The 55,926-nt window shown below is 62.4% G+C and carries 55 protein-coding genes (1 of these 55 cut by a window edge); 23 read left to right on the top strand and 32 right to left on the bottom strand.

Going from position 1 to position 55,926, the window contains the following annotated elements; genetic code table 11:
* Positions 1–66: 66 nt before the first annotated feature.
* Complete coding sequence (locus AC1RTP_RS13470; protein WP_498608133.1) at positions 67–630, bottom strand: DUF5610 domain-containing protein; 564 nt, start codon at positions 628–630, stop codon at positions 67–69.
* A gap of 50 nt (positions 631–680) precedes the next feature.
* Here AC1RTP_RS13470 and sbcB point away from each other — a divergent pair, with 50 nt between their 5' ends.
* Positions 681–2,126: an exodeoxyribonuclease I gene (gene sbcB, locus AC1RTP_RS13475; RefSeq protein WP_498608134.1), complete on the top strand. Its 1,446-nt coding sequence runs from the start codon at positions 681–683 to the stop codon at positions 2,124–2,126.
* Between the two features lie 58 nt (positions 2,127–2,184).
* Here the strand turns inward: sbcB and pyrF are convergent, their stop codons facing one another.
* Complete coding sequence (pyrF, locus tag AC1RTP_RS13480; RefSeq protein WP_498608135.1) at positions 2,185–3,006, bottom strand: orotidine-5'-phosphate decarboxylase; 822 nt, start codon at positions 3,004–3,006, stop codon at positions 2,185–2,187.
* 114 nt (positions 3,007–3,120) lie between these two features.
* Between pyrF and AC1RTP_RS13485 the strand changes: the two genes are divergently transcribed.
* The 7 genes from AC1RTP_RS13485 (at position 3,121) to AC1RTP_RS13515 (ending at position 9,337) form a co-directional block, all read left to right on the top strand.
* Complete coding sequence (locus AC1RTP_RS13485; protein ID WP_498608136.1) at positions 3,121–3,711, top strand: LemA family protein; 591 nt, start codon at positions 3,121–3,123, stop codon at positions 3,709–3,711.
* A gap of 9 nt (positions 3,712–3,720) precedes the next feature.
* Positions 3,721–4,932: a TPM domain-containing protein gene (locus AC1RTP_RS13490; protein ID WP_498608137.1), complete on the top strand. Its 1,212-nt coding sequence runs from the start codon at positions 3,721–3,723 to the stop codon at positions 4,930–4,932.
* Positions 4,932–5,456, top strand: a complete 525-nt coding sequence (locus AC1RTP_RS13495; RefSeq protein WP_498608138.1) for a TPM domain-containing protein — start codon at positions 4,932–4,934, stop codon at positions 5,454–5,456. Before AC1RTP_RS13490 ends, AC1RTP_RS13495 begins: the two co-directional genes overlap by 1 nt.
* Before the next feature lie 32 nt (positions 5,457–5,488).
* Positions 5,489–6,253, top strand: a complete 765-nt coding sequence (locus tag AC1RTP_RS13500; protein WP_498608139.1) for an SDR family NAD(P)-dependent oxidoreductase — start codon at positions 5,489–5,491, stop codon at positions 6,251–6,253.
* Positions 6,254–6,515: 262 nt separating this feature from the next.
* Positions 6,516–8,387, top strand: coding sequence for a methyl-accepting chemotaxis protein (locus AC1RTP_RS13505; RefSeq protein ID WP_498608140.1), 1,872 nt, complete (start codon positions 6,516–6,518; stop codon positions 8,385–8,387).
* A 143-nt stretch (positions 8,388–8,530) separates the two neighbouring features.
* A complete protein-coding gene (locus AC1RTP_RS13510; RefSeq protein ID WP_498608141.1) occupies positions 8,531–8,929 on the top strand; it encodes a VanZ family protein in 399 nt (132 codons plus the stop codon).
* 75 nt (positions 8,930–9,004) lie between these two features.
* A complete protein-coding gene (locus tag AC1RTP_RS13515; RefSeq protein WP_498608142.1) occupies positions 9,005–9,337 on the top strand; it encodes a hypothetical protein in 333 nt (110 codons plus the stop codon).
* On the opposite strand, the gene AC1RTP_RS13520 is transcribed toward AC1RTP_RS13515, so the two are convergent.
* The 4 genes from AC1RTP_RS13520 to AC1RTP_RS13535 all read right to left on the bottom strand — a co-directional run bounded on the left by AC1RTP_RS13520 (position 9,334) and on the right by AC1RTP_RS13535 (position 13,368).
* Positions 9,334–10,218 carry a TraB/GumN family protein gene (locus AC1RTP_RS13520; RefSeq protein ID WP_498608143.1) on the bottom strand — a complete coding sequence of 295 codons (885 nt, stop codon included), beginning with the start codon at positions 10,216–10,218 and terminating at the stop codon, positions 9,334–9,336. The genes AC1RTP_RS13515 and AC1RTP_RS13520 overlap by 4 nt on opposite strands.
* A 198-nt stretch (positions 10,219–10,416) precedes the next feature.
* Complete coding sequence (locus tag AC1RTP_RS13525) at positions 10,417–11,913, bottom strand: dipeptidase (protein ID WP_498608144.1); 1,497 nt, start codon at positions 11,911–11,913, stop codon at positions 10,417–10,419.
* Between the two features lie 5 nt (positions 11,914–11,918).
* Positions 11,919–12,632 (bottom strand): substrate-binding periplasmic protein, encoded by a 714-nt coding sequence (locus tag AC1RTP_RS13530; RefSeq protein ID WP_498608145.1) that lies wholly within the window; start codon positions 12,630–12,632, stop codon positions 11,919–11,921.
* A gap of 22 nt (positions 12,633–12,654) precedes the next feature.
* Positions 12,655–13,368, bottom strand: a complete 714-nt coding sequence (locus AC1RTP_RS13535; protein ID WP_498608146.1) for a substrate-binding periplasmic protein — start codon at positions 13,366–13,368, stop codon at positions 12,655–12,657.
* A 55-nt stretch (positions 13,369–13,423) separates the two neighbouring features.
* On the opposite strand from AC1RTP_RS13535, the gene AC1RTP_RS13540 reads away from it, so the two are divergent.
* Positions 13,424–14,602, top strand: coding sequence for an MFS transporter (locus AC1RTP_RS13540; protein ID WP_498608147.1), 1,179 nt, complete (start codon positions 13,424–13,426; stop codon positions 14,600–14,602).
* On the opposite strand, the gene AC1RTP_RS13545 is transcribed toward AC1RTP_RS13540, so the two are convergent.
* From AC1RTP_RS13545 to AC1RTP_RS13560, 4 genes are all read right to left on the bottom strand, one after another.
* Positions 14,599–15,057, bottom strand: a complete 459-nt coding sequence (locus AC1RTP_RS13545) for a hypothetical protein (RefSeq protein ID WP_498608148.1) — start codon at positions 15,055–15,057, stop codon at positions 14,599–14,601. The two genes, AC1RTP_RS13540 and AC1RTP_RS13545, sit on opposite strands and share 4 nt — an antisense overlap.
* Complete coding sequence (locus tag AC1RTP_RS13550; protein WP_498608149.1) at positions 15,054–15,920, bottom strand: DUF6160 family protein; 867 nt, start codon at positions 15,918–15,920, stop codon at positions 15,054–15,056. Before AC1RTP_RS13550 ends, AC1RTP_RS13545 begins: the two co-directional genes overlap by 4 nt.
* Positions 15,920–16,585, bottom strand: coding sequence for a hypothetical protein (locus AC1RTP_RS13555; protein WP_498608150.1), 666 nt, complete (start codon positions 16,583–16,585; stop codon positions 15,920–15,922). Before AC1RTP_RS13555 ends, AC1RTP_RS13550 begins: the two co-directional genes overlap by 1 nt.
* Positions 16,586–16,706: 121 nt before the next feature.
* Positions 16,707–17,219 carry a DUF6160 family protein gene (locus tag AC1RTP_RS13560; protein WP_498608151.1) on the bottom strand — a complete coding sequence of 171 codons (513 nt, stop codon included), beginning with the start codon at positions 17,217–17,219 and terminating at the stop codon, positions 16,707–16,709.
* Between the two features lie 437 nt (positions 17,220–17,656).
* Here AC1RTP_RS13560 and AC1RTP_RS13565 point away from each other — a divergent pair, with 437 nt between their 5' ends.
* Genes AC1RTP_RS13565 through AC1RTP_RS13595 form a run of 7 tightly spaced genes read left to right on the top strand, consistent with a single transcriptional unit; the run spans position 17,657 to position 23,874 of the window.
* Entirely contained in the window at positions 17,657–18,424 is a 768-nt protein-coding gene (locus tag AC1RTP_RS13565; RefSeq protein ID WP_498608152.1) for a C39 family peptidase, read from the top strand.
* Positions 18,425–18,435: 11 nt separating this feature from the next.
* Positions 18,436–19,443 (top strand): transporter, encoded by a 1,008-nt coding sequence (locus tag AC1RTP_RS13570; protein WP_498608153.1) that lies wholly within the window; start codon positions 18,436–18,438, stop codon positions 19,441–19,443.
* A 10-nt stretch (positions 19,444–19,453) separates the two neighbouring features.
* Entirely contained in the window at positions 19,454–21,055 is a 1,602-nt protein-coding gene (locus tag AC1RTP_RS13575) for an OmpP1/FadL family transporter (RefSeq protein ID WP_498608154.1), read from the top strand.
* A gap of 11 nt (positions 21,056–21,066) precedes the next feature.
* Entirely contained in the window at positions 21,067–21,600 is a 534-nt protein-coding gene (locus AC1RTP_RS13580) for a DUF2059 domain-containing protein (RefSeq protein ID WP_498608155.1), read from the top strand.
* Between the two features lie 15 nt (positions 21,601–21,615).
* Complete coding sequence (locus tag AC1RTP_RS13585; protein WP_498608156.1) at positions 21,616–22,578, top strand: AraC family transcriptional regulator; 963 nt, start codon at positions 21,616–21,618, stop codon at positions 22,576–22,578.
* Entirely contained in the window at positions 22,565–23,269 is a 705-nt protein-coding gene (locus tag AC1RTP_RS13590) for a cyclic di-GMP-binding domain-containing protein, MshE-related (RefSeq protein ID WP_498608157.1), read from the top strand. The genes AC1RTP_RS13585 and AC1RTP_RS13590 overlap by 14 nt, the downstream gene beginning before the upstream one ends.
* Entirely contained in the window at positions 23,266–23,874 is a 609-nt protein-coding gene (locus AC1RTP_RS13595; RefSeq protein WP_498608158.1) for an SRPBCC family protein, read from the top strand. The genes AC1RTP_RS13590 and AC1RTP_RS13595 overlap by 4 nt, the downstream gene beginning before the upstream one ends.
* A 1-nt stretch (position 23,875) precedes the next feature.
* On the opposite strand, the gene AC1RTP_RS13600 is transcribed toward AC1RTP_RS13595, so the two are convergent.
* Complete coding sequence (locus AC1RTP_RS13600; RefSeq protein ID WP_498608159.1) at positions 23,876–24,682, bottom strand: DUF4019 domain-containing protein; 807 nt, start codon at positions 24,680–24,682, stop codon at positions 23,876–23,878.
* 79 nt (positions 24,683–24,761) lie between these two features.
* Between AC1RTP_RS13600 and AC1RTP_RS13605 the strand changes: the two genes are divergently transcribed.
* Positions 24,762–25,508: an FCD domain-containing protein gene (locus AC1RTP_RS13605; RefSeq protein WP_498608160.1), complete on the top strand. Its 747-nt coding sequence runs from the start codon at positions 24,762–24,764 to the stop codon at positions 25,506–25,508.
* 89 nt (positions 25,509–25,597) lie between these two features.
* Here the strand turns inward: AC1RTP_RS13605 and AC1RTP_RS13610 are convergent, their stop codons facing one another.
* Complete coding sequence (locus AC1RTP_RS13610) at positions 25,598–27,214, bottom strand: M28 family peptidase (protein WP_498608161.1); 1,617 nt, start codon at positions 27,212–27,214, stop codon at positions 25,598–25,600.
* A 117-nt stretch (positions 27,215–27,331) separates the two neighbouring features.
* On the opposite strand from AC1RTP_RS13610, the gene gluQRS reads away from it, so the two are divergent.
* Positions 27,332–28,249 (top strand): tRNA glutamyl-Q(34) synthetase GluQRS, encoded by a 918-nt coding sequence (gene gluQRS, locus AC1RTP_RS13615; protein WP_498608162.1) that lies wholly within the window; start codon positions 27,332–27,334, stop codon positions 28,247–28,249.
* Positions 28,250–28,296: 47 nt separating this feature from the next.
* A complete protein-coding gene (locus AC1RTP_RS13620) occupies positions 28,297–28,602 on the top strand; it encodes a DUF4124 domain-containing protein (protein ID WP_498608163.1) in 306 nt (101 codons plus the stop codon).
* On the opposite strand, the gene AC1RTP_RS13625 is transcribed toward AC1RTP_RS13620, so the two are convergent.
* Together AC1RTP_RS13625 and AC1RTP_RS13630 are read right to left on the bottom strand one after the other, a co-directional pair.
* Positions 28,599–28,943: a hypothetical protein gene (locus AC1RTP_RS13625; RefSeq protein WP_498608164.1), complete on the bottom strand. Its 345-nt coding sequence runs from the start codon at positions 28,941–28,943 to the stop codon at positions 28,599–28,601. The genes AC1RTP_RS13620 and AC1RTP_RS13625 overlap by 4 nt on opposite strands.
* Positions 28,944–29,066: 123 nt before the next feature.
* Positions 29,067–29,795, bottom strand: coding sequence for a substrate-binding periplasmic protein (locus AC1RTP_RS13630; protein WP_498608165.1), 729 nt, complete (start codon positions 29,793–29,795; stop codon positions 29,067–29,069).
* Positions 29,796–29,860: 65 nt separating this feature from the next.
* Between AC1RTP_RS13630 and AC1RTP_RS13635 the strand changes: the two genes are divergently transcribed.
* A complete protein-coding gene (locus AC1RTP_RS13635) occupies positions 29,861–30,652 on the top strand; it encodes an alpha/beta fold hydrolase (RefSeq protein WP_498608166.1) in 792 nt (263 codons plus the stop codon).
* Positions 30,653–30,702: 50 nt separating this feature from the next.
* Complete coding sequence (locus AC1RTP_RS13640) at positions 30,703–30,894, top strand: hypothetical protein (protein WP_498608167.1); 192 nt, start codon at positions 30,703–30,705, stop codon at positions 30,892–30,894.
* Here AC1RTP_RS13640 and AC1RTP_RS13645 read toward each other — a convergent pair.
* Entirely contained in the window at positions 30,883–31,767 is an 885-nt protein-coding gene (locus AC1RTP_RS13645; protein ID WP_498608168.1) for a LysR family transcriptional regulator, read from the bottom strand. The genes AC1RTP_RS13640 and AC1RTP_RS13645 overlap by 12 nt on opposite strands.
* 91 nt (positions 31,768–31,858) lie before the next feature.
* Here AC1RTP_RS13645 and mdtH point away from each other — a divergent pair, with 91 nt between their 5' ends.
* On the top strand, positions 31,859–33,088 hold the full coding sequence (gene mdtH / locus AC1RTP_RS13650) for a multidrug efflux MFS transporter MdtH (RefSeq protein WP_498608169.1): 1,230 nt from the start codon (positions 31,859–31,861) through the stop codon (positions 33,086–33,088).
* A 195-nt stretch (positions 33,089–33,283) separates the two neighbouring features.
* Entirely contained in the window at positions 33,284–34,159 is an 876-nt protein-coding gene (locus AC1RTP_RS13655) for an SMP-30/gluconolactonase/LRE family protein (RefSeq protein ID WP_498608170.1), read from the top strand.
* Here the strand turns inward: AC1RTP_RS13655 and AC1RTP_RS13660 are convergent, their stop codons facing one another.
* The 17 genes from AC1RTP_RS13660 to AC1RTP_RS13740 form a co-directional block, all read right to left on the bottom strand.
* Positions 34,160–35,101 carry a LysR family transcriptional regulator gene (locus tag AC1RTP_RS13660; protein ID WP_498608374.1) on the bottom strand — a complete coding sequence of 314 codons (942 nt, stop codon included), beginning with the start codon at positions 35,099–35,101 and terminating at the stop codon, positions 34,160–34,162. It abuts the gene before it with no gap.
* A gap of 44 nt (positions 35,102–35,145) precedes the next feature.
* Positions 35,146–36,102, bottom strand: coding sequence for a glycoside hydrolase family 43 protein (locus AC1RTP_RS13665; RefSeq protein ID WP_498608171.1), 957 nt, complete (start codon positions 36,100–36,102; stop codon positions 35,146–35,148).
* Between the two features lie 11 nt (positions 36,103–36,113).
* Complete coding sequence (yjfF, locus tag AC1RTP_RS13670) at positions 36,114–37,067, bottom strand: galactofuranose ABC transporter, permease protein YjfF (protein ID WP_498608172.1); 954 nt, start codon at positions 37,065–37,067, stop codon at positions 36,114–36,116.
* The gene (locus tag AC1RTP_RS13675; RefSeq protein WP_498608173.1) at positions 37,064–38,074 is read right to left on the bottom strand and encodes an ABC transporter permease; all 1,011 of its coding nucleotides are present in this window, start codon (positions 38,072–38,074) and stop codon (positions 37,064–37,066) included. The genes yjfF and AC1RTP_RS13675 overlap by 4 nt, the downstream gene beginning before the upstream one ends.
* Positions 38,071–39,612 (bottom strand): sugar ABC transporter ATP-binding protein, encoded by a 1,542-nt coding sequence (locus AC1RTP_RS13680; RefSeq protein ID WP_498608174.1) that lies wholly within the window; start codon positions 39,610–39,612, stop codon positions 38,071–38,073. Before AC1RTP_RS13680 ends, AC1RTP_RS13675 begins: the two co-directional genes overlap by 4 nt.
* Positions 39,612–40,574 carry an ABC transporter substrate-binding protein gene (locus AC1RTP_RS13685; protein ID WP_498608175.1) on the bottom strand — a complete coding sequence of 321 codons (963 nt, stop codon included), beginning with the start codon at positions 40,572–40,574 and terminating at the stop codon, positions 39,612–39,614. The genes AC1RTP_RS13680 and AC1RTP_RS13685 overlap by 1 nt, the downstream gene beginning before the upstream one ends.
* A gap of 89 nt (positions 40,575–40,663) precedes the next feature.
* The gene (locus AC1RTP_RS13690; protein ID WP_498608176.1) at positions 40,664–43,024 is read right to left on the bottom strand and encodes a beta-L-arabinofuranosidase domain-containing protein; all 2,361 of its coding nucleotides are present in this window, start codon (positions 43,022–43,024) and stop codon (positions 40,664–40,666) included.
* Entirely contained in the window at positions 43,021–44,025 is a 1,005-nt protein-coding gene (locus AC1RTP_RS13695; RefSeq protein ID WP_498608177.1) for an arabinan endo-1,5-alpha-L-arabinosidase, read from the bottom strand. Before AC1RTP_RS13695 ends, AC1RTP_RS13690 begins: the two co-directional genes overlap by 4 nt.
* A gap of 1 nt (position 44,026) precedes the next feature.
* On the bottom strand, positions 44,027–45,577 hold the full coding sequence (locus tag AC1RTP_RS13700) for a glycoside hydrolase family 43 protein (RefSeq protein WP_498608178.1): 1,551 nt from the start codon (positions 45,575–45,577) through the stop codon (positions 44,027–44,029).
* Between the two features lies 1 nt (position 45,578).
* Positions 45,579–47,108: an alpha-N-arabinofuranosidase gene (locus AC1RTP_RS13705; RefSeq protein WP_498608179.1), complete on the bottom strand. Its 1,530-nt coding sequence runs from the start codon at positions 47,106–47,108 to the stop codon at positions 45,579–45,581.
* Positions 47,109–47,121: 13 nt separating this feature from the next.
* Positions 47,122–49,002, bottom strand: a complete 1,881-nt coding sequence (locus AC1RTP_RS13710) for a glycoside hydrolase family 97 protein (RefSeq protein WP_498608180.1) — start codon at positions 49,000–49,002, stop codon at positions 47,122–47,124.
* A 12-nt stretch (positions 49,003–49,014) separates the two neighbouring features.
* Positions 49,015–49,782, bottom strand: coding sequence for an SDR family NAD(P)-dependent oxidoreductase (locus AC1RTP_RS13715; protein ID WP_498608181.1), 768 nt, complete (start codon positions 49,780–49,782; stop codon positions 49,015–49,017).
* Between the two features lie 23 nt (positions 49,783–49,805).
* Positions 49,806–51,377: an aldehyde dehydrogenase (NADP(+)) gene (locus AC1RTP_RS13720; protein ID WP_498608182.1), complete on the bottom strand. Its 1,572-nt coding sequence runs from the start codon at positions 51,375–51,377 to the stop codon at positions 49,806–49,808.
* Positions 51,374–52,366, bottom strand: coding sequence for an AraD1 family protein (araD1, locus tag AC1RTP_RS13725; RefSeq protein WP_498608183.1), 993 nt, complete (start codon positions 52,364–52,366; stop codon positions 51,374–51,376). Before araD1 ends, AC1RTP_RS13720 begins: the two co-directional genes overlap by 4 nt.
* Before the next feature lie 9 nt (positions 52,367–52,375).
* A complete protein-coding gene (locus AC1RTP_RS13730; protein ID WP_498608184.1) occupies positions 52,376–54,115 on the bottom strand; it encodes an IlvD/Edd family dehydratase in 1,740 nt (579 codons plus the stop codon).
* 86 nt (positions 54,116–54,201) lie between these two features.
* Positions 54,202–55,182, bottom strand: a complete 981-nt coding sequence (locus AC1RTP_RS13735) for an aldose epimerase family protein (protein WP_498608185.1) — start codon at positions 55,180–55,182, stop codon at positions 54,202–54,204.
* Between the two features lie 7 nt (positions 55,183–55,189).
* On the bottom strand, positions 55,190–55,926 hold the 3' portion of the coding sequence (locus tag AC1RTP_RS13740; protein WP_498608186.1) for a glycoside hydrolase family 43 protein. It continues 208 nt past the right edge of the window; 737 of the gene's 945 nt are visible here — the last part of the coding sequence; the start codon falls outside the window, past its right edge; its stop codon occupies positions 55,190–55,192.

Raw genomic sequence — 55,926 nt, forward strand, 5'->3', positions numbered from 1 at the left:
CCACCCCCCCCCCCCCCCCCCCCCCCCCCCCCCCCCCCCCCCCCCCCCCCCCCCCCCCGACTTTTGTTATGCCACCTTGCTGCCGGTCTGGGATTCGTCGGTGGAGGTGGATTGCCTTTGATTTGAGATGAAGGCGTCCAGGCCTTTCTGCACCAGGTCGTAGGTCTTATCGATGTTGGAGGCGATATCGCCTCCCAGCACGTTCAGGCCTTTCAGGATGTCGCGCGCTTCCTTGAAGCCTTTTTCGATGCCGCTCTTGATCGTGTCCATGAAGCTGTTCAGCGATTCGTCGCCTGAGAGCTCGGTATGCTGCTGCTGGAACGCGCTGAAGAAGGCGGTCGAGAGCGATACAATGCGCCCCGCCGTGCCTTCGGGCGAATTGTCTTGGCTCGCGGCGTTCTGGATCGCATCCGGCCCGAAATCAGCCTGCAACTGCTCGTTGATCGAGGTAATCGCCGATTTGTAGACCAGCGCCAGCGGGTCATTTTCAGATTTCAACGAAACAGACGCCGATTCTTGCAGGATCGACACGTTCAGCTGCATTTTGGCGCGGTTGGACGCTGTAATAGCCGTGTCATTGCTCGCAGTAGCGGGGGTGGCACGGGTGTTGACGGAAATGGGATTTGACACAACAGTCCTCCTTGCCTCAGCATTCGATAACGAGAACCAACATTTGCACCATGAGTAACCATACCTTTTTGTGGCATGACTACGAAACTTTCGGCGCCGTGCCACGCCGTGACCGCCCAGCCCAGTTTGCCGCCATCCGTACTGATGCAGAGCTGAACGAAATCGGCGAGCCGATCATGCTGTTCTGCCAGCCAGCCAACGATTTCCTGCCCGACCCAGTCGCCTGCCTGATCACCGGCATTACCCCACAGCAAGCTTTGCAGCAGGGTGTGCCGGAACACAAGTTCGCGGCAACAGTCGAGAAAGCCTTTTCGGAGCCTGGCACCATAGGTGTAGGCTACAACACTATCCGTTTTGACGATGAAGTGACGCGCTTCTTGTTCTGGCGCAACTTGATCGATCCTTATGCGCGAGAGTGGCAGAACCAGTGCGGGCGCTGGGATTTGCTGGATGTGGTGCGGATGACCTATGCGCTGCGCCCCGAAGGTATTGAGTGGCCCCTTAATGATAGCGGCAAACCGAGCTTCAAGCTCGAACATTTAACGAAGGCAAATGGCCTGGTGCACGAGGCGGCGCACGATGCGCTTTCCGACGTGCGCGCCACCATTGCGCTGGCCCGATTGATCCGTGAGAAGCATCCGAAACTGTTCGATTTCTGCCTGGCCTTGCACAAGAAGGATCGCGTGGCGGAGGAGATCGGCCTGCACCTCGCGGCGAACCTGCGCCAGCCTTTCCTGCACGTGTCGGGCATGTTCCCGGCGGAACGCGGCTGCCTGGCGCTGGTGTGGCCGTTGGCGCCGCATCCGTCCAACAAGAATGAGCTGCTGGTGTGGGATTGTTCGTACGATCCGCAGGAGCTGTTTGCTTTGGACGCTGAGACGATCCGCATCCGCATGTTCACCCGTTCCGACGCCATGCCGGAGGGGATGACGCGCTTGCCGATCAAGAGCATCCACTTGAATAAATCGCCGATGCTGGTGTCGAACCTGAAGACGCTGCGGCCGGAACTGGCCGAGCGCTGGGGGCTGGACCTGGACGCGGCGCGTGCCCATGCGGCGCGTGCTGCGGCGGGGCCGGACATGTCGGCGATCTGGGAGCAGGTGTTCTGGCGCCCAGCGGCCGAACCTGCGGATGTGGATGAGGACTTGTACGGCGGCTTTGTAGGCAATGGCGATAAACGTTTGCTCGAGTCGCTGCGGCGCGAGCATCCGGCCAAGCTGGCGACGGCGTCACCGCATTTCCAGGATGACCGGTTGGGGGAGCTGTTGTTCCGCTATCGCGCGCGCAACTTCCCGCAGACCTTGTCGGAGGAGGAGTTCGAGCATTGGGAGCAGCATCGCGCTGCGCGCTTATACGAAGGCGCAGGCGGAGCGAGGACTGTCGATGAACTGTTTTCGGAGCTGGACCGCCTTGGCGCGGAGACCGATGAACGGGGCCAGGAAGTGCTGGCTGCCTTGTACGACTACGTAGAAATGATTGCGCCGGAGCGCTACTAAGCCCGGCAAACCTGGGTCCGACCCTTGGGTCGTACCCAGGTTTACCGGGTTCGAGGGTTTAAGCGCGATGCGCGTTGATCGCGTCGCGAGTTTCCAGCGCCACACGCCGCGCAGCCGCAGCAAAGTCCTCACCACCCTGCGGCGTCGCATACAAGATAGCCCGCGAAGAATTAATCATCATCCCGGTACCACCGTAAGTACGTCCCGCCTTCACGGTAGCCTCAATATCCCCACCCTGCGCGCCAATCCCCGGCACCAGCAGCGGCATATCGCCCACGATCCCGCGCACCTGCGCCAGTTCTTCAGGGAAGGTCGCACCAACTACCAGCGCGCACTGGCCATTGGCATTCCACTTCTCCGCCACCAGCTTGGCAACATGCTGGTACAGCGGCTTGCCATCGACCTTCAGGAACTGCAGGTCCGAGCCGCCCGCATTCGAAGTGCGGCACAGGATAATCACGCCACGGTCGCTCCACTCCATATACGGCTCAACGGAGTCCGAACCCATATACGGATTCACGGTCACACCATCCGCGCCATAACGGTCGAACGCTTCGCGTGCGTACTGCTTGGCGGTAGCACCGATGTCGCCGCGCTTGGCGTCCAGGATCATCGGGATGTTCGGATATTTTTCTTTGGCGTACGCGCAGATCTTTTCCAGCTGGTCTTCCGCACCAAGCGCCGCGAAATAGGCGATCTGTGGCTTGAAGGAGCACGCCAGGTCGGCGGTAGCGTCGATGATCTCGGTGCAGAACTGGTAAATGCCTTGCGGATTATTCTGGAATTGCGCAGGCAGGCGCGCCATGTCCGGGTCCAGGCCAACGCACAGCAGGGAATCGTTGGCTGCCCAGGCAGCGGAAAGTTTGTCGATAAATGTCACAGCTGACCTCTTTCTTCTTTTCGTTGCAAACCCACCATTATAACGGGCGCCGCAGTGCGCCTTGCGCCGATCAATTGAGTGTATATTTCGATAATACGTTCCAGGGGGCGAATAATGCGAAAAATTCTGGCGGTGAGTATGCTGTCGGCGGTTTTACTGTCCGGCTGCGGTTACAACGAATTCCAGGCCAAGGACGAAGCGGTCAAGGCGCAGTGGGGTGAGGTGGTCAACCAGTACCAGCGGCGCGCCGACCTGATTCCTAACCTGGTCAATACGGTCAAGGGCTATGCCTCGCATGAGCGCGAGACCCTGGAGGCTGTAACCAAGGCGCGCGCCTCGGCCACCAGCATGCAGGTGACGCCGGACGTGCTGAACAATCCCGGGGCCTTGCAGAAGTTCCAGCAGGTGCAGGGGGAACTGAGCAGCGCCCTCTCCCGCCTGATGGTGGTGGCGGAAAAATATCCCGACCTGAAGGCTGATGCCAGCTTCCGCGACCTGCAATCCCAGCTCGAGGGCACGGAAAACCGGATCACCGTTGCGCGCCAGCGCTATATCGCTTCGGTGCAGGATTTCAATGTCCTGGCACGGCGCTTCCCGACCAACCTGACTGCCAAGATGTTCGGCTATGACGTAAAGCCGAGCTTCACGGTCGAGAACGAAAAATCCATATCAACCGCTCCAGCAGTGGACTTCAACAAGAAGTAAGGAGCTTCCATGGCAACCCCTCCACGGCAAACACGCGGTGGCGGCAAAGGTTCCAGCCGCGACGAGGATCGTTTGAGCGATCCCCTGCTGGACCGCGACCTGGCGCGCCGAACTGGCGGGCTGACCGAACATGCCAAGCGCTGGTCGATCCTGCCTGGATCGCCATGGCTGCGGGTGGTGATCGGGCTGGCGGTGCTGGCGCTGCTGGTGCTGGTCGTCACCGGTGCGCAGGCGGCGGATGGTTTCGTCGCCGTGCCTGCGCATGCTGTGCGCGTGACCGACCAGGCGGGGATGCTGACTTCCGAGCAGCGCGCGGCGCTGGATGGGGCGCTGGCTGATTATGAGCGCAAGACTGGCAGCCAGATCGCTGTTTTGCTTTTGCCTTCCACTGCGCCTGAGGCGATCGAGCAGTACAGCATTCGCGTGGCCGATGCCTGGAAGCTGGGGCGCAAGGGGGTTGATGATGGCGTGCTTCTCGTAGTGGCGAAGGATAATCCGTCCTCGCTGCGCCGACTGCGGATTGAGTCCGGCCGCGGAGTCCAGGGGACGCTGACGGATGCTCAGTCTAAACGCGTTTTGCAGGATGTGATTGCGCCGCGCTTTCGGCAAGGAGATTTCTACGGTGGGCTGATGGCGGGCGTGAGCGCGATTGAGTCCTTGCTGGATAAGGAGCGCTCCCCTGCGACGGCCGGAAACGCGCCCCCAGGCGGCCTGGCGCCGGGCAGCCCGGCAAGCGGCGGAGCGGCCGGCGGGGTGGCGTCGGGTGGCGTCGCGGGCATGGCGGAAGCAGCGGGAGCCGGCGCGATCCCTGGCGTCGGGGCGGGCGCACGCGGAGACGTCGGTGCAAGTTCCGGCGGGGACAACAGCGGCAACGCGACGGGCGGTGGCGGCGCCGGACGGGGAGCGCAGCGCGATGCAGACGATGGACGCGGCGAAGGCCGTTCATCCGGCTGGCTATGGCCGCTGCTGCTATTCGGCGTCTTCGTCATCCTGCCGCTGATGCGGCGCTCAGGGGGCGGACTGCGGAGCGGCGGATGGGGATCGAATGCCTCCGGCGTATTGATCGGGGCGGCGCTGGGTAACGCCTTGAGCGCCGCAGCGAACCGCAACAGCGGCAGCTATGGGGGCGGCTTCGGCGGGGGTGACTTCGGCGGAGGCGGTGGAGGCTTCAGTGGCGGCGGCGGCACATTCGACGGCGGCGGCGCCTCGGGAGACTGGTAATGGCAACCCTACCAAACACCTTCTTTGGCCGCTGCAAGCGCGCGTTGCACCATATGCGTCACGGAACCGCCCATGGCAAACAGCTCTTCCCGCCCGACACGCTGAAAGCAATCGAGCAAGCCATCGCCCAGGGCGAACTACGCCACCGCGCCGAGGTGCGCCTGATCGTGGAACCCGGCCTGGAAGCCCGCGCAGCCTATAGCAACATCACCAACCGCCAGCGCGCCCGTGAACTGTTCGCCCAATACGGCGTCTGGGACACAGAAGAAAACTGCGGAGTCCTCATCTACATCAACCTCGCCGCGCGCGAAGTGGACATCGTGGCCGACCGCCACGTCGGCCGCTTGGTCTCGGAAGCCGAATGGCAAACCATCTGCCGCACCATGACCAGCGGCTTTGCCCAGGGCGATTACCACGCCAGCACCCTGTCCGCGCTGGAGCAGCTCAATACACTGTTAGCCCGCCACTACCCGGCTGACGGCAAGCGCCCCAACCAACTGCCCAACGACGCAGTCATCCTCTAAAATATGCTTCCTAACCGACAAGCGGAAGCGATATGAAATTAACCAATAAAGTAGCCATCGTCACCGGTGCGACCCAGGGTATCGGCCTGGCCTGCGCGCAGCGCCTCATTAACGAAGGGGCCAAGGTAATGCTGGTGGACATCAAGCCGGAAGGCGTCCAGGCCGCGCAAGCGCTGGGCGACCAGGCCCGCTTCTTCGCCGCCGACGTCAGCCAGAAAGCCGACGTGGACGCCATGGTGGCCGCTACCCTGGCAGCCTTCGGCCAGGTCGACATCCTGGTCAACAACGCCGGCGTCACCCACAAATGCAGCTTCCTCGACCTGGCGGAAGCCGATTTCGACCGCGTGCTCGCCATTAACCTGAAATCCATGTTCCTGTGCGGCCAGGCTGTCGCGCGTGAAATGGTCAAGCAGCAAAGCGGCTGCATTATCAATATGTCAAGCGTGAACTCGGAACTGGCGATTCCGGACCAGGTGCCCTATGTGGTGTCGAAAGGCGGCGTGAACCAGCTGACCAAGGTCATGTCGCTGAACCTGGCGCCGTATGGTATTCGTGTCAACGGCATCGGCCCCGGCACCATCCTGACCGAACTGGCAAAACAAGCGGTTTTGGCCAGCCCGGAAGCCAAACGCACCATTTTGTCGCGCACTCCTTTGGGGCGTTGCGGCGAGCCGGAAGAGGTCGCTTCGATCTGCGCTTTCCTCGCCAGCGAGGACGCCAGCTATATGACCGGCCAGACGCTATTCGTTGATGGCGGCCGCATGGCGCTGAACTACGTTGTACCAGTTAAAGAATAGTTATACGTTTTTTGAATAACGCATATCGAAATTCGAAATTGGACTAATATGTGGCAACGCACCATAATTGCACATGTCTCCACTATTCTCCTCCAAGAAAATAGTTTAAGCCCGCTTTAACCAGCGGGCTTTTTTTTTGTCCACCGTGGGGTCAGGAACGAAAGTGGACATTTCCTGCAGAAATGTCCACTTTCGTTCCTGACCCCACGGTGGACATAATTTACAATCGGGAAAGCGAGGAGGGGCTGCGGTGGAGAGACTGTTGAACCGGCTGAAGCTTTGGCAGCGTTTTGCGCTGCTCGGACTGATGGGCGTCCTCCTGGTCGCCCCGCCCTTCTACCTGTTCTGGACCGAGAATAGCCGCAACATCCACTTTTCCGCCGCCGAACAGGCTGGACTCAAACCTGGCGCCCAGGCACTCGATCTCCTGCAAAGCATCCAGCAACACCGTGGCTTGTCCGCCGCCTTCGTCGGCGCCGGGCAACTTGCCAGCGAACGCGCAGCGAAGGAAGCCGAAGTCAACCGCCTCCTGCTCGGCATGTCGGCCCTGCTGGCCCCGGGTGAAGGCCAGGACCGCAAAATGTTCGCCCGCATCCGCGATGAATGGAATAGCCTGGCGCGCGACGTGAGCTCCCGCAGCCTGGCCACGGTCGACAGCTACGAGCGCCACACCGCCCTCTGCGAATTCACCCTGCTCTTCATCGAACAACTGGCCGACCAATCCGGCCTGTCGCTCGACCCCGATGCCGATTCCTATTACCTGATGCGCGCCACCTATTTCGACTTGCCGCGCGTGGCGGAAGACCTGGGCCAGATGCGCGCGCGCGGCGCTGGCTTTCTCGCGACCCGCAAGATCGATATCGAAGGCCGGGCCATCATGTACAGCCTGCTCAGCAAAGCGCGCCACGCCAGCGCCAGCATGCAGCGCACCATCGTTAAGGCTGACGCCGCCAATTCCGCGCTGAAGCTCAAGCTCGACATGCCGGTCACCGCCGCCAGCACCGCTGCCGCCGAAGTGACCGAACTGGCGCGCACCCGCATTGTCATGGCCGACACCCTGGACTACGCCGCGCCGGATTACATTGCCGCCACCACGCGCGCCATCGACCAGCAATTCAGCGCCGCAGACGCGAGCTTTGCGCTGCTCTCCACCCGCATCGCACAGCGCCTTAAACAGCAGGAAAAAACACGTCAACTGCTGGCCGGCGGCGTCATCGCCATTGCCGTGCTGGCCATCCTGATCGGCTACGCCATCAGCCACCACCTCGTATGGCAAATCGGCGGCGAGCCGTCCGCAGTGTGCGAAGTCCTGAAGCAAGTCGCGCAAGGCGACCTGACGCAGCGCATGCACCTGCATCACGACGACAACAGCAGCCTGGCCTTCATGGTGCAGGACATGGCGCAACGCCTGCACGCCACCGTCACCAGCGTGCGTCAGTCGGCCGATGCGCTGGCCAATGCGGCGGCTCAAGCCAGCGCCACCGCGCAAGCGCTAAGCACCAGCTCCACCGAACAAGCCGCCAGCGTCGAGCAGACCAGCGCCTCCATCGAAGAGATGAGCGCATCAATTTTCCAGAACCACGAAAATTCGCGCGTCACCGACGACATGGCTTCGCGCGCGGCGGGCCTTGCGGTGGAAGGCGGCGATGCAGTCGCGCGCACAGTCACGGCCATGCAGCAGATCACCAGGGAAATTGCGATCATCGACGATATCGCCTACCAGACCAACCTGTTGGCGCTGAATGCCGCTATCGAAGCGGCGCGCGCGGGCGAGCAAGGCCGGGGCTTCGCCGTGGTCGCGGCGGAAATACGCAAGCTGGCCGAGCGCAGCCAGTCCGCCGCGCAGGAAATCAGCGGCGTGGCGCAGGACAGCGTGGCGGTAGCTAACCTGGCCGGCAAGCTGTTGAAGGAAATCGTGCCCGGCATCCTCAAAACCTCCGAACTCATTCAGGAAATCAACGCCGCATCGCGCGAGCAAAGCAGCGGCGCCAGCCAGATCAGCGTGGCCATCAACCAGCTCAGCGAAACCACCCAACGCAATGCCGCCGCTGCCGAGCAACTGGCTGCGACGGCGGAAGAACTGGCCGGCCAAGCCGATATATTGCTCGACGCCGTGGCTTTCTTCAAAGTATGAGCAAAGCTTGATTTATGTCATGGTGCCGTCACAGAGAATCCCTATAATGGACACATCTGAGACACACGCAATCGATATGCGTGGTCGCAGAGGGAGCGCCGGCCTAGTGCCGGCGCAACCGCTTCTGTGGTACCTTCCCACCCATGCAAAATTTCCTCACCAAGCTGTTCCTCAGCGACGCCCATGCGCGCCTGCGCTTCTGGGGCGCCATCGTCCTCTTCATCCTTAACTGCATTATCGGCTCGATTCCCGGCATGCGCGCCGAGGCAGCCCTTTACGCCAGCGGCGTAGTGCTGCACAGCAGCGGCTATTCCTTCCTGGCTTTCCTGCTCTTCACAGGCTGCAAAGGCGTACCTGCGCAGCGTGCGTTGAAGGCCGTGTTCGGCATCGCCATCATGGGTGCGATCGATGAAATCGTTCAATCCTTCTTCCCTTACCGCCACGGCTCGGTGCAGGACTGGCTGGTCGACATGGCTGCCGCAATCATTGCGGCGACGCTGATGTGGGCCTTGTGGAGCCTGCGCAAACGCCCCACCGCTTGAAGTGCGTCGGCCGTTTTCATAACGGCGTACACTTCCCCGGCGCGCATGTGTGGCTAACCTTTTTGGGGAGGATGTATGAAACTTTCCGTAATTGTGCTGGCGAGCGTTGCCCTGGCGGGCTGCGCCCACAACAGCAGCAACAAGACCGCGAGCATGGATGAGAGCACCAGCACCCAGGCCGTCGCTTATTGGGATGGTGTGGTGGAATCGATCGACCCGGCCGGCTCCATGTCGGCAGGCGGTGCGGTGGGCGCGGCAGCTGCAGGCGCCGGCAGCGGTTACCGTGTCGTCGTGAAGCGGGCGGACGGCACAAGAGAAACCATCAATGTGGACAGCATGCCCAGCTATCGCGTTGGCGACAATGTCCGCTATTCGAATGGTGCGCTGAACGCCAGCCCGAAATATTAATAGACCTTTTCGACCTGGTAGCCGTGCTGGCGCAGCAGTGCCGGCACGCCTTTGTCGCCAACCAGGTGCAGCAAGCCGATGCCGATGAAGGCGTCGCCCTTGCGCATGATGGCTTCGATATTGGCGGCCATCTCGGGATTGCGCTTGCCCAGCAAGGTGAGGTCCATGAAACGGGCCGATACCGACTCGCCCGTTGTCAATTCGCGCGTCAGTGCTGCGATGCGGCTTGCGTCGGCGGCGCTCCATGCCTCGACCAGGCCGGCGGATTTGCGCAGGGCTGCGCCGCTTTCGATATCGGCGATATTCTCCAGCAGGTAAGCTTCCTGCTGCGCGTCATCCATTGAGCCAAACAGGCTCAGCTGGTAATCGGCTGTTTCAAGTTCCTGCAAAGGTTTCTTCTGCTGCGTGGCATTGGTCAGCAAATAGCTTTCCACGCCCAGGCCGCGGTTGAAGCCGCTCTTCTCGATCTCTTGCCCTACCAGGATATTTGCCACCACCCATGGGCGGTAATGCTGAACACTGGACAGCGGCAGCTTGACCTTGTCCAGCGCCAGCTGCAGCTTGGCCAACGCATCCGGCGACAGGTGCTGCGCGATGGTTTGCCCGGCCGGGTATTGGCCATGGCGTTCCAGCGCACGGAAGTAAGGCCCGCTGGCACGCACATCGAGTTCCAGTACCAGCGAGCTGGACTTGGCAAGCGCTTCGGTCACTTGCGGTTCGAGCGGGAAAAAGTCCTGCTTGCCCACGTGGATGGTGCCGAACAGGTAAGAAGTTTTGCCCTCGTGATGCACGCGATACAGCGCGCCGCGGCGCGGCACGTCGTTGAGCTGGATGGCATCCGCAGGCGCGGCGACAGGCGCCGGCGGGATACTCATATCCATACTGTGTGCCGACAAGGAAAAGGAGAATGCAGTCAGGAAGACAAGCTTGCGGAACATGGCATCTTTTCAAGGGATGCCTGTTACGCAGCCAGGCATGGGCTGAAGGCTTCCGCTGCGAAAGCCTTGTTGCCCATAGTAAGTTCAATTACTGCCGCGTGGCAATACTCGTTTCGTCAAGAAAGGTCAATTACGGCTGATTTATTGCGCCAATTCCACAAGCACGGCCGTGTACATTTCCAGATTGAGCATTAGTTGTTTCTCCGTTATGAACTCATGTTCGGAGTGGCCGGTGTAGACCTTGCCCGGCATGGCCGGTCCAAAGCTGACGGCACGCGGGAACAGGCGCGAATTGGTGCCGCCGCCGATGGAGATCGGCTGCGCATCCTGGATGCCGGTGTAGTGGGAGAACACCTTCATCAGGGTTGGCAGTTGCGGCGCGTTGTCCTGCACCCAAGGCTCACCAATTTCCGCGGCCAGGGTGGCGCGCGGCTGGTTCTGCTCCTTCCACGAGCTGAATGCTGCATTGATTTGCGCAGTCAGTTCGGCCGTGGTTTTTCCGCGCGGGCGGCGCAGGTTAATGCCGAGGGTCAGGCCTTTGTCAGTCTGCTTCAGCGTGGTCGGCGACACGGTCATTGGCCCCATGAATTCATCGGCGTAAGCGATTTTGCCGAACTTCTCGCCCGTCAGGCCGGTGCCGATCATGTCGTTGACAAAATCGACCATCATGCCGGCCTGGCTGCCGCCCCAGTGCTGCACTGCCAGCGCATCGGCCAGCAGGGCAATGGCGTTGACGCCATCTTCCGGTTTGGAGGAGTGCGCGGCCAGGCCCTTGCCGGTGATGGTCAGCCGCTTGCCTTGCCAGGCGTATTGGTAGCGCATGCCCAACTGCTTGGCGGCGCGCGCGCGGATGCCCGCTTCCAGTTCGGCGTCGGCATTGTCGATCAGGGCGCGCGCATCTTCCGGAATCTGGCTGTCGAAGAAACCGCCGGTAAAGCTGGCGATCAATGCGCCGCTACCCGGTGCGGAAGGCATGTCAGGCAGGGTCACGCGCACCGCGCCCCATCCCTTCTCCGCCGTCACAGCCGGATATTCGGCGTCGAGGGTGATATTCGTTTGCGGCGGCTTGTGATCCTTGAGAAAGGCTTGCAGCGGCGCCCAGTCCGATTCCTCGGCCATGTAAATATACAGTTCGATGCGCTTTTTCAGCGGTACCTTGCGGTCCTTGATCGCCTTCATCGCATACATGGCGGTGGCGATCGGGCCCTTGTCGTCTTCGGTGCCGCGCCCCAACAGCAGGCCCGGTTCACTGGTGCGATCGAGCTTGAACGGCGACTGCTTCCACTTGCTTGGGTCCACCGGCTGCACGTCGCCGTGGGTGATCACGCCGACACGTTCCTTGCCCTCCCCCAGGCCCACCACCATCACATAGCCGTAATCGGTGAAGTCCAGTCCCAGGTCCTTCGCTTCCTGCTTGATGTAGCGTTTGAATCCGATGTGCTGCGGGTTCTTCTCGAACGGCACCTTCTCGTCGGCCACGGTGTTGAAGCTGACCATGTTGGCCAGGCTGCCGATCACCTTTTCACCGTATGCCTGGCGCGCATGGCGGGCCGTTGCGGTGGCCGTGTTGCTGACGGGGGATGCGGCTTGGACGGTGGCGCAGGCCAACAAGGCGCTAAGGGCAAGTCTCTTGATCATTGTGATTATTGGTAGTTGGAGAGGATATGGTTGATGGCGCCTTCGCGCACCAATTGAGTAATGGCGGAATCGACGTCCGCCAGCGGCACGCTGCTGCGTGAAGAAAGCGCACAGCGCGTCAGCTGCTGCTTCAGCACCAGCGGAGGATGGGCATCGAAACGTCCCCCTTGCCGAACCTGGTAGTCGAAGAAAGCCTTGTCGACAATGATGTGCCGCACGCGGCCAAGCCTGAATTTCTGCAGGTTGGCGACGGCCGACGTGGTGTCGGCGCGCACGAAGCCATCGCCCAGCGCATGGTCCATTTCAGGATAGGAAAATCCCAGCACGGTGCCCACGGGCTGGCCGCGCAAGTCGGACGGTGCATGCGGCCGCGGCACGGCCAGCGAAGAAAGCAGCAATTCGGACTGCGGGAAAAACGCCTGCGTCCACTGGTGCTGTCCCTCCAGCCACTCCGGCTGGTAGGTGCAGAGGATGTCGGCGCGGCCGGATTCGAGGGCCTGCGCCAGCCGCTTGCGCGGCAGGACTTCAATTACCAGGTCGCGATGGAGCTTTTGCGCCAGGGCCTTGCCCAGGTCCATATGGACACCGCCAAGCAGTTTGCCGTCGCGGATATCCGCCATCGGCATATCGACGCTGGTCGTCACCAGCACTACCAGTTGGCCAGCGTGAGCAAATCCCATGGCCAGGTAGCCAAGCAGCAATGTGCATATCAACTTCATGCCGGAATATTAACCGATCCTCTCATTGATAGTTGGAGAGGATCTTGCCGATGGCTCCCTCATTGAGCAGTTCCGTAATGGCGTTGTCGACTTCCTCCAGCGTCACGCCGCTCTTTGGCGACAGCGCACAGCGCGTCAGGTACTGCCTGATTTGCAGCGGTGGATGCACAGGCAGTTTTTCTCCCTGGTGCAGGCGGTAATCATAAAAAATCTTGATGGTGGCCACATGGGCAATGCGGCCGACGGCCAGCTTGCGCAAGTTGATCGCATTCGATGTCACGTCGGCACGCCTGAAACGCATGCCCAGCGCCGCTTCCAGCTCGGGGTAGCTGTAACCGAGCACCGTGCCGATCGGCCGGTTCGCCAGGTCTGACAGTTCGAGCGGGGCCGGCGCATTGAGCGCGCTCACCAGCAACTCGGTTTGCGGGAAAAACGGCTTGGTCCAATGGTAGTGGCCAGGCAGCCATTGCGGCAGGTAGAGGCAAAGCAAATCGCCCTGCCCCGATTCCAGCGCCATCGCAATACGCTTGCGCGGCAAGACCTGGGTCACCAGTTGCCGGTTCAATTTGCGCGCGAGCGCTTGCGCCAGGTCATGGTGGATGCCGCCACGCAGCCGGGCGCCATCGATATCGGCCAGGGGCATTTCCGTACTGGTATCGACCAGCACAACCAGATCGGCGGCGCGCGCCGGCGCCATGGCCATGAGTGCTGACAGAAGGACGAAAATGGCTTTCATGCGGAAATATTACCCCACCAGCAGGCTTTTGGTTTCGGTGCTATTCTCGACCGCCATGAAACAAGAGCACCACATCACCCCCGCCATGGTCCTGCTGCTGGCCGTAGCCAGCGGCCTGATCGTCGCCAACCTGTATTACGCCCAGCCCCTGGTGGGCCCGATCAGCGCCGCCACCGGACTCGATCCCGGCGCCGCTGGCCTGATCGTCACGCTCACGCAAATTGGCTATTGCCTTGGCCTGGCCTTCATCGTTCCGCTGGGCGACTTGCTGGAAAACCGCCGCCTGGCCGTTACGCTGCTTGGCGCGACCGCCCTGGCGCTGCTTGGCGCTGCAATGGCCGGCAATGCCGCCTCTTTCCTTGCTGCGGCCTTCTGCATCGGCCTTTGTTCAGTGGCGGCGCAAGTGCTGGTGCCGTTTGCCGCCCACCTGTCGGCGCCGGAAAAGCGTGGGCAGACCGTGGGCACGGTGATGAGCGGACTGCTGATGGGGATCATGCTGGCGCGGCCGGCCTCCAGTCTTGTCGCCGATGCACTCGGCTGGCACGCGATCTTCTTCATTTCCACCGCCTTCATCGCGACGCTGGCCGTGGTGCTGCATGTACGCCTTCCGCAGCGCGTGCCGGAAGGCGACTACCACTATGGCGCGCTGCTCGCCTCCATGTGGACACTGCTGCGCACAACGCCGGTGTTGCGCCGGCGCGCCGCCTACCAAGCCTGCATGTTCGGCGCTTTCAGCCTGTTCTGGACCACGGTGCCGCTGGTGCTGGCCAGCCCCGTCTTCGGCCTGTCGCAAAGCGGCATCGCGATTTTCGCTCTTCTCGGCGTGGCCGGCGCCATCGTTTCACCGATTGCAGGCAAGCGCGCCGACCAGGGTAAGAGCCGTTCAACGACTTTATGGGCGCTGCTGGCAGGCGTAGCGGCATTTGTTGCACCATTGATGTTGCACGGCGGTCGCGATCTGGCGCTGCTCTTGCTGGTGGTGTGCGGTGTGGTGCTGGATATGGGCGTTACCGCCTGCCTGGTGGTGGGTCAGCGCGCCATCTTCGCGCTCGGTGCGGAAACGCGCAGCCGCCTGAATGGCCTGTATATCTCGATCTTCTTTGCCGGCGGTGCACTAGGTTCATCGCTGGGCGGCTGGACCTGGGCGCATTATGGATGGCACGGCGTACTGGTGGCGGGCCTGCTATTCCCGCTGGTGGCGCTGCTGGTGTTTGCTACCGAGCGCCGCGCTTAGTGCGCCCACAGCCTGAATTCCCCCTGCATCTGCAGGTTGCCATTAATGTTGACGCTCCCCAGGTTGCCGGTGACGGCAGCGCTAGGGTCGTTCTGCACGCTCATTGATTCAAAGCCGAAGTTTGTGTATCGCACCTGCGAAGGCAGCGTGATGGCGATGTAGTCTCCGCCATCCGGGCGCTGCTTCACGTTCAAGCCGATGGCAAACATGTCGACCGTGCCGCGCACATTGCGCAAGACGATGTAGCGCGGCTCGGCGCCATCATGGAAACCCAGCGACAGCCGGCTGTCTGTTACCGCACCCACCAGCGTAGGGTCATTGATCGCAATATGCGCCGCGAAACTGATCCCATCGCGCGCATTGACGCCGGAGAGCTCGTTGTCGTCCAAGGGCTTCGACGGCGCGGCCTGCAGCATGGCCGGGACCGACAACAGTAGCGCGGCAAGTCTCTTCATTGGCGGAATTTGATATCGAGGTAGTTGATCTGGATATTGCCGATGCGGGAAGAACCCAGGTCCACATTGCCGCTCGGCGCGGTGAAGCTGATTTTTCCGATTTCGATGCCGCCGCTGGCAGCCTGGCCGCTGCCGTATTGCGCGTCCGGCAGGCCGATGCCGATATGCAGGTGCGGACCGTTTTCATCAGCCTGCGCGTTCACCACGGCGGGTTGGCGCGCAACGTCGGCAATCACCCAGGGCTGCCCCGTGAAGTTGCCGTTTTCGTCGGTGGCGCCGATGCGTATATTGTCCAGCGCCATCTGGCCGGCGGTATTCGCGCGGCCATTGGGACGCAGCGCCCATTGTCCAATATCCATGCGCAGCGCAACGCCCAGCGCCAGGCCATCCTGCGTGCGCGGGGTCGAGAATTGCCATCCGCCGCCATACAAGGCCAGGTCGCTCACGACGACGGCGCCGCCATCCCGGTTGACACCATCCGCATTCACGCCGAAGTCGTAAGCAAACTGCCACTTCTGTTCGCCGTTAGCGTTCGTCGGCAGGCTGAATTGCGCAACGTCGGCCAGGCCGTTATTGCTGCGCAGGATGTCAAAGCGATACGGGTCCGAGAACGGCACCGCGCTGTCGCTGCGGGAGGCGCTGGGATTGGCGGCCCAGATGCTGGCGCCATCGGGGCGCGTATAAGTAACGCGCAAGTCGCCGCTCATGGAGTAGCCATTCAAATCGAAGCTGACACCGTCGCGCCCTCGCACATCGGACAGCGCGCTGTCGTTGAGGGGGCGCAGGCCGCCCGTCTGCGCCTGGGCCGACGCCGCCAGGGCGGTGAACGCAGCAAGCAGCAGCTGACGTGGCGCGGGCAGCATCAGCGCCCCGCCGGCAAGGCAGGCGCAATGGCCGGCAGCTGTGCCAGTTTGTCGCGCCAGTTCAGCCAGACGCCCGACTGCGCCGCATCGGGCAATTGCGTGGTGCCGCTCGGCGCCTGGAACTGCACGCCCGTCTTCAGCACGGAAACCCAGAAATCGCGGCTCGGCCCCGTGGCGTCGCCCGCATGCACACCGACCAGCGATGCCGCGCCATCCCAGCGCTTGCCGCCGCCCGCATCGGTATGCGAATCAATCGTTGCAGGCTGGCCGTTGGCGTCCACGCCGTTCACCAGCAGCGAGCCCGAGATGCTGTTCATCTTCACGCCCACATCGCCGCTGATGCTGTCAAAGCCCATGCGCATGCCGATCACTTCGCGCGGCGCCGTGGCGTCGCCGGTATTGCGGTACACGACTTCGAAATAGGGATTGATAATCGAGACCTTGCTGCCGTTCTGCCCGAACTGCAGCAGCGGCATATCGATATCGGCGCCGGTCCCTTCACGCGTGGGAAAGCGGTAATCGCCCAGGCGGATATTGCGCAAGGTGGCATTCAGCTGCACGTCCGCATCGAGTGCAATGCGCGTGAAGTCAAAGCCGCCAAGCGCGCTGTTGCTGACTGCCAGCAGCCCTTGCCCGCGTGCGCGCGACAGGTCATCGTCGCTCATGGGGCGCAGCTGCGCGCTAGCCGGCGCACAGAAAAAGACGGCCGACAGAGCGGCCGTTAAGAGACGGGATTCCATCATCAAGGAAGCCACAATGCGGCCGCTCGCGCGGCCGCAAAGCGGATTAGTGTGCCCAGATCCACACGGTGGTGCCGCGCAGGTCAACCTGGTTCATCGCCATCGAACCGTAGGAAGCGTTGCTGTTGCCCATCTTGATCGAGTCAACCGAGATGTTCAGCAGTTTGCCAGCGGCCACTTGGACGTCGGCAGGGATAGCGATCTGCACAACGTCGCCGCCGGAGACTGGGTTGTACAGCGAACCTGGGTTGGTCACACCAGCGGCGCCGGCGGCCTGCAGGAAGGAGTTTTTCGACAAGATGTCGATGGTCGCAGCAACCAGGCCGTTGATTTTGATGCCGTTGAAGCTCACCGAGCCGCCGCCCAGGCCGTTGGCATCAACCGCGTCGGTGTCGGTGTAGACGAAGGAACCGACATTCACGTTCAGGTTGGCGCCGATCGACACGCCGTCCTGGCCGGTAACGGTGCTCAGTTCTGCGTCCTTGATCGGGGTCATGGCCGATGCGGACAGTGCCAGGGTGGACAGGGCGATTGCTACTGCGGTGGTAATACGTTTCATATCGTTATCTCCGTTCGAATTGGTGTGGGTTTGCTTGTTGTGTACCCCCTTTGCCGCGGCCAGTCCTGGTGGGTCCGGTGCGGCGAGGTACCGTCTTAATATTGTCGCAATATTAATTAAATTTATGATAGGTGGCGCCGACGCACAGGGTCTAGCGTTTCGCATTGACCGTGCAAGCCAAAGACTTGGCCTTGCGAGCCACACAGAGGAAGAGCGCTGTTGCGAGCATGTTGCTTGCTTTAGCATAAAGTTTCATGCGCGAAGTAGAGGTGTGCATCTAATTTATTCAAGCTCCCGGCGCGCAAAACATGCGTAAATAAATAACAAAAGAGCAAGGACGAACGTTCGTCCACATTATTTGGAGACGCCATGGGAGCAGGTTTCGACGCGCGCGCGACGCGCAAGGGCAGCGCTTTCCCCAACGATCGGGGGTTGCCATGCTGATGCTGTTGATGGGGGTGCTCGCCGCCCTGATTGGCGGGTCCGCCGCCCTCTCCCGTAACGAGATCGAAGACCGCCCCAAAGGGCAGTACGAAATGCCGCAAACCATGCTGGGCGGCGGCGCGTATTCGCAGGCCGTGAGCATGGAGCCCTACTCCGAACTCAAATACCGCCATATCGTGCGCCAGGCTTATGACTACAGCTGCGGTTCCGCGGCCCTGGTCACCATCCTCAAGTTCCACATCGGGATCAGCGTCACCGAGCAGCAAGCGATGGAAGGCATGCTGGAAAAAGGCGAAAAGGAAAAGATCATCGAGCGCCGCGGCTTCTCGCTGCTGGACATGAAGCGCTACGCCGCATCGCTCAACGTGCCCGCCGCCGGCTACAAAGCCGAAGTGAAGGACTTGCTCACGCTGGACGAACCGGCCATCGTGCCGATCGACTACGGCGGCGCCAAGCACTTCGTGGTGTTGCGCGGCATTCGCAACGGCGTGGTCTTCATCGCCGATCCTTCCGCCGGCAACCTCGCCTTCTCGGTGCAGGAATTCGCCACGCTGTGGGACAAGAACACCTTATTTATCCTGTCCGCGCCTGCCGGACAGAAAGCGCCGGCACAACTGGCGCTGAATGACCAGGAGCTGGGCGTGGTCGACATGGACCGCGTCACCAACCGTGGCCAGCTGGATCCCTTCAACAACACCACGCAACTGCTGGAACGTGCTGTCAACTCTGGTGCGGCACGCACCTGGATGCACCGTCAATAAGGAAATCGAGCATGAAATATGTCACCCTGCCTGTTTTGCTTGCCACCGCGCTGCTGGTGCATTCGACCGCCGGCGCCCAGGAGAGCACGGCAGCGAATAGCACCGATAAGGCACGCGATGCGCTGGCAAAAAAAGAAGGAGAAGGCGACCAAAGCGCCCTGCTGAAGGAAACCCTGACCGCGGTCGACAAGCAGTACTCCCTGATCCGCAAGGGGAAATACCAATACACCTATGACCTGAACTACAGCTACATCGGCCAGGAAAAGCTCGTCACCGATTTCACGGCCGAGGGCCTGACCCTGTTCGAAATCGAGAACGTATCGTCGCACGTCGTCACCAACACCCTGTCGGTCGACTATGGCGTGTGGGATAACCTGACCGCCAACGTCACCCTGCCGGTGATCGGCAAGTATGCCGAAGCCAAGGGCGGCAACAACACCTCGTTCTCCTTGGGCGACATGACGCTGGGCGCACGCTACCAGCCGTGGGAAGCGCGCCGCGACACGGCCAACTTCACCGCCGTCACCAACCTGCGCCTGCCCACCGGTCGCAGCCCGTTCAAGATCATCGCCGGCAGCGGCGAGGCAACCGGCAGCGGCGTCGCGGCACTGTCGCTGGGCATGAACGTCAACCGCATCGTCGATCCTGTCGCGCTGTTCGGCTCCGTTTCGCTGACTGCCAGCGCGCCGGCCACGGGCCTGAACCAGGTCAATGGCACGCGCGTGTTGAACCGTGTGGCGCCGGGTACACAGTTCGGCTTCGGCATGGGCTTCGCGTATGCCCTGTCGTATGGCATTTCTACAACGATGTCCTTCCAGGGCGCGATCGCGCAAGGCGCCAAGTTGCGTTTTGCCGACGGCCTGAACGTGAAGACTGCCTCGCAAACTTCCGCGATCCTGAACTTCGGCATGGGTTACCGCATGTCGCCGAAGAACACGGTCAATATGTCGGTCGGTATCGGCCTCACCGCGGACTCGCCGAACTTCTCGGTTGGCCTGAACATGCCTCTGGCGTTCTGACGAGGGAGCGATGCGCGCCCCGCTCCGCATGGCGGCATGTGCCGCTGCGATCTCATGCGCCCTGCCCGCACACGCTGCGCTGGTGGAAAACCTGACCACCAGCGTGGTGGCCATGGCGCTGGGCAATGCCGTCACGGCAGATCCACCGGGCATCGACTCGGTGCACTTCAACCCTGCCGGGCTGGCCCGCCTGCAGGGCGACCTTACGCAGCACACCGCGTTCGGCGCATCGATCCGCTCAAGCGCCACCTTCACGCGCCCCGACAATTTCGATATCGGCGGCTGGAAGGACGACCCGATCAGCGGCACCAGCACGGGACCGATGCGGCAAGCCATGTATGTGCCGACTTACGGCATGCCCGGCTGGCGCTTGCCCTTCGTGGTCGTGCCCACCCTGGGCTTTGCCTGGCACAACCCGGGCTCGAAATGGACCTTCGCCACCAATTCTTATATGGCACAGGCGATCAGCCTTGACCGCACCAAAGACCCGAACGACCCGGGCCGTTTTGATGGCCGCCAGATCCAGCTGCAACGCCTGGTGTACGCGTCGCCCTCCTTCGGCTATAAGTATTCGGACACCTTGAGCTTCGGCGCCGGCGTGCCGATCGCGCACTCGGCCTTTGTGGTCGATACGCAGATGCGCTTCCCTAACCAGCTGCTCGGCATCTTCGGCAAGCTGCAGCAGGGCTGGTGCCCGGAGGATGGCGGCAACATTATCGACACTTTCGGCTTTGGCCTGTGCGGCGGCGGCAAGGAGGGCATGGTCAGCCCGTTCAAGAACGCAGCTTCGATGCGCCTTGAAATGACGTCGCCGGTCGACCCGACGCTGAACCTCGGCGTGCTGTGGGAGCCAGCACCGTGGTTTGCCCTGGGCGCGGTTTACCAGGGCGGTTCGCGCACGCGCTACACCGGCAAATACGAATTCGACACCCAGCCCATGCTGCGCAACTTCGTCAAAGGCCTGAATTCGAGCCTGTTCGGGCCTGTGGCCGGCGCCATCCTGGGCCTGCCGCAGTCCATCCCCGAAGTCCAGAAGGGAAATATGTCGGCGACGATCTCCTTCCCTTCGCACCTGCAGGTCGGCCTGAAGTTCAAGCCGGTGAAATACGTGCAGCTGAACGTGGATGCCAGCTACGCACGCTGGAGCGACTGGGACCAGCTGGTGTTCGAATTCGACCAGAGCATCAAGCTGCTCGAAGTGGCGCGCCTGTACGGCATTCCGGATTCCACCAAGCTGAAGATCCCGCGCGGCTACAAGAGCGTGGTGAATTTCGGCTATGGCCTGACGCTGTCTCCGTTTGACGGCCTGGCGCTGCGCTTTGGTTACGAGCCGCGCAAGTCTTCGGTCCCGCTCGACAAGATCGACCTGATCGCACCACTGCCGGACACCAAGCTGTATAGCATGGGCCTGAACTGGCGCGTCAACAAGAGCTATGAACTGAATCTCACGGGCACTTATATGAAAGGCAGCTTCAACGCCCCGGCGGAAACGTCGGACAACATGAACAGCAGCAAATTCCTCAACATTATTTACAACCCTTATGCCGGCCATGACGTGGCCGGCGACATCAAGGTCCGGTATTTCGGATTCAGTCTTGTCGAACATTTCTAGGAGCGCATGAGATGAAAAAACTCGCGACAGTGATCGCCGCCCTTGCCATCGGGACCTCAGTGCAAGCGGCCCAGGTTCCCGCGGCCAAACAGGAGTTGGTCAACCGCCTGCTGCAGCTGTGGCATCCGGAGACCATCAGCGAATCGATGCTGCAGCAGCCCGTGGGCGACGCGGTACAGCAGGCCCGCGTCGTACTGCAAGGCCGCGTATCGCCTGAAAAACGCGACGCGGCAATAAAGGAAATCATGACCGACGCCCGCAAGTTCATGGACGACAATCGGCCGGCTACGCAAGCCAGCGCGCAGAAGATCGTCGGCACCACGGTGGCCCCGATGCTGGCGGAGCGCTTCACGGAAGAAGAACTGCGCCAGATCATCGCCATCCTGGAATCGCCGGTGAAGAAGAAGTTCGAAGCCATGGTGCCGGAACTGCAGAAAAAGCTGGGCGAAGGCGTAGCCGCCGATACCCGCGCCGTGATCGACCCCAAGCTGCAAGACCTGCAGCAGCGCATCGGCATGCGCCTGCGTAGTGCGGTGACGCCCTGAGCGGGAGCACAGGCCATGAGCTATTCTTCAGCTCTTCACCTGGTGCGCGGCGTCAAGTCGCGCCTTTCCCATTCCGGCGTCGAGGCGGAAGCGCTGTTCGAGCTGGCCGGCCTGAATGAGGGCGACGGCCTGGCGTGCGATGCGCTGACGCTGTCGGACAAGCTTAGCCACCTGTGGGAGCTGGTGGTGGAGCATTCTGGCGATCCGCTGATCGGCCTGAAGGTCTCCACTCCGCACCGACTGGGCTGGCTTGGAGTGATGGGACACATCATGCTGCTCTCGCCGACTGTGCAATGTTCGATCGAGCGTTGCCACGGCCAGTCGCGCGTGGGCATCCTGCTGCCTGGCATGCACCGCATGGTGCCGCGCCAGCGTTACGACTTTGTCTGGTGCGTACTGCTGCGCACCCTGCGCTGTGCTTCCGGCCGCGACGACGCGGTGCCGGTGATGGTGGAATACGCCTTCCCGGAGCCTGCCAATGCGGCCTTCTTCGAAAACACCTTCGGCTGCCCGGTGCATTTCAACCGGCCGCACAATGTGATGGAGTTTTCCGATTCCGATATGGTGGCGGCGCTGCCCAATGGCGGCATGCCGCAGCAGGGCGGCGGCCAGCACCTGCTGGCGCAGTTGGCGGAGGCGCATCCACCGGCTTTCACTGCGAGGGTGCAGGAAATCCTCGCCTCGCTGCTGCCAAAAGGACCGCCGCATCGCGACACGGTGGCGGATCTTCTGGCCATGAGCGAACGCACCTTGCAGCGCCGCCTGGCGGAAGAAGGCACCAGTTTTTCCACCGTGGTAGACGATACCAGGCGTGCCCTGGCGCGGCAGTCGCTCGAAGCTGGCGACCTGTCGTTGAAGATGCTCAGCTTCCAACTGGGCTTTTCCGAGCCAAGCGCGTTTTACCGTGCATGCAAGCGCTGGTTCGGCATGACGCCTTCCGACCTGGCAAATCATGGAGAAAAACATGGCATGGTATAGACCCGAACACCCGGCGCAATTGTTTGGCCAGCTGCTGGTCAAGCACAAGCTGGTCACCGAAGAACAGCTGCAAAGCGCGATCGAGCACCAGCGCCAGACGGGCCAGCGCCTGGGCGAGATTCTCGCCGAGTGGAACCTGGTCACGCACCAGCATGTGCAGGACATCCTGCGCAAGCAGCGCCGCGTGCGCACGGCGGCGGCTCTGCTGGGTGCGATCTTCGCGCCGCTGGAAGCCTACGCGGCCGAAGCTGTGGCGGCGGCGCCGGCTGCCATCAGCGCGCCTGCGGCGATCTTCCCGCGCGAAGGCTCGCTCGCCGCGCTGACCGAGCATGAACTCGATGCAGTGTCGGCGCAGGGCCTGGAGGACGACCTGGTGCGCCAGGTGCGCGATCAGCTGAAGAAAAACGGCGTCGAAGTAAGCGGCGACCTGGCAAAGCTGGTCAACCCGGTGCTGGGCGTGCTCGATGCGGACGTCAGCGTGCACAACGTGGTGTACGCCGCAAACCGCGCGACTTCCACCATCAACCCGGACGGCTCGCTGTCGCTGAACCTGCCCACCACCATCGGCGAAATCAACTTCAACAACATTCGGGTGCATGGATCGGCGCCGGGCGGGCCGTCGTTCGGCAGCATCTCCATGCGCGGCATCGACCTGACCGGCACGGTCATCACCCTGGCGCTCAAGAAATGAAGCGCGCCGCCCGCTTCTTGCTGCTGGCGCCCTCGCTGGCTTGCACCGTCGCCATGGCAGCGCCCCAGTCACCCGACATTGCATCGCTGGAAGGCGGCTTGGTGCACGTCGTGGAAACGCCCAGCACCGGCCTTCCCGGCAAAGCATTCACTGCCTGGACGCTGGTTGCGGCCTCCGTACCGCGCCTGTGCGCCATGGTGCAGGACTACCCGTCCTACTCCTCCTATATGCCGAACACCAAGAGCGCCCTGCCCGTCGGCGCGGGCGATGGCTATGTGCTGGTCGACATGACCCTCGACCTGCCGCTGGGACAGGAAAAGAAATACCGCTTGCGGCTGGAGCCGCAGCAGCCCGCCGCTTCACAGTGCCGCTTGAACTGGCGCCTGGTGCCAACGGGATTGGCTGCGGGCGACACAATCGCCGACACCACGGGCTACTGGCAATTTACTTCGGCGCCCGGCGACGGCGGCAAGACACTGGTTGAATACCACGTCTACGCCGATCCAGGCCCGGTACCGTATGGTTTCGGCTGGATAGTTGACATGATGAGCAAGCGCAGCCTTCCGCGCACGCTGGAAGCCTTACGCGCGCAGGCAGGAAAATAAGCTAATCAGTACAGTGATAGACACTGCGCATCTTGTTGCGCTGGTCTGACGTCAGGCGCGCGCTCGTGGCATTGTAGATAAAGTTTTCTTCCTCGCGCAGCAACAGGAAACTGCCGTCGGCTTGTTCGGTCCACACCAGGTAGGCGCAGTAGGTGTCGGCATTGGCAGTGCGGCCGCTGAAATCCACTGCGGCGTAGGTGCCCGGCGTGCCGCTTTGCGAGCTGCGGTAAATCGTTACCTTTCTCAGCTCGCGCTGCTGCATCGCGCCGGCGCGCGCCATGCTGTCGGCGCTGGCATCGCGCCATTGCTCGAACGTCCACTGCTTTTGCAGGCCCGGCCCCATGCGCTCCCATGCCTGGCGATAGCGCGCCGCATCCTTGTCGGCAAAGTAGGCCTTGCTCAATTCCTCGACGCGCGCCTTTTGCGTACTGGTCGGCTGCCAGGATGGCGCCGCATTGGCCGGCCTGGACGGAGCGAGCGATTGCTGCAGCGCTGTGTTCATGCGGCGAAATTCTTCCAGCATATCGTCGCAAGCTTGCTGCTTCGCCTTGCACAGCGCGTTCATCCTGATTGAAGGCTGGCCATTTTCGATGACCACCGTGCGCCGGACTGCGGCGGGATGGGCCGGGTGGCCGGGCTGGGTGAACGACCAGAGCGTGTGATTGGCCTTGTCGTCTGCAATGGTCCAGCCGCTTTCCACCGAAAACGTCACTTCGCCGCGCGCCTTCAGCGACGCCAGCGCCGCCTCGGCGGAAGGGTAGTCAATGCTGCCGCTTGCAGCGGCTGCGAGTAACAGAAAATTAATCATTGTTGAAATATAGACTATGGAACAATCGTGGGTCAAATATGCTAGCATCCGTGGTCATACCACCAAGCCACTTGTCGATATGCCATCCGTCCAACGCCTGTCCGACGTCGTCGCCACCGAACTTGAAAACCGTATCCTTGAGGGCTCGCTGAAAGCGGGCGACCGCCTGCCGTCCGAGCGCGAGCTCGCGGTGGAGCTGGGCGTGTCGCGCCCTTCGCTGCGCGGCGCCTTGCAGTCGCTGGTGGCCAAGGGGCTGCTGATCACGCGCCATGGCGGCGGCACCTTCGTCACCGAGTCGATGCAAGCGGCGTTCACCGATCCCTGGCAGCAGATGCTGAAGGACCATCCCGACATCCATGGCGATATGCTGGAGTTCCGCCATATGCTGGAAGGCCAGGCGGCGCAACTGGCGGCCGAGCGCGGGACCGAGGAAGACTTCGAACGTATCCGCCAGTGTCATGAAGCGCTGGAACGCGCCTTTGCCGCGCAGGACCTGGAGCAGTGCATCAAGACCGATGTGGATTTTCACCAGGCGATTGCAGAGGCTTCGCACAATGTGATGATCGGGCATTTGAGTTCGAGCCTGCATAAGGTGATGGAGGGGCATGTGCAGGGGAACCTGGAGTACCTCAACGCGCGGCCTGAGTTGTGGATGCAGTTGCAGGTTCAGCATCGGGCAATCTGGGATGCTGTGCGCGAGCGCAGGATGGAGGTGGCGCGGCGTGCGGCCAATCAGCACCTGGAGTTTGTGCAGATGACGATGCGGGAGAATTTGAAGAATGAAGAGCGGAGGTCGTCGGCTGTGCGACGGCTTGAAAACCGGTAAAGCGATGTCTGACCCGCAGGGCCAGACACCAGCCAGCGGCAGCCGCGTATCGGTGCCGGACCCTGCGGGTCAGGCACCGGGGTACCGGTTTACCGGGTTTTGCCAAACGGATCGCCGGCCCGCCAAGCCGGCATCTTCGGCGCATCGGCCACAATCCGCCCCAGGTTCAAGGTGAACTGCGCCATCTGCGTCATCCCCGCCATCGACCAGCTCGGGTCATATTCATCGCTCACCTGGTGATACTTCTTGCGATAAGAAGCGCGCATCTGCTCCGCCTTCTCCTTATCACCCAGGTAATCGCCACCCGAAGTAATCGAGAACGCCGGCACGCCTGCCTTCGCAAACGAGAAATGGTCCGAACGGAAGTAACCGCCCGACAGGTCCGGCTTCTCCGCCGCGATCACCATCTTCATGCCCTTGGCCGCAGCTTCGGCCATCTTGCCCAGCTCAGTGCGTTCGCTGCCTGCGGTGCCGATATCGCGTGTCGTACCGATCCAGTTCAGCGAATCGAGGTTCAGGTTCGCGGCGGTTTTCGCCAGCGGCCACAAGGGCGCCTCCGCATATGCCGCGCTACCCAGCAAGCCCTGCTCTTCCGCCGCCACCCACAGGAACATCTGGCTGCGCCTGGCCGGCGACTTCACTGCCTCCTGCGCCATTGCCAGCAAGGCGGCGCTGCCGGAAGCATTATCGACCGCCCCGTTGAAGATCGTGTCCGCACCGGTACCCTGCTTGCCCAGGTGGTCCCAGTGCGCCGAATAGATAACCACTTCATCCTTCAGCTTAGGATCGGTGCCCGGCACCACGCCCGCTACATTGAATTGTTCGACGTTGCGAACGGCCGCCTTCATCTCGCCCGTCAGCTTCGCCTTCAACGCCACCGGCTGGAAGTCCTTGCGTTCAGCCGCAGCGCGCAGCTGGTCGAGGTCCAGGCCGGAAGCCTTGAACAGGGCCACCGCGGTGTCATTGGTCAGCCAGCCCTGAAGCTCAGTGCCCGGCGTGCCTTGCGCCAGCTGGAAGCGCTCCACGCCGTCCCAGCTGTTCTGCACCACGCTGTAGCCGTAGGAAGCGGAAGCATCGGTGTGGATCAGCAGCGCGCCAACTGCGCCGCGGCGCTTGGCTTCTTCGAACTTGTAAGTCCAGCGCCCATAGTAAGTCAGGGCCTTGCCGCCGAAGCGGTTCGGCGCTTCCGCTGTCGGCATTGGGTCGTTGACCATCATGACGATGACCTTGCCCTTCACATCCTGGCCCTTGTAATCGTCCCAGCCCTCTTCCGGCGCGTTGATGCCGTAGCCCACGAAAACCAGGTCGGCATTGAAGGTGTGCGACGCTTGCGCATCGCCCGGTGCATATACCCAGTCCTTGCCGAAGCTGGCCGGCAGCGCCGCGCCGTTCACTTCCATGCGCAGGCTTGAAGCCGCGGCATCGGTCTTGACGCCTGCAATCTTCACCAGCTGGCGATAGCTGTTGCCATTGGCCGGCTTCAGGCCCGCGGCCAGTGCCTGGTTTTCCAGGTAGGAGACGGTCAGATCGCCGCCGCGCTGCCCAGTACCACGGCCTTCCAGCAAGTCGCTGGAAAGGAAAGCCAGGTGGGCGCGCAGCGGTGCTTCCTGCACGATAGGCTGCACTGCCTTGCCGGCCTTGACGCCCGCTGCATAAGCGGGAGCCAGCGCCAGCGCCACGGAGACTGCAAGAATGATTTTTTTCATTTGATCGTCGTGTATTGGTCGAAGGTGGCGGCGCCATGGCCGCGCGGGGCATTCTAGCGGATTTACCGGATACGCCAAGCTGCACCGCAGCATGCGGGATGGTATCCTACGCCCCGTATGAAACAGCAACCCTACATCGGCCGCTTTGCGCCTTCCCCGACCGGACCGCTGCACCTGGGTTCCCTGGTGGCGGCAATGGCCAGCTACCTCGATGCCAAAGTCCATGGCGGCACCTGGCTGGTGCGCGTGGAAGACGTAGACCGCGACCGCAATGTGGCCGGCGCCTCCCAGCATATCCTGGCCTCGCTGCAGCGTTGCGGCATGCAGTGGGACGGCGAGGTGACGTGGCAGCTGCAACGTGAAAAGCTTTACGAAGAAGCGCTGCTGCAGCTCGGCCACAACATCTACCCCTGCGGCTGTTCGCGCAAGGAGATCGCCGATTCCCAGCTGCGCCTGGGCCAGTCCGGCCATCCGAACCTGGTTTATCCCGGCACCTGCCGCAATGGCCTGGCGCCCGGCCGCACTGCGCGAGCGCTGCGCCTGCGTACGCCGCAAGAACCGCACTGCATCATCCACTTCAACGACCGCTTTGCCGGCGAAGTAAGCCAGGACATCACGGCCGAAGTGGGCGACTTTGTGATCCGCCGCGCCGACGGCTTCTGGGCATACCAGCTTGCGGTAGTCGTCGACGATGGCGCGCAAGGCATCACCGACATCGTGCGCGGTGCCGACCTGCTCGACTCCACGCCGCGCCAGATCTTCCTGCAGCAGCTGCTTGGCTTGCCGCAGCCGCGCTACCTGCACGTTCCCGTGGTGCTCAATGCCGACGGCGAGAAACTGTCCAAGCAAACCGGTGCGCTAGCCTTTGATACCGGTGCTCCTGCCGAAGGCCTGCTCGGCAGCGCCCTGCTGCCCGCCGCACGCTTCCTCGGCATGGAGATACAAGCAGTTACCATCGACGAATTCTGGCGCGCGGCAATTCCGGCATGGGAAGCGGTACTGCGCGCCCACGGTGAGTCGCCGCACAGACCCTGATTTAAGCTGGCCGCACACTGCCTCCATCAAGCGAAAGGAGGTGTGCCATGCGGCTTTTGATTCTCTCGGCCTTGTGCGCGATCGCATTGCCGGCCGCCGCCCAAGACTCCCTGTACCGCTGCATCGACAGTGGGGGCGTGGTCATGCTGACCGACCGCCCATGCGAAACACTGGAAATGAGAGCGCGTCCGGTGATGGAAAAGGAACACTTCACGCTGCCGCCAAATGAGCAAAACCGCAGCCGCTGGGCCAGCAAGCCGCCTGTCAGCGTGCCACCTAAAGTCGATGTCGAGACGCTACGGCTGGCGCGTCAGGCGTTAGGCTTGCGCGACAAGGTCGCCAGCGCACGCTAGTCATCCTCCAGCGGCAGGAAGAGCATGCAGGCCGCCGCTGCACCATGCACGATGGGCAGGAACAGCAAGGTCACCTGTGCCGGCGCTTCCGGGTCACTGACGGAAAAATAAGTGATCGCCACCGCCATGACCATCGGCGCAAGTGGCAACATGGCCGCCGCAATATTTGCTGGATTCAGGCGGCGCACTGCTAGCATGTTCAAGAGTAACGCCACCAGATACAAGGATCGGTACACCCACTCCGATTGCGCGGTCGCGAAGTGCAGTTCCGCAAGCATCCCTTGCATGAGCAACCCGAGCAATAAGGTAAACAAAAGCGCGGGCAAAGCAGAGCGTTCCATGATCACTTTGGCCTCCTATCGTCACTGAAAGTAACAAAGCAGGTTCTGTGCCACGCTTCTGTGTCAAGGGGAATTCAATCGTGCGCTGCGGAAGTTGGTGATTTCTGTAAGGAATTTCGACACCTAGCGGTTAAATCGGATCGCCTTGTTGAGCCGCTCGATCAGCGCATCGGGGACTTGCCGCGAACACATGATGTGGCGGCTTTCCCCTTTCGGCATATGCGCCAGGCGCAGCAGGCGCAACTGGGAGGCCTGGGAAATCGCATTGGACATCAGGTAGCGCCCTTCTTCGTCCGAGACAAAGATCAGGTCCACGCTGCGGGCGCCAAGGGACTGCAGCATCTGCAAGGTAGTCCCTGTCGAGACCGCGACGGCAGGCTTGGCCTGCGCCAGCAGCGCATCGATCTCCGGCCCATAGGAATACTTGTCCTTGACCATGACACGCATACCAGGCCGCGCCAGCACTTCCGGCAGGGAGTCACGCTCTTCGACCGGCAGTCCGGAGCGCACCAGCACCATCCATCCATGGTCGCGGTAAATGGCATTGGTGAATTTAGCGAACGCAGCCCGGTCCGTTGTCTGGAACCAGCCAATGGCGCAGACGCTTCGGGCATTTTCGCGAATCGCCAGGAGTTGGCGATTAGTGGGCATTTCGCTCCAGTTCACCGAAATTCCGGCGCGGGCGAGCGCTTGCCGCGCTGGCGTGCCGGTCAGTCCTGCGATGGCGCCATCATCCTGCAGCGACACATAGGGCGGCCGCAAGTTATAAAAGACAGTAAGCGACTCACTCGCCTGGCACGTCAGTGCGGCCAGGCTGCAATACACGGCCAGCAGTCCGGGTAGCAGTCTCATAGCCGATCCATGGTAGCACGCGGGTTATAATAGCGGGCTTATCTTTTGGATAACCGGTTTTCAAGATGACGATGCACACCCAGACAGACCTACGCCCAGCCGTTGTTTTACTGCACAGTTCGCTCAGTTCCCGCAGCCAGTGGGCCACCCTGATGGCCGAGCAAGAGGCTAATTTCCGTTTCATCGCCATCGATTTGTTGGGATACGGCAAGTCCGCCTTTCCGACCGAAGCAGCTGCAGCCGGCTACACCCTGGCGCACGAAGCCGACGCCGTGGCCGCCGCCCTGGCCTCTCACCTGGACGCCGGCGAACCATTCCACCTGGTCGGCCACTCCTACGGCGGCGCCACCGCGCTGCGCCTGGCTCGCCTGATGCGCGAGCGTGTGCTGTCGCTGTCGGTGTTCGAACCGGTAGCCTTCCACCTGTTGCCCGCCAGCGATGCAGGCCGCCAGGAAATCGAAGCCGTGGTGGCGCGCATCAACGCCGCAGCCACCGCGGAAGACGCGACCCGCACCTTTATCGATTACTGGAACCGCGACGGCGCCTTCGACTCGCTGCCGGAAGTACAGCGCCACCGCTTCACCAGCGGCATCGCCAAAGTCAAACTGGACTTCGTGGCTCTGCTTGGCGAACCTGCCCGCCCTGCCGACATGGCGCAGCTGGACGTGCCGGCACTGGTCATGGCCGGCGCCAAAGGCCCTGCTTCCACCCGCCGCGTGGCCGACACCCTGGCCGCCGCGCTGCCGCAAGCGCAGTTCACGCTGACGGCCGGCGGCCATATGGCGCCGATCACGCACGCTGCTGCCGTCAATGAAGTGCTGCTTGGCTTCCTGGAAAACCAGCGCTTGCTCGCCTGACTTTATTGTTCGATAATGGCCGGATAACAATCCGCAAGGGGAGCGGCGCCATGAGTGATACACGCTATAACCAGCAGTTGGCAGTCGAGGTCGACAAGGGCATTGAATTGCTCGCGCAAATGGGCGCGGCCAACGCGTGGATTTATATGCAAAGCAACCAGGTGCCACGCAACGTGATCCTGCGCGTGCTGGCATATCCTGAGCAGCGCCGCCATCACAGCGACACTCCCTCACTGCATTAATTCCACCTCGCGCACGGCCTGCAGCACACGCAGTTTGGCGGCATCGGGCCGCTTGCCGCTGCGCCAGGCCACCATCGCCTCCCATTCCCAGTGAGGCAAATCGGTAATCTCCAGTTTCACCAGGTTGCCCAGCTTAAGCTGGCGTGCAGCCGCCATTTCCGGCATGAAGGTCAAGAAGCCATGTTCCTGCGCCAGCAGGATCGAAGCGCTTGACGGCTGGATCGCATGAATCGGGCTGTCGCTGCGGCGGTGTGCACGAATCATGCGGATCAACTCATCGCAATCCTCTCCCCAATATTGCGGCGCCAGGCGCGCATTGGCCACGTCGGCTAGTTGCAGCGGGCCTTTTTTCGTCAGCGGGTGGCCGCGCCGCACCACCGCTACGATAGGTGATACCGATAGACGCTCAAGGTGAATGCCGGCGATGGCGGGACACTTCAGCACCAGGCCCAGTTGCACGCGTCCCGTCAGCAGCTTCTCCATGATGACCGGCGAATGGTCGGTGCTGCAGCGGATTTCCAGCGGCGCGTCGGCCAGCTTGAGCAGGATGGGACCGAACATCAGCGCCGCCAGCGACGGCACGCAGGACAGCGTGATCTGCGGCAGCGCCGGCGCGCCTTGCACCGCCTGGCGTCCCGACTCCAGCGCGGCCAGCGCCTGCTGCGCCGCAGGCAAAAACGTCAGGCAAGCCGGTGTCGCCGTGGCGCCGCGCCGGTGCCGCGCAAACAGCTGCACGCCCAGTTGCTCCTCCAATGCCGCCACGCGCTGGCTCACCTGCGGCTGCGACCAGCGGCGCCGCGCCGCGGCCTGGCTGAAACTTCCGCACTCCACGATTTCCACCAGCAGGGCCAGGTCATCGAAGCTGAGAGACATAAGAAAATCCAATATAAAATATGATTAGATAGCGGCTTCTATTATGTCTCAGCCCTGCCTAAGATGTCTGCATTGCGTTAGGAGAAAGAGCATGGTGGGAGCACAAAGGGCAAGGCAGCTGGGCAAGCGGTTTCTGATGATCGATCACGTACTCGTGGTGGGCGGCTTCTATCTGGTGTTTCCCATCATCGGCCTGCATTTCGTCGGCCAGCTGGGCTGGGCCGCCGCAGCCGTCGGCCTGGCGCTCGGCGCCCGCCAGTTGGCGCAGCAAGGCCTTGCCCTGTTCGGCGGCTCACTGTCCGACCGTTATGGCACCAAGCCAATGATCGTTGGCGGCATGCTGCTTCGAGCCGCCGGCTTTGCGCTCATGGGCTTCGCCGCCAATCCAGCCTGGCTACTGGTTTCCTGCGTGATGTCGGGCCTTGGCGGCAGCCTGTTCGAACCGGCGCGCAGCGCACTGACGGTGAAGCTGACGCGCCCCGCCGAACGGCCGCATTTCTATTCGCTGCTGATGATGCAGGAAAGCGTATCCGCCGTAACCGGCGCCCTGATCGGCACCATGCTGCTTGGCGTGGACTTCCGCCTGGTGGGACTGGCCGGCTGCGCGATCTTTGTGCTGGCGGCCCTGGCCAATGCGCGGCTGATGCCGGCCTACCGCGTCGCCACGCCCGGCACCTCGGCCTTTGCAGCCATGCGCATCCCCTTGCACGACAAGGCCTACATGCAGCTGGCACTGACGCTGAGCGGCTACTACATCATGACGGTGCAGCTGATGATGCTGGTTCCGGTCACGCTGACCAGGCTATCAGGCACGCCGCGTACCGTAGCCTGGATGTATGCGATGGATGCACTCTTGGCACTCACCTTGCTTTACCCTTTGGCTCGGCTCGGGGAGCGTTACCTGTCACTGGAAACACGCCTGCTGGGCGGGATCGGCATTATGTGCTGCGCCGTGCTGGCCATGGCGACGGCAAACTCACTGGCGCTCATGTTCGCCTGCATCGCCGTGTTCTACACCGGGTCGCTCGTGGCGGAACCGGCGCGCGAATCGTTGGTATCGCGCTACGCACAGCCATCAGCCCGCGCCAGCTACATGGGACTCAGCAGGATCGGACTGGCGGTCGGCGGCCTGTCCGGTTACACCGCCGGTGGCTGGCTGCTTGACCTTAGCCGCAAACTGGACAGACCTTCGCTGCCCTGGCTCGTATTGGCAGCCATCGGCTTTCTCACGCTGACGTTATTGAAAGTCGGGGTCAGGTCGAGCAATCGGACACGGGCCCATCCGTTTACGGCCGGGCCCGTGTCCGATTGCTCGACCTGACCCCGACTTTCATGCGGAATGGCGGCGAAAAAAAAGCCCGCCATTTGCGGCGGGCTAAACACTTTGGTTGGGTAATTCATTGTAGAACGCAAAACGTTGAAACATTCTCACCAATCGTCACCTATGCCAAATTCGTTATAGCTGGGCTGAAAAAATGCATCGCACCTGTGCAGCTGCGCGGCATAAAATGCTGTGATGAAAACCTACCAAGCCGAATGCGTCCTGCCCCTCGCCGCTGAACTGGGCGAAGGCCCGCTCTACCTGCCTGCACAAGACCGCCTGCTGTTCGTTGACCTCAAGCGCTGCATCGTCCATGCCTGGGATGCCGCTAAACATGAGCATCGCAGCTGGCTGCTGCCCGACTATATATGCTGGCTGGTGCCACGCCGTGATGGCGATGGCTTCATGGCCGGCTTGCGCGACAGCGTGGTGCGCCTGTGGCTTGAGCCGGAGCTGCGCATCGAGCCGGTCAAGCACGTGGTGGACGGCGCCGCCGGCCAGCGCCTGAACGACGCCAAGGTCGATCCTTCCGGCCGCCTGTGGTTCGGCTCCATGCACAATACCGATTACCGGCAGACAGTCGGTAAACTGTTCCGGCTCGACGCAGACCTGCAGCTGCATGTCGCCGACGAGGGCTACCATATCTGCAATGGTCCAACCTTTGCGCCGGACGGCAGTGCGCTGTACCACTCGGACAGCTTCCTCGACGTGACCTACCGCTATCCGTTGGCGGCCGACGGTAGCCTCGGAAAGCGCGAAAAATGGCGCCGCTACGAAGGCGGTTCACCGGACGGCATGCAGGCAGACAGCGAAGGTTGCATCTGGGTGTCGACCTGGGGCGGCAAGCGCGTTTGCCGTTTCAGCCCTCAAGGCGAGTTGCTGGCCGAAGTGCCGCTGCCGACGTCGCATCCCGCATCTCTGGCCTTTGGCGGTGCCGACCTGCGCACCCTCTACATCACCACAGCGCGCGAAGGCTTGTCGGCGGAGCAGCTGGCGCAGGAGCCGCTGGCGGGCGCCGTATTCCGCGCCCGCATCGATGTTCCTGGCTTACCGGCAAACGCCTTCGGCTGATTAATACAGCTCTTTCGCCGCATTGCGCACAGCCTGCAACAGCAGGTTGGCGCCCGGCGACATCAGGTGGTCGGCCTTGGTAATGATGCCGAATGCATCCATGCGGAACGGCAGCTCCAGCGGCAGGATCGACAACACATTCAACTCTTCGTAATAACGCGCTACTTCCACCGGCATCACGTGCAGGGCGTCGGTCTTTTGCAGCAGGGCCGTGATCAGCAGCTGTGAAGTAGTATCCACCACGTCAACCGGCGGTTCCAAGCCCGCGCGGCGGAACATCATGTCGCAGCGGTGGCGCAGGATGCTGCCTTGCGGCGGCAGGATCCATGGGCGGTTGGCAATATCCTTCAGCTGCAGCTTTTCGCGCGACAGCAATGGGTGGCCGGTACGCACCACGGCACATGCCGGCTCCTCGGTCAATTCCTCATACACCAGGCCCGCCGTGCTTTCTTTCTCCAGGATGCGGCCGATCATGAAGTCCAGCGTGCCGCGCTGAAGAAGCTCCATCAGCACGTTGCTGGCCTCCACCTGAACGCCGATGCGCAGCAGCGGCGCTTCCTTCTTGACGCGTGTGATGGCGTTCGGCAGCAAGTTCATGGCCGGCGTCATGATGACGCCCACTTCCACCTGGCCGGAGAGGCCGGCTTTCAGCGTCACGATATCGTCGTGCGCCAGGGCCAGGCTGGTAAGGGCCATGCGCGCGTGGCGGATCATGGTTTCGCCGTACAGCGTAGGCTCCATGCCGCGCGGCAGGCGCTCGAACAGCTTCACGTCGAGCATGTCCTCCAGGTCCTTGAGCTGCTTGGAGGCCGCCGGCTGCGTCATATGCAATTCTTCCGCCGCACGGTGGATGTTGCGGTGTTCATCCAGCGCGATCATCAACAGCAGTTGACGGGTTTTTAACCGCGCCTTCAGGAACCAGTTGGGATTCGGGGTAGTCATGCGGGGCATGATACCACCGCCGTTATCGATCAATAAGTCGCGCTTCATTTGCAGCCCGCCGAAGGATTGGCGGCCGGGCCTTCCGCCGTTTGCGGGATGAAGGCGATGGTGCCGTCCTTGTTGTAGTGCAGTTCCTCCGCTGCCACGGAGCGACGGAATTCGCCGCCGGTCGGCAGCTTGTCGTTGTGGTAGAAGATGTAGGATTTGCCGTTAAAGTCAATGATCGCCTGGTGGATGGTTTTGACGACCTTGTTCATGTCCATGATCTTGCCGCGGAAAGTCCAGGGGCCAGTGGCACTCGGGCCGGTGGCGTACGCGGTCTCCTCAGGGAAGTTGCGCGAGTAGCTCAGGTAATAGGTCTTGTCGTGGCGGTGCAGGTAGGCGGCTTCGGTGAAGTTGTCGATGCCGACAGTGTGGATCGGGCCATCGAGTTCGACCATGTTCTGCTTCAGCTTGGCGTATTTCAGAACGCGGTTGCCCCAGTAAAGATAGGCTTGGCCGTCCTTATCGATGAAGACTGCGGGGTCGATGTCGTCCCACGGAATATCGCTTTCCTTGGTCATGTCATTGGTGACCAGGGCACTGCCACGCGCATCAACGAAGGGGCCAGTCGGTTTGTCCGACACCGCCACGCCAATTGCCTTGCCTGGCTTGCTGGCATCGTGTTCGACCGGAGCGTAGAAGTAGTACTTGCCATTGCGCTTGGTGACGTCGGCAGCCCAGGCGTCAGCCTTGGCCCATTTGAAGGTCTTCACGTTCAGCGGCGAGCCCTGGTCGGTCCAGTTCTTCATGTCGCAGGACGAAAGCACACGCCATTCGCGCATCACGTAGTCCTTGCCTTCCGGCGGCGCTTCGTCGTGGCCGACGTAGAGGTAGACGCGGTTGCCATCGACCAGGGCGGCCGGGTCGGCGGTGAAGATGTCTTTGACGATAGGGTTGCCGGCGTGCGCCAGCGTAGCCAGTGCGGCCAGGGCCGAAGCCACGGCTGATTTCAAGAACATGGAATCTCCTTTTAGTTTTTCTGTTTCCAGGCCAGCAGGCGTTGCAGGGCGCAGAACGCGAACAACAGCACGCCGATCACGATCTTGGTCCACCACGAGCTGAGCGTGCCGTCGAAGACGATCAGGGTCTGGATGGCGCCCAGCACCAGAACGCCGGTCAGCGCGCCCGCCACATAGCCATAGCCGCCCGTCAGCAGCGTTCCGCCGATCACCACGGCGGCGATGGCATCGAGCTCGGTACCTTGTGCGTGCTGGCCGTAGCCGGACAGCATGTAGAAGGCGAACAGCAGGCCTGCCAGCGCCGCGCAGCCGCCGCTGATAGCGTACACGGCGACCTTGGTGACGGCGACCGGAAGGCCCATCATCTGCGCCGATTGCTCGTTGCCGCCGACTGCGTAGACGGCACGGCCGAATGGGGTCAGGTGCGCGACGGCCATCGCTATCGCCAGCAAGACCAGCGCCACCAGCACGCCAGGCGAAACGAAACCGTCGAAGATGCCGATTTGCGCTTGCGAGATGGCGACGAAGGCCGGGTCTTCAATCGGGATCGAGTTCACGCTGATCAGGTAGCACAAGCCGCGCGCCAGGAACATGCCGCCCAGCGTGACGATGAACGGTTGCAGGCGGAAGAAGTGGATCAAGGCGCCCATGCCGGCGCCGAATACTGCTCCCATCAGCAGCACGGCAGCCATGACGGCGGCGGGCGGCCAGTGCGCTACATGCAGCAGCCAGGCCGCGACCATGGTGCTGAGCGCAAGCACGGAGCCCACCGACAGGTCGATGCCACCGGACAGGATGACGAAGCTCATGCCGATGGCAATCACCAGCAGGAAGGCATTGTCGATCAACAGGTTCAGCATCACTTGCAGCGACAGGAAGCCGGGATAGGCGATGCCGCCGGCCACCAGCAGCAGGAGCAGCAGGCCGACCGTGACGAGGGAGGTGAAGTACGGGGCGCGGGTCATGCCTTGCTCCTTTGCGACAGGCAGACCGCGAACACCACCAGCGACTTGACGACGAGGTTGACTTCCGGCGGCACACCGAGCGAATAAACGGTATAGGTGAGGGTCTGGATGATCAGGGCGCCGATCACGCTTCCGGCCAGGTTGAATTTGCCGCCCGCCAGCGAGGTGCCGCCCAGCGTGACGGCCAGGATGGCGTCCAGCTCGAGCAGCAAACCGGCGTTGTTGGCGTCTGCGCTCTTGATGTTGGAGCTGATGATCAGGCCCGCCAGTCCAGCGCATACTGCGCAGAAGGCGTAGCTTGCGAACACCAGCGCACCGGCGCGGATGCCGGCCAGCCTTGCTGCCACAGGGTTGATGCCAACCGCTTGCGTGAACAGGCCGAGGGCCGTCTTGCGCATGGCCAGCACCACTGCCGCCACGACGGCCAGGGCCACGTACAAGGCGACCGGCAGGCCAAGCAGGTAGCCGCTGCCAAGGACGAAGAAGTCATCGCGGTAGACGGTGATGATCTGGCCGTCGGTGACCAGCTGCGCCAGGCCGCGTCCCGCCACCATCAGCACCAGGGTGGCGACGATGGGTTGCAGGCCAAGGCTTGCCACCAGCAGGCCGTTCCAGACTCCGCACAGCAAGGCGGCTCCCAGTGCTGCGGCGAAGGCCAGCCACAGCGGCTGTTCAGCGGCGGCCATGGTGCAGGCGACGGCTGCCGCCAGCGCCACCACCGCACCCACCGAGATATCGATGCCGCGCATGGCGATAACGACGGTCATGCCGGTGGCCGCCAGCATGAGCGGCGCGGCGCGGTTCAGGATGTCGACCATGGCGCCATACAAGTGGCCGTCTTTCAACTCCAGGTGGAAGAAACCCGGCACCGCGAACAGATTAATCAGCAGCAGCACGATCAACGCACCGAGCGGCCGCGCAAGCGGATGTGCGAGCAGGAGCGCGCCAGGACGCAGCGCCGCAGCAGCCGCGGTGGCGGTGGACGGGGAGGTAGCGGAATGCGTCATGCCGACTCCCCTGCAATGGCGTGCAGCACGGTGGATTCGTCCAGGTCGCCGCGGTGGTATTCGCCGCAGGCGGCGCGGTCGCGCATGACGATCATGCGGTCGCTGCAACGCAAGACTTCCGGTAGCTCGGACGAGATAAACAGCAGCGACATACCGCGTTTGCACAGCGTAGTTACATAGTCCATGATTTCCTGCTTGGCACGCACGTCAATGCCGCGCGTTGGTTCGTCCAGGATCATCAAGCGCGGATCGGTCGCCAGCCAGCGCGCCAGTAGCACTTTCTGCTGGTTGCCGCCTGACAGAGTCCCGATCGGCGTCTCGATGCTGGCAGTGCGGATGCCGAGCGCCTTGACATATTCTTCCGCCAGTTCACGCTGGCGTTGCATAGGAATCGCCCGCAGCATGCCCTGGCGGGCCTGCAAGGCCAGCACCAGATTCTCTCGCACGGACAGCGACAACACCGCCCCTTCCAGCTTGCGGTCCTCCGAACAGAAACCAATGCCCGCCGCGATCGCCTGGCGGGGATTCGAGAAAGCGCCGGACGCCTTATCGCCAATCACGATATCGCCCTGGTCCGCGCGGTCAGCACCAAACAGCAGGCGCGCCAGTTCAGTGCGGCCAGCGCCCAGCAGGCCGGCCAGGCCAAGCACTTCGCCCGCCCGCACCTGCATATCCACCGGCTGCAGGACGCCCTTGCGTCCTATCCCACGCGTTTCCAGCACGACAGGCGATGGAGGCGCGGCGTCGTTGGCGGCCGCACGTGCCTCCTGCCCTGCGTCGACGGCCGAATCGTCCGATTCGTCCGCCGGCTTGCCAATCATCTTGTTCACCAGCGCCAAGCGCGAAAGGCCGGCAGCGACATACTCCCCTTCCCGCTCGCCATTCCTCATCACCGTGATACGGTCCGAAATGGCATAGGTCTGGTCCAGGAAGTGGGTCACGAAAAGGATCGCCATCCCCTGCTCGCGCAGGCGGCGCAGCACGCGGAACAGCAACTGCACCTCCGCCTCGTCGAGGCTGGAAGTCGGTTCATCCAGCACCAGCACGCGCGCCGAAATATTCAATGCCCGCGAGATCGCCACCATCTGCTGGATTGCCAGTGGATAGCGGGACAACGGCGCCGCCACATCGATATCGATTTCCAAGTCGCGCAGCAGAGCCGCGGCACGCGTCCGCATGGCAGCCCAATCCACCAGTCCCCACTTGCGCGGATAACGGCCGATGAAGATGTTTTCCGCCACCGACAGGTTCGGGCACAGGTTAACTTCCTGGTACACCGTGGAGATGCCGAGATCCTGCGCCTCCTGGGTGGAACCGGGCCGGATTTCCTGCCCCTCCATCACAATGCGCCCACGATCCGGCGCATGCACCCCGGTCAAAACCTTGATCAGTGTCGATTTTCCCGCGCCGTTCTGTCCCATCAGCGTATGCACTTCGCCGGGATAGAGCCGCAAGCCCGCCTCGCTGAGCGCCTTCACGCCAGGGAATTCCTTATGGATGCCGGACAGCTCCAGCACCGGCGCCACTGCCTTAGTCATTAGTATTTCCGGTTAGGGAGTTCTTTGGCCGCCACCTCCGCCGGGAACACGCGTTCCTCGGTCACGATGCGCGGCGCCACAGGCTTGCCGGCCACAACGTCCTGCGCAGCCTTCATCAGCTGCGGGCCAAGCAAGGGGCTGCATTCAACCGACACGTTCAGCTTCCCTGCGATCATGGCCTGGAAAGCGCCTTTCACGCCGTCGATGGAAACGATGATGATGTCCTTACCAGGTTTCAGGCCCGCTTCCTCGATGGCCTGGATGGCGCCGATCGCCATATCGTCATTGTGCGCATACAGCACGTTGATGTCCTTGCCGTGGGCTTTCAGGAAGGCCTCCATCACCTCTTTGCCCTTGGCACGGGTGAATTCGCCGGTCTGGGTGCGCAGCACCTTCAGCTTGGCGTTGCCCTTGATGGCTTCCTCGAAACCGGCCTTGCGGTCGAGCGCTGGGGCCGAGCCGACGGTGCCCTGCAATTCAACCACGTTCAGCACTGGCTTGTTCGACTTGGCTGCATAGTCGGCCAGCCAGCGGCCGGCGCGGCGGCCTTCCTCCACGAAGTCGGAGCCGATCAGGGTCACGTAGAGCGACTTGTCAGCCACGTTCACAGCGCGGTCGGTCAGGATCACAGGAATCTTTGCGGCCTTGGCTTCGCGCAGCACGGTCTCCCAGCCGGTTTCCACCACAGGCGAGAACGCAATCACGTCCACGCGCTGGGCGATGAAGGAGCGGATCGCCTTGACCTGGTTTTCCTGCTTTTGCTGCGCGTCGGCGAATTTGAGGGTGATGCCGGCCTGTTTGGCGGCGTCCTTGATGGAGGCGGTGTTGGCGCTGCGCCATTCGCTTTCTGCGCCCACCTGGGAGAAGCCCATCACCAGCGGCTTAGCCGCAAAGACGCTGCCCGATGCAGCCAAAGCAAGGGCGCATGCGCCGCCGAGAATAGTTCTGCGAGTGAAGGTCATGCCAGTCTCCAGTTTTATAGTAAGTCAATCTTAGGAGAATCCAACATGCCGATCTAATTCATTTTTTCACGCGATTGATATCAATTTCGTTATCTGAGCAGTCGCAAGCCATACAGGCCGCCCGCCATCGAGCCGGGATGTGCAGCGAATTTCACTTCCAGCTTGCCGTCACGCGCAGCGTCGGCCGGCACGGGCAGGTCAAGCGCATAGAACGCCTGGCCCTTGCGCTCAATCACCACCGTCTGAAGCAGGTGGCCGTTCAGCAGCACATCGAAGACGCGGCCGGCATCGCCCGATGCCAAGGTCAATTGCAACACGCGCCCCGCGCCCTCCCGGTCCTTGAGCTGGTAACTGAACCAACTGCTGGCGTGGCGCCAATGCCGGGTGCCATTCAGGCCGGCATCCGCCCCTTCGCCCTTGAAGAAGTGGTCCGACTCAGGTTGCTGCTCGCCCGGCGCGACCTGGTCGATGGTGCGTGCATCCAGCTCGATGCGAGCCGATTCCTCTGCCTTGGACTTCGCCCGCATCTCCGCCAAGCCAGCCGACGTGGTTTGCCGCCAGTAGATCATGTAGCGCGAATCGTGCAGGCGGAAGAATGGGATGAATCGCAGCGTTCCCGCGCCCTGCCCTTGCAGCAGCCCCGGAGCGGTGAAGGTCAGCGGCTGCCCGGGCACCGGCTTGAATTTCTCAAGGAAGTTCTTGCTGTCGCTGACAAAGACCGGCGCGGCCTCCTGCGGGCAGACCGGTCCTTGCGCGATATGTCCCATGCGGGAATCGTCGGCGATGAACTGGAGCTGCTCGCCTGGGAACGGCGAGGTTTTCGCCGCCAGCACGATGGGGCCGTGCAGCACGGCGTAGTAGTTCGATTTGTCGGGCATCTGTTCGAGCGACGTGCGCATCGGAAGGCGCACGTCGACCGTATCGCCTTTTCGCCATTGCCGTGACAGCTCGACATACCCGCCCGGCGCGGCCCGCACCGGCACGGTTTTGCCATTGACTCGCACGGTCAGCGCGCCGCGCGCCACCCAGCCTGGGTAGCGGATCTTGAGCACGAACTTGCCGCCGGCATCAATGGTCAGGCGCGTGCCGGCCTGGTCGGGGAAACGGTTCGACTGCGTCAGGACAATCCCCTTCTCACGCCATTCCAGCCGCGATGAGATGAACAGGTTGACCAGCAGTGCGTCGCCGTCATGGGCGTAGATGAATTCACCGTACTTGGCCTGGCTCTCGATTCCGGAGCCGACGCAGCACCACATTGCCTTGTCCACCTCCGAGTAGACGCGGTAGTGGTTCGGACGCATTGGGGTGAAGTAGACGAAGCCGCCGCTTTCCGGGCGCTGTGAAGAGAGGATGTGGTTATAAAGGGCGCGCTCGTAGTAGTCGCCGTAGGCCGCACTTGGGTCGCGCCGGTACAGCATCTCCGTGAGCTTGAGCATATTGTAGGTGTTGCAGGTCTCGGGGCCTTCCACCTCGCTGCTCATTGAAGAGAAGTCCTTGTCGTCGTGGAAGTGCTCTTTGACGCTGTTACCGCCAATTGCCACGGTGCGATGGTCATGGACGGTCTGCCAGAAGAAGCTGGCGGCCTTGTGCCATTGCTGTTCGCCGGTCAGTTCGGCGATGCGTTCGAAGCCGATTACTTTCGGGATTTGCGTGTTGGCGTGCAGGCCGGTGAGTTCGTCGCGTCCTGCTGTCAATGGCTGGAGGACGGCCTGGTGGGAGAAGCGTTTTGCCGCAGCCAGATAGCGCTGATCGCCGGTCAACTGATAAACATCGGCCAGCACCTCGTTCATGCCGCCATGTTCGGCGCGCAGCATGGATTGCATTTGCTCGTCGCTCAGGGCGCTGGTCATCGCGACGGTCCAATCGGCGAACTTGAGCAGCATTTGGCGGGCGTCTTCGTTGCCGGCGTAGCGCCAGGCGTCGCGCAGGCCGGCAGCGATCTTGTGCAGGTTGTACCATGGGACCCATTTGCCGTTGACCGAAAAATTGTCGGCATGGAGTTTTCCGCTGGCTATGTCGTTCCACGCATCTCGCCCGCCGGGGATGCCGCCAAGGTAGCCGTCCGGCGCCTGCGCTTTTTTCAGCTCCCGCACGAAGTAGTCGAGGCGTTCACGTACTGCGCTGTCGCCGGTTGCGGCCCACATCAGGGCCAGGGCGGAGAGGTAATGCCCGCCCATATGGCCATCGAGACCAGTGGATTCCCAGTTGCCGTAGGACGGTTTTGGTAACGGCAAGCCGGCCTCGCGGAGGAAAGGCGCGAGCAGGCGGTCGCCGTCCAAGGCGAGCAGGTAGCGAAGGTCGGTATCCTGTGCATCCAGGAAGGGGCTCGGCAGCAGGCGGACGTCCCGCAAGGGGAAAAGTTCCGCAGCGCGTGCAGCGCTCGGCGCAAAGGCGGCTCCGCCCGCGCAAAGCAACGCCAGCGCAGCCAATGTGCGCGCAGCGGCGGTCATTGCTGGACGCTCTGATAGCGCTCCAGGTCCGCCGTATCAACCACCGGCCAGCCCGCGCTGTCCCACTTGATATCCATGACCTTCAGCTTTTGCAGGTATTTGTCGGCAGTCTCGTAGGCATGCAGCACCATCACGTCCTTGCCGTCGAAGGAGTAGGCGCTGTTGTGGCCCAGCGCCTTCCATGCAGCATTGCCCTGCACGACCAGCGAGCCGCCGCCAAGCGCCATATCCTTGCCGGTCTTGTCGACAAACGGCCCGGTGGCCGAACGCGAACGTCCGACAACGACGTTGTAGGTACTCCGCTCCTTTTGGCAGCACAGTCCCCACGAAACGAACAGGTAATACCAGCCATTCTTGCGGAAGACAAACGGCGCCTCGATCTCCGCAGGTCCGCCACTTTCATCCCTGGTGAAGGCTGGACGTTCGCGAGCGGCGATGGTGCGCCAGACTTGCGGCTCCGCAGGGCGGGTCCACGTTTCATCCAGCTTCACCATCTTGATTCCCCCCCAGAACGAGCCGAACACCATCCACCCCGTCCCCGCCTCGTCTTCCACGACATTGGAATCGATCGCATTCCAGATATCGCGTCCCGGCACCGACTGCACGACAATGCCCTGGTCCTCCCACTTGTAATCAGGTGACCGCGGATCGAGGGTCTTGTTCACCGTCACGCCAATGGCCGAGGTATTCTTGCCGAAAGCGGAAACGGAGTAATACAGCAGGAATTTGCCATTGTGACGCTGGATATCGGGGGCCCACACGTGGTCGTCGAAGCCCGGCGCGGCCTTGGCCGCAGCAGCTGGCTGTCCTGGAAAGATCCGGCCTTCCGGCCGCCAGTTCACCATATCCTTCGAGCTGTAGAAGGTAATGCCCGGCCCGGTCGAATACAGGTAATAAGTATCGCCCTGCTTCGCCATCACCGGATCATGCACACTCACCTGGCTGGCCATCGCCGCCTGTGCCAGCAGCATGCCGGCGCCCAATATCCATTTGATCATCATCTTAATTTCCCGTACGCGCGCCCCACAAGGAAACGCCGGCATTCGACTGCACCGTGAAGGTCACCACGAAGGCGCTGGCATTGGTATTCCACTGCCGTGACAATACGCCATTGTAGGTCGTCCCATCGGACAGCGCGATGCTTACCTTGTTGCTGCCCTGGTGGGTCCAGGTGCCGGAAAGCGCACCACTGACAGCGCCGCCCGCTGCCAGGGTAACGGCCTGCGATTGCTTGATCGTCGCCGAAATATCCTTGCCGTGGTTGATTACCTTGTAGGCGCCCGCAGCATCGGCTGCCGTCACATCCGCCGACAGCGTCGTGGCGTTCTTCGACAGCGGTACATATCGGAACGGCGCTACAACCAGCCAGCCATCGCCATTGACGAACATTTCATGCACGCGCACCTCATGCGCCTCCCCCTGCCCCGGGAAGCGGGTGTGGAAGATCAGGAAATACTTGCCCAGCGCAGCATCGTAATAGGCCGAGTTGTGGCCTGGCGAAACGTAGCCCAGCGCCGTCCCGCTTTCGCCCGTGGCCAGCGCATACTGGTGGTTGCCCATCAGCTTCTGGCCATACGGTGCAATGCTGGCGTCATCAAACAAAGGCAATGCCGGATTGGCTTTCACGTTCGCCATATCGGCGCCGGACGCGTCAAGATACGGACCATCCGGATTGAGCGAACGCGCGATACGGATGTTATAGCCGCCGTTTGCATCCAACCCGCCGAAGGAGACGAACAAGTAGTAGTACTTGCTGTCAGGGCTGTAAAGGATGTAAGCGCCTTCGATGCGGGCGTGATTGCCGCCCATCAGATGCTTGCCATATCCCTGGCCCGGCTTCTGCAAGCCGGTCGCAGGGTCGATCTCCATGATGAAGATGCCGCCCGAGTAGGAGCCATAGACCATCCACAGCTTGCCGCTGTTGTCGCGGAAAACGTTCGGGTCCACCACGTTCGGATGTTTGGTCGCATCGTAGATGGCGCCATCCGGGCTAACCTCGCCCCACATGCCGGACTTCAGCAGCAGCTGCTTGTTCACGTACGGCCCATCCACCTTGTCGGCCACCGCCACGCCGAGCGCGGAACGTGGGGAGTCGCCCTTGCAGGCGCAGTAGTACATGTAGAACTTGCCGTCATCCAGCTTGGCTACGTCCGGCGCCCACAACGTATCCGCCTGGGCCCAGGTCAGCGCTTCCGACAGGGCCACGGTGACGTTGTTGAACAGCGGATTGCTGGCGTTGACGCCGTCCGCGATCTTGGTCCAGTTCATCCAGTCGGTCGTTTTCGCCGCCGCCAGGTGCGAGCCGAATACATAGTAGGTATCGGCAGATTTGATCACCGACGGGTCATGCACCGACACATTGGTGAAGGCGACCGTGGTGGTGGGCGGAACGACCGGCGGGGTCACCGGCGGCGTTACCGGCGGGGTAACCACCGGCACCGTCGAATTTGACGAACCACCGCCACCGCCGCCGCAACCGCCGATGGTTGCGAGCACGGCGCCGGCCGCCGCCGTACGCAATAGCGTGCGGCGCTGCACGGAAAAATTATCCATCTCAGCCTCCCACGGCAACAACCACGACCGACTTGGCAGGCATCTTCACTGTCAGCTTGCCGCCGCTGGACTGCACGGCGATTGGCGCAGGCTTCACCGCATCCGGCTTGGCAAAGGTGTTATGCGCATCCATCGCACCAGCGGTCAGTACACGTGCGGTGGCCTTGCCTTCGCCGACGCCCGCAATGTTCACTTCTTCCGCCTCGCTCGGGTTAGTGTTGACCAGGGCGACGTAGACTTTGCCATCCTTGCCGCGCGCAGCCGAAGCGCTCACCTGCGGAATGCTCTTGCCGCCGGAGCTGTAATCGCGGTTGCCTTCCAGCGACAGCGGCAGCGTGGTCGCGCCCTGGAACGGCACATACATCTCGTAGGCGTGATAGGTTGGCGTCAGCAGCATCTTCTCTTTATCGGTCAGCACCATGGCCTGCAGGACGTTGACCATCTGCGCGATATTGGTCATGCGAACGCGGTCGGCATGGGCATGGAAGATATTGAAGTTCAGCGCCGCTACGACAGCATCGCGCAGGGTGTTCTGCTGGTAGAGGAAGCCGGCATTGGTGCCCTTCTCCACGTCGTACCATGTGCCCCATTCGTCGACATAGAAGCCCAGCTTCTTCTCCGGATCGTTCTTATCCAGCACCGCTACGTTATTGCGGATATGGTCTTCCATGCGCATGGTGGCCTGCAGGGTCGAGAACCATTCGTTGTCCGGGAAGCCGGTTGCGGCGCCCTTCACTTCCCATTTGCCGGTCGGGATGGTGTAGTAGTGGAAGCTGATGCCGTCCGTCATATGCTTGGCCGACTTGCTCAATTCCTCGGTCCAGCTGACGTCGTTGTCGTTGCCGCCGCTGGCGACAAACTTCGGACGCCCTGCCGCTGGCGTCTTGAGGAAGGTGGCGCTCTGGCGGTACAGGTTCGAATAGTATTCCGGCTTCATATTGCCGCCGCAGCCCCAGGCTTCATTACCGACGGCGAAGTAGGCCACTTTGAATGGCTTTTCGCGGCCATTTTTACGGCGCAGCTCCGGCAAGGTGGACTTGTTATCGGAGGTCATGTACTCCAACCATTCCGCCATTTCCTGCGGGGAGCCGGTACCCAGGTTGCCGTTCACGTAGGCGTCCGCGCCCAGTTGCTCGACCAGGTCGAAGAATTCATGGGTGCCGACAGCGTTGTCCTCGTCCACGCCGCCCCACATGGTATTGATCTTGACTGGACGCTTGTTGCGCGGACCGATACCTTCGCGCCAGTGGTATTCATCGGCGAAGCAGCCGCCTGGCCAGCGTACCAGCGGAACGTGCAGGTTCTTCAGTGCGCCGATCACGTCGTTGCGCCAGCCGCGCGTATTCGGGATCTTCGATTTCGGGCCGACCCACATGCCGCCGTATATGCCGGTGCCAAGGTGTTCGGCAAACTGGCCGTAAACATCCTTATTGATCACCGGGCCAGGTTTGGCGGCATCGATCTTCACGGTGGTGGCGGCTTGCGCCAGGCCGGCGCCGAACAGCGCCAGTGCAATCATCGTCTTCTTCATAGCGTCTCCTTGATTATTGTCTGAATACTGCCACGAAGCCGCCGTGTGGCAGCATCGTGATTTTCTGCTTGCCGGCGGTAGTTTCCCGCTGGCTGAATTCGCGCTCGCCTGCACCGTCGGTTACCAGCGTGCCGGCGCCCAGCTCCACCGCAACTTCCTGCGCGCTGTCCTGCGCGTTGAAACCGGCCACATACCAGGTGTCGCCCGCGCGCCGCGCCAGTACTACGTAGCGGGCTGGAACGCCGTCAACAAAGCGCACGTCGTCCCAACTGCGAGGGAGTTCGCGCAGCAAGTCCTGCACATAAGCCGGCGCGGTCGCCATGCCTTCCGGAATTTCCGCAAAGTGCTGGATACCGGAGGTGAACAGCACAGCCTCCGCCAGTTCGAAGCCATTGCGCGTGGCGCGCTTGATCTTGGGGATATCGGCGAATGCCATCGGGGTGAAGTCCATTGGATCGAACAGGTTACGGGCGAACGGCAGCATCGCGGCATGTGCGGGAACCTTGTCCTGCCATCCTTGTTCGAACGTCGAAAACTCGAAGCCACGCACTGCTTCCGCTGTCATCAGGTTCGGGTAGGTGCGGCTCCAGCCGCGCGGCAGCGTGGCGCCGTGGAAGTTGACCAGGAGGCCAGCCTCCGCCGCATCCTTCAGGATATCGATGTAGTAAGCGATGAAGGACTGGCCGTCGCCGCCGAAGAAATCGACCTTCACGCCTTTCACGCCCATCTCGCGCAGGCGCGCAAACTCGGCGCGGCGCGCATCGCGCGTCAGCAGCTTGCTCTTGGGCGAATACTCGGTCTTGTTCCAGCTGCCCGATGAGTTGTACCAGGCGAGCAGGCCGATGCCCTTGCCCGCCGCGTACTGCGCCAGCTCGTGCATGCGTTCGTAGCCGATCTTGCGGTCCCAGTCGGCATCGACCAGGGTGTAGTCCCAATGCATCTGCACCGCGTAGTCGATGAACTTCTTCTGCACATCGAACACGGTGGCGTCGTCTTTCAGGATCGCCCAGCTCCACGAAGCGTGGCCGGGCTTGGCCAACGCCGTGTCGAACGGGATAGCCGGTGCGGCAAGGTCGGTGCCCAACGTCGACTGCACCACGGTGGACAACGGGCCAAGAGCCAGCACGCGCCATGGCGACTGTGCACCACTGCCCATCAGGGCGCCGCCGGGGAAAACTTCCGGCGCGGACGGCCCGCCGATGCGGTACTCGCCGCCTGCCGATTGCGCCTGCAGGCGCGACGCATGCCAGCTGCCGTCCATGCCCGCCTCGGTCAGCGCCACCCAGTTATCGCCGTTGCGGAACAGCGCCGGGAACACCCAGCCGCTTGGCAAAGGCGATGGCGTACCGACCGCGATATCGGCCTGGTAATACTCTTCGTACGACGGATTGGTGTTGGCCCAGCCGGTCTGCGCTACCGACATCGGCTGCAGCCAGGCGCGTGCGGCGGTTGGGAAGGCAAAGCTGGTGGCTTCGCTGAGCACCTTGCCGCCGGCAGTCTCATAGCGGAAAGCCACGCCGTCGTTGGAGACGCGGAAGACGATATCCAGCTTGCGGCCTTGCTTGTCGCGCAAGGCGAAGCGGCGTTCGTTTGCTTCGTAATGGATGCGACTGCGCTTGCCGGTGGCCAGCGTGTAGTCGTCCACCACGCGCTGCACTGCGCCTGCCGATAACAGGCGCAGGCCGCGCGTCAGGTCGGCGGATTGCAGGCGCAGGCCCAGGCGCGATGGCAGCAAGACTTCCTGCCCTGCACGCGAAACGGCATATGTCGGTTCGCCGCGGGGCGAAAGTTCAAACTGGACCTTGACCTGCAGGTCCGGGCTGGTGAGGTCATGCGCGAAAGCGCAAGCTTGGGCGGCCACCAGCAGCGCCGAAAGAAAGGCGAGCTTGATCATGGCGGCCCTCGCTCAGACCCAGCCAGCGTCGACGATGAAATCCTGCGCGGTGCACATGGCGCTGTCGTCTGCGCCCAGGAACAGGCACATGGCGGCGATATGCTCCGGCAGCAGCTTGCCCGGCAGGCACTGGTTGCGGGCGATCTCCTCTTCCGCCGCCTGGTCGACCCACAGGTCTACCTGGCGCTGCGTCATGACCCAGCCCGGCGTCACGGTGTTCACCCGAACGTTGTGCTTGCCCAGGTCGCGCGCCATGCCGCGCGTCAGGCCGTGCGATGCGGATTTGGCGGTCGCATAGACCGGGTACCCGCCGCCCTTGGCGTGCCAGGAGATCGAGCTGATATTGATGATCGAGCCGCCGCCCTTGGCCTTCATGCCCGGCAGGACTGCCTGGCAGGTGAAGAACAATGGGCGCTGGTTGATGGCGATACGCTGGTCCCAGTATTCGGGCGTCACGTCTTCGATGGTGTGGCGCTGGTCGTTGGCGGCATTGTTGACCAGCACGTCGAAGTCGCCGATTTCCGCCGCGAGCTCCTTCATCGTGCCCTGCAAGGCGGGGATATCGGTGATGTCGCAGGAGCGGAACAGCGGCCGCGCCGCACCGCTCGCGGCGACAGCGTCGCACAGTGCTTCGCTGGCTTCCTTGGCGATGTCGACAAAGGCCACCAGCGCGCCTTGGCTGGCGAAACCTTCAACGATGCTGGCGCCGATGCCGGTGCCGCCTCCGGTCACGAATACCCGCTTGCCTTTCAGGCTTGGGTAGTTGGCCGTAATTGTCATGCTGTCTCCGTAGTTTTTTTCTTTTAGTGCTGGCCGAGGATGCCGTCGCGGCGGCGCCAGGTATTGCTTGGGTTCTCGTCGCGCAGAACCGGAGGCAGCAGCGTGGCAGGCAAGTCCTGGTAGCAGACCGCGCGCAGGAAGCGGTAGATCGCTGCGGTGCCGACGGAAGTGCTGCGGCCATCCGAGGTGGACGGGAACGGGCCGCCGTGCACCATGGCGCTGGTCACTTCCACGCCGGTCGGGAAACCATTGGCCAGGATACGGCCTGCCTTGCGCTCCAGTACCGGCAGCAGCTTGCGCGCTGCTTCGGTGTCGCCATCCGCCATTTGCAGGGTCGCGGTCAGCTGGCCTTCCAGGTGCTCCGCCACTGCGATCATCTCGTCGATATCGCGGCAGGCAATCACCAGCGAGGCCGGACCGAACACCTCATCCGACAGCGCGTGCTGCGACAGGAAGGCTTGCGCGGTGGTCCGGAACAGCGCAGCGCCGCCCTTGCAACCGCTGTGCACCGTGGCAATCACAGTTTCGACTGCCGTGTTGCCGGCCAATGCTTGCACGCCGCGCTGGTAGCTGCCTGCGATGCCGGCGCTCAGCATGGTGCCCGGCGCGACGCCGCCCAGCGCTTGTGCTGCGCTTTGGCAGAAACGTTCCAGGCCGGAGCCTTCAATGCCCAGCACCAGGCCGGGATTGGTGCAGAACTGGCCAACGCCCATCGTCAACGAGGCTGCGAAACCGGCAGCGATGCTGTCTGGACGGCCAGCCAGCGCTTCCGGCAAGAGGAACACAGGATTGATGCTGCTCATTTCCGCATACACTGGAATTGGCTGCTTGCGCGCTGCGGCAGTGGCCATCAGGGCGGTGCCGCCACTGCGGGAACCGGTAAAGCCGACCGCCTGGATCGCGGGATGCGCGACCAGCGACTGGCCGATATGGCTGCCGCTTCCGGTCAGCAGGGCGAACACGCCCGCCGGCAAGCCGCATTGCGCAACGGCTGCCACGACGGCGCGCGCCACCAGCTCGGAAGTGCCTGGGTGCGCGGAGTGCGCCTTGACGACCACCGGACAGCCAGCGGCCAGCGCAGAAGCGGTATCGCCGCCAGCTACCGAGAACGCCAGCGGGAAATTGGAAGCGCCGAACACAGCGACCGCGCCAACGCCGATCAGGCGTAAGCGCAGGTCCGAGCGCGGCGGTGTGCGGGTCGGCTGCGCCACGTCGATGCGGGGATCGCACCACGAGCCATCACGCAGCAAAGTCGCGAACATCTTGAGCTGGTTGCAGGTGCGGGCACGCTCACCTTCCAGGCGGGCTTGCGGCAGGCCGGTTTCGGCCATAGCGCGCTCGACCAGTTCGGTGCCGAGGTCCATGATATTGCGGGCAATCGCATCCAGCAGTTCCGCACGGGCGGCATCGCTGGTGGCGCGGAAGGTATCGAATGCGGCGCCCGCCAGCTGGCAGGCGTCATTCACCTGCTCGACGCTGACCGCGTTGAATTCTTCGCCGAATTGCTGCTCGGTGCCCGGGTTGAAGGCGCGCACTGCGGCGCCCTCCCCGCGCACGGCAACGCCGCCAATGAGTGCTTCGCCGGTAATAGTCATAATTGGTTCACTTTCTGGTAACGGGATTCCTGCACGCGCAGCGGGTTGCGCAGCGCAGGGCCAAAGGCTGGCGCCTCGACTTCGAAGGTTTCACCCGGCTGCACGGATACGCCGTCCGCGAAACTCAGGGTGGCGGTGCCGAAGAAGTGGATATGGACGTCGCCCGGGCGGCAGAACAGGCCATATTTGAAGTGGTGGTATTCCAGGTTGGCGATGGTGTGCGACATATTCTGCTCGCCGCTGACAAAGGCTTTCTGCCAGCGCACTGCACCGTCCTTGCCGATGATGCGCGAGGCGCCGTCGATATGCTGCGGCAGTTCGCCGACGCGCAGCGCCGGGCCCAGGCCGCAGTTGCGCAGCTTGGAGTGGGCGAGGTAAAGGTAGTTCTGGCGTTCGGTCACGTGGTCGGAGAACTCATTGCCGATCGCGTAGCCGAGGCGGTAAGGCTGGCCGTCTTCGCCGATCACGTACAGGCCGGCGATTTCCGGCTCTTCGCCGCCATCCAGCGAGAACTCCGGCATGGTGAGCGCCTGCCCGGTGGCGGCCACGATCGAGCCATCGCCCTTGTAGAACCATTCCGGCTGCACGCCGCGCTGGCCCTCGGCCGGCTTGCCGCCTTCCACGCCGAGGCGGAACATCTTCATCGAATCGCTGAGCGACTCGACGTCGCCGCCGATCTTGCGGTGCATGGCGTCACGCGCATCGGCGCTGCCCAGGTGGGTCAGGCCGGTGCCGGTCACGTAGCAGTGGGCCGGGTCGGCGTGGTCCAGCGGCGGCAGAATGCGGCCGGCCTTGGCTACAGCCTCATAGCTTTCAGTCGTGGAACCGATTGCCGCTTGCGCCACTTCGGCCAGCCCCTTGAGCCGGACGATAGCGCGCTGCGCCAGTTCATAAGTGGTGGTCACGCCGTCCAGCACACGCAGGACGTCGCCATCCAGCGCTGCGACGCGGCGCGCGCCGCCTTCGGTAGTGAATTGTACGAGCAGCATAATTTCTCCTTAGTGCGAATGGCGTGGCACAGCGGAACCGCGGCAGCCAACCAGGAAACCGAAGTCGCAGCCTTCGTCGGCCTGCAACACGTGGTCGATATACAGCTGCTGGTAGCCGGACTTTGGCGGCTCCTGCTGCGCTGCGCGCTCAGCGAGGCGTGCCTTCATTTCCTCATCGCTGATTTCCAGCTGCAGCTTGTTGTTGGCGCAATCGAGTTCAATCCAGTCGCCGTCCTTCACGGCACCCAGCGGACCGCCGGCCATCGCTTCCGGCGCCACGTGCAGCACCACGGTACCGTAGGCGGTACCGCTCATGCGCGCGTCGGAGATGCGCACCATATCCTTGATGCCTTTTGCCAGCAGCTTAGGCGGCAGGCCCATATTGCCTACTTCCGCCATGCCCGGATAACCTTTCGGGCCGCAGTTCTTCATCACCAGGATGGAGTTCTCGTCCACGTCCAGGTCCGGATCGACGATGCGTTCCTTGTAGTGGTCGAAGTTCTCGAACACCACGGCCTTGCCGCGATGCTGCATCAGGTGCGGCGAAGCGGCGGATGGCTTCAGCACCGCGCCGCGCGGCGCCAGGTTGCCGCGCAGGATGCAGATGCCGCCATCGGCGATCAGCGGGTTGTCGATCTGGCGGATCACTTCATCGTTGTAGATCGGCGCATCGGAACAGTTCTCACCGATGGTCTTGCCGTTGACGGTCAGCGCATCCGGATGCGGCAGCAGGTTCGCTTCGCCCATGCGGCGGATCACCCCCGGCAGGCCGCCGGCGTAGTAGAACTCTTCCATCAGGTAGCGGCCGGAAGGCATCAGGTCGACGATGGTCGGCATGCCCTTGCCCACCTTGGTCCAGTCTTCCAGTTCCAGCGGCACGCCGATGCGGCCCGCGATGGCTTTCAGGTGGATTACGGCGTTGGTCGAACCGCCGATGGCGGCGTTGACGCGGATCGCGTTCTCGAAGTTTTCGCGCTTCAGGATCTTGGACAGGCGCAGGTCTTCCCACACCATTTCGACGATACGGATACCGGACATATGGGCCAGCACGTAGCGGCGCGCGTCGACAGCAGGAATCGCGGCATTGTGCGGCAGCGAGGTGCCCAGCGATTCGGCCATGCAGGCCATGGTGGACGCGGTGCCCATGGTGTTGCAGGTGCCGGCGGAACGCGACATGCCCGCTTCGGCCGACATGAACTGGTGCATGGTGATTTCGCCAGCCTTGACCTGCTCGTGCAGCTGCCACACGGCGGTGCCCGAGCCGATGTCCTTGCCGTTCAATTTACCGTTCAGCATTGGACCGCCGGTAACGACGATGGTTGGCAGATCGACGGATGCAGCGCCCATCAACAGGGCCGGGGTGGTCTTGTCGCAGCCAACCAGCAGCACGACGGCGTCCATCGGATTGCCGCGAATGGATTCTTCCACGTCCATGCTGGCCAGGTTACGGGTCAGCATGGCGGTCGGGCGCAGGTTGGATTCGCCGTTGGAGAAGACCGGGAATTCAACCGGGTAGCCGCCCGCTTCCAGGATGCCCTTTTTTACGTGCTCTGCGAGCTGGCGGAAGTGGGCGTTACATGGGGTCAGCTCGGACCAGGTATTGCAGATGCCGATGATTGGCTTGCCGCGGAATTCGTGGTCAGGAATGCCCTGGTTCTTCATCCAGCTTCGGTACATGAAGCCGTTTTTGTCCTGCGTCCCGAACCATTCGGCCGAGCGCAGTTTTATCGTTTTCTTAGTCTCTGACATGGATTCCTCCGCTTATCGATGGAGGAAATGTTACGGCTCAGAGCAATATATTTCTAATGACTTATTTGTTGGTATCAATACCGAAATCAGTATCGCGAAAAACGGAACGCCAGCGTGTTTTCATACACCTCGCCAGGGCGCAGGATCACGCTCGGGAAGTGCGGCTGGTTGGGCGAATCCGGGAAGTGCTGCGGCTCCAGGCAAAGGCCCCCGCGATAGGGGAAGCCCAGCGAACCATCGAGGAAATTCCCGCTATAGAACTGGACTCCCGGCTGGTGAGTGAGTACTTCCAACTGGCGCCCGGACTGCGGCTCGCGTACTCGCACCGCGCAGCGCATGCCATCCGCCGGCGCCAAGGCGAAATTGTGATCGTAGACTGTGTCGCCAATAGCACGCGGCTCGCGGAAATCGAACAGCGTGCCCGCGACCGGCGCCATTTCGCCGGTTGGTATCAAACCTTCGTTGACAGGCGTGTAATGCGGCGCATCGATCCACATTTCGTGATCGTTGATGGTGCCGCCGCCGGCCAGGTTGAAATAAGCATGGTGGGTCAGGTTGACCGGCGTGGCGCGGTCGGTGGTGGCGCGGAAGGCCACAGTCAGCGCGCCATCGTCGCCAAGGGTGTAGCGGGCTTGCACGTCCAGGTTGCCGGGATAGCCCTGCTCCCCGTCCGGGCTGCGGTAGCGCAGCACCAGCGCGTCGCCGTCCACCGCACCGTCCCACACGACCTTATCGAAGCCCTGCGCGCCGCCATGCAGGTGGTTGTCGCCATCGTTCACGGAAAGCTGGTGTTCCACGCCGTCCAGCGTGAAGCGGCCGCCCGCGATGCGGTTGCCGCAACGCCCGATCAGCGCGCCGAAATATGGCGAACGGCCGAAATAGTCGGCGGCCGATTCGAAGCCCAGCGTGACATTGGCCAGCCGGCCGTCCCGGTCGGGCGCGAAGATATGGGTGACAGTCCCGCCGTAATTGGTGATCCTGACCTCCATGCCTTGGGCATTGGACAGGGTGAACAAGGACAGCGGCGTGCCGTCCGGTGCGTGGCCGAATGGCGCGCTCTGGATCATGGTGCGATTACTCAATAACTGATGGACGTCCGAAGACGGGCATTCCCTGCGCATCCCAGCGCAGCGGCTTGACGAAAGTATGGCGGTCCGGATTCCACAGCGGGTCGCCGACAATTTCCGTGTATGTGCGGGCATGGTACACCAGCAGCACATTTCCGTCCGCGTCCAGCGTGAAGCTGTTGTGTCCCGGGCCGTAGATGCCATGCTCAAAGCAGGTTTGCAGCACCGGCTCCTTCGACTTGGTCCACGCGGACGGGTCCAGCAGGTCCGCATCGGCATCGGCCCATAACAGGCCCATGGCGTAGTTCTCGTCGGTGGCGCTGGCGGAATAGCTGATGAACACCTTGCCATTGCGCTGCAGGACGGACGGGCCTTCGTTGACCCGGAAGCCGCGGATCTCCCAGTCGAATTCCGGCTTGGTCAGCATGACCGGCTTGCCCTTGAGCTGCCACGGCGTTTCCATCTCCGCGATGTACAGATTGGAATTGCCCTCGATGGCGTTGTCCTTCTGCGCCCACAGGTAATACAGCTTGCCCTTGTGGGTGAAAGTCGTCGCATCCAGGCAGAAGGTATCGATGCCGGAATCCACCTGTCCCATGAACTCCCACTCGCCTTCCAGCGGATTGGGGTTCGTATTGCGGATGGCGTACATGCGGTGCTGGAACAGCTTGTATTTGATCTCGCGGCTAGGCGCGGCTGCAAAATACACGTACCAGGCGCCCTGGTTGTAGTGCAGCTCCGGCG

The organism is Pseudoduganella sp. GW821-FHT11H04, from assembly GCF_058807935.1.

Coding starts and splice junctions, on each gene's coding strand:
- AC1RTP_RS13515 (WP_498608142.1), top strand. CDS start 9,005: ATGAAACTTTCCGTAATTGTGCTGGCGAGCGTTGCCCTGGCGGGCTGC.
- AC1RTP_RS13535 (WP_498608146.1), bottom strand. CDS start 13,368: ATGAAAGCCATTTTCGTCCTTCTGTCAGCACTCATGGCCATGGCGCCG.
- AC1RTP_RS13630 (WP_498608165.1), bottom strand. CDS start 29,795: ATGAGACTGCTACCCGGACTGCTGGCCGTGTATTGCAGCCTGGCCGCA.
- AC1RTP_RS13665 (WP_498608171.1), bottom strand. CDS start 36,102: ATGTTCTTGAAATCAGCCGTGGCTTCGGCCCTGGCCGCACTGGCTACG.
- AC1RTP_RS13675 (WP_498608173.1), bottom strand. CDS start 38,074: ATGACGCATTCCGCTACCTCCCCGTCCACCGCCACCGCGGCTGCTGCG.
- araD1 (WP_498608183.1), bottom strand. CDS start 52,366: ATGCTGCTCGTACAATTCACTACCGAAGGCGGCGCGCGCCGCGTCGCA.
- AC1RTP_RS13710 (WP_498608180.1), bottom strand. CDS start 49,002: ATGATCAAGCTCGCCTTTCTTTCGGCGCTGCTGGTGGCCGCCCAAGCT.
- AC1RTP_RS13485 (WP_498608136.1), top strand. CDS start 3,121: ATGCGAAAAATTCTGGCGGTGAGTATGCTGTCGGCGGTTTTACTGTCC.
- AC1RTP_RS13700 (WP_498608178.1), bottom strand. CDS start 45,577: ATGGATAATTTTTCCGTGCAGCGCCGCACGCTATTGCGTACGGCGGCG.
- mdtH (WP_498608169.1), top strand. CDS start 31,859: ATGGTGGGAGCACAAAGGGCAAGGCAGCTGGGCAAGCGGTTTCTGATG.
- AC1RTP_RS13640 (WP_498608167.1), top strand. CDS start 30,703: ATGAGTGATACACGCTATAACCAGCAGTTGGCAGTCGAGGTCGACAAG.
- AC1RTP_RS13600 (WP_498608159.1), bottom strand. CDS start 24,682: ATGATTAATTTTCTGTTACTCGCAGCCGCTGCAAGCGGCAGCATTGAC.
- AC1RTP_RS13705 (WP_498608179.1), bottom strand. CDS start 47,108: ATGAAGAAGACGATGATTGCACTGGCGCTGTTCGGCGCCGGCCTGGCG.
- AC1RTP_RS13500 (WP_498608139.1), top strand. CDS start 5,489: ATGAAATTAACCAATAAAGTAGCCATCGTCACCGGTGCGACCCAGGGT.
- AC1RTP_RS13680 (WP_498608174.1), bottom strand. CDS start 39,612: ATGACTAAGGCAGTGGCGCCGGTGCTGGAGCTGTCCGGCATCCATAAG.
- AC1RTP_RS13645 (WP_498608168.1), bottom strand. CDS start 31,767: ATGTCTCTCAGCTTCGATGACCTGGCCCTGCTGGTGGAAATCGTGGAG.
- AC1RTP_RS13735 (WP_498608185.1), bottom strand. CDS start 55,182: ATGATCCAGAGCGCGCCATTCGGCCACGCACCGGACGGCACGCCGCTG.
- AC1RTP_RS13590 (WP_498608157.1), top strand. CDS start 22,565: ATGGCATGGTATAGACCCGAACACCCGGCGCAATTGTTTGGCCAGCTG.
- AC1RTP_RS13575 (WP_498608154.1), top strand. CDS start 19,454: ATGCGCGCCCCGCTCCGCATGGCGGCATGTGCCGCTGCGATCTCATGC.
- AC1RTP_RS13655 (WP_498608170.1), top strand. CDS start 33,284: ATGAAAACCTACCAAGCCGAATGCGTCCTGCCCCTCGCCGCTGAACTG.
- AC1RTP_RS13610 (WP_498608161.1), bottom strand. CDS start 27,214: ATGAAAAAAATCATTCTTGCAGTCTCCGTGGCGCTGGCGCTGGCTCCC.
- AC1RTP_RS13690 (WP_498608176.1), bottom strand. CDS start 43,024: ATGACCGCCGCTGCGCGCACATTGGCTGCGCTGGCGTTGCTTTGCGCG.
- AC1RTP_RS13580 (WP_498608155.1), top strand. CDS start 21,067: ATGAAAAAACTCGCGACAGTGATCGCCGCCCTTGCCATCGGGACCTCA.
- AC1RTP_RS13510 (WP_498608141.1), top strand. CDS start 8,531: ATGCAAAATTTCCTCACCAAGCTGTTCCTCAGCGACGCCCATGCGCGC.
- AC1RTP_RS13565 (WP_498608152.1), top strand. CDS start 17,657: ATGCTGATGCTGTTGATGGGGGTGCTCGCCGCCCTGATTGGCGGGTCC.
- AC1RTP_RS13585 (WP_498608156.1), top strand. CDS start 21,616: ATGAGCTATTCTTCAGCTCTTCACCTGGTGCGCGGCGTCAAGTCGCGC.
- AC1RTP_RS13540 (WP_498608147.1), top strand. CDS start 13,424: ATGAAACAAGAGCACCACATCACCCCCGCCATGGTCCTGCTGCTGGCC.
- AC1RTP_RS13525 (WP_498608144.1), bottom strand. CDS start 11,913: ATGATCAAGAGACTTGCCCTTAGCGCCTTGTTGGCCTGCGCCACCGTC.
- AC1RTP_RS13715 (WP_498608181.1), bottom strand. CDS start 49,782: ATGACAATTACGGCCAACTACCCAAGCCTGAAAGGCAAGCGGGTATTC.
- yjfF (WP_498608172.1), bottom strand. CDS start 37,067: ATGACCCGCGCCCCGTACTTCACCTCCCTCGTCACGGTCGGCCTGCTG.
- AC1RTP_RS13520 (WP_498608143.1), bottom strand. CDS start 10,218: ATGGATATGAGTATCCCGCCGGCGCCTGTCGCCGCGCCTGCGGATGCC.
- AC1RTP_RS13490 (WP_498608137.1), top strand. CDS start 3,721: ATGGCAACCCCTCCACGGCAAACACGCGGTGGCGGCAAAGGTTCCAGC.
- AC1RTP_RS13720 (WP_498608182.1), bottom strand. CDS start 51,377: ATGACTATTACCGGCGAAGCACTCATTGGCGGCGTTGCCGTGCGCGGG.
- AC1RTP_RS13555 (WP_498608150.1), bottom strand. CDS start 16,585: ATGAGCGACGATGACCTGTCGCGCGCACGCGGGCAAGGGCTGCTGGCA.
- AC1RTP_RS13620 (WP_498608163.1), top strand. CDS start 28,297: ATGCGGCTTTTGATTCTCTCGGCCTTGTGCGCGATCGCATTGCCGGCC.
- AC1RTP_RS13685 (WP_498608175.1), bottom strand. CDS start 40,574: ATGACCTTCACTCGCAGAACTATTCTCGGCGGCGCATGCGCCCTTGCT.
- AC1RTP_RS13560 (WP_498608151.1), bottom strand. CDS start 17,219: ATGAAACGTATTACCACCGCAGTAGCAATCGCCCTGTCCACCCTGGCA.
- AC1RTP_RS13695 (WP_498608177.1), bottom strand. CDS start 44,025: ATGATGATCAAATGGATATTGGGCGCCGGCATGCTGCTGGCACAGGCG.
- AC1RTP_RS13730 (WP_498608184.1), bottom strand. CDS start 54,115: ATGTCAGAGACTAAGAAAACGATAAAACTGCGCTCGGCCGAATGGTTC.
- AC1RTP_RS13530 (WP_498608145.1), bottom strand. CDS start 12,632: ATGAAGTTGATATGCACATTGCTGCTTGGCTACCTGGCCATGGGATTT.
- AC1RTP_RS13495 (WP_498608138.1), top strand. CDS start 4,932: ATGGCAACCCTACCAAACACCTTCTTTGGCCGCTGCAAGCGCGCGTTG.
- AC1RTP_RS13550 (WP_498608149.1), bottom strand. CDS start 15,920: ATGCTGCCCGCGCCACGTCAGCTGCTGCTTGCTGCGTTCACCGCCCTG.
- AC1RTP_RS13595 (WP_498608158.1), top strand. CDS start 23,266: ATGAAGCGCGCCGCCCGCTTCTTGCTGCTGGCGCCCTCGCTGGCTTGC.
- sbcB (WP_498608134.1), top strand. CDS start 681: ATGAGTAACCATACCTTTTTGTGGCATGACTACGAAACTTTCGGCGCC.
- gluQRS (WP_498608162.1), top strand. CDS start 27,332: ATGAAACAGCAACCCTACATCGGCCGCTTTGCGCCTTCCCCGACCGGA.
- AC1RTP_RS13545 (WP_498608148.1), bottom strand. CDS start 15,057: ATGAAGAGACTTGCCGCGCTACTGTTGTCGGTCCCGGCCATGCTGCAG.
- AC1RTP_RS13605 (WP_498608160.1), top strand. CDS start 24,762: ATGCCATCCGTCCAACGCCTGTCCGACGTCGTCGCCACCGAACTTGAA.
- AC1RTP_RS13660 (WP_498608374.1), bottom strand. CDS start 35,101: ATGACTACCCCGAATCCCAACTGGTTCCTGAAGGCGCGGTTAAAAACC.
- AC1RTP_RS13625 (WP_498608164.1), bottom strand. CDS start 28,943: ATGGAACGCTCTGCTTTGCCCGCGCTTTTGTTTACCTTATTGCTCGGG.
- AC1RTP_RS13635 (WP_498608166.1), top strand. CDS start 29,861: ATGACGATGCACACCCAGACAGACCTACGCCCAGCCGTTGTTTTACTG.
- AC1RTP_RS13570 (WP_498608153.1), top strand. CDS start 18,436: ATGAAATATGTCACCCTGCCTGTTTTGCTTGCCACCGCGCTGCTGGTG.